Genomic DNA, 57671 nt, shown 5'->3' with positions numbered 1-57671 from the left:
GGCACCTGAAAAATTGATTAGCTAAGCTGGCCTTGTATACTGATTGCCGGTTGTTCAAATGATCATCCTGCCATCCGATATGGTCCTTTTTATTAACTGTTCAATATTACAAAAGCAGTTATTCAAAATTCCACCACGCAACCTGTTTGAGGGGGCTGCCTAAAGTGTAAGGCTCCCCAATACGCGGAACGTTTAGTTCGACACCCAACTCCTTTGCTGCAGGCACAAGCCTTTTTATCGGTTCGTTCCAGGGCTGGTTAGCTTCAATAAACTTAGCCCAGTGAATAGGCTGTAACAAACGGGCATGCAGGTCAGCAGCAGCCTGTGCGGGTTGCCCTAACCACAGGTGCGTCCATGGCCAATTGGGGCTATACTGTCCGCATTCCAAAAACGCCAGATCAAATGGCCCGAATTGCTGGCCTATTTGTTTAAAATGCGGCCCGTACCCGCTATCGCCACTGTAAAACAGCCTATAACTGCCAATCTGAAAAACGTAAGAGGCCCATAATGTTTTATTCTCATTCTTATACGTACGATTGCTGCGATGTTGGGCTGGGGTGGCGGTAATCCGAATACCACCGGACAACGTAATCGATTGGTTCCAATTAAGTTCGATGATCTTTTTAGGGTCAAACCCCCAGTATACCAGATCAGCGCCTACTCCCATCGGCACGATAGCCATTTTAATACGATCTTTTAATTTTTTCAAAGTTCGATAATCCAGATGATCGTAGTGATCATGAGAAATGATCAGCGCATCTATTTGAGGCATATCATCGGCGTGATAATGCTTTGTACCCGGGAATGCGGTAATCAATCCGGGCACCGGTCCGGCATGATTGCTAAAAACCGGATCAATGAGCATATTAAACTGCTCGCTTTTTATAAGTAAAGATGAATGTCCAAACCAAACGATCGTAGGTGCAGGAGCAGCTAATGAATTCAGATCGGTTTTAATCCACGGAAGTGCATGAGATGGCCTGATGGTTTCAGGACGTCTGCTCAAAAAAAGAAATTTACGTTTGACCGTCGAATCGGAAAGTTCAGCCAAATTTATAAAAGCTCCATTTTTATAATTTGGTAAAGAATCCAACCGGGTAAGTTCTTCGCCATCCGGATTTTTACCCAAAGATTTAACTACGCCGCAACCGCCGACCGTCGATAATAACAGTGCAGCCAACACAATTCCCAAACACGCTCTTTTCATGCACTAAATGATGAATGTAACGTTAAAAAACAACATTTATTTTATAAATGCGTAATCTGTCTTCCCGGCTGCCATATTCCCGCAATTTGAGCCGGCCGTTCTGAATTTATTTCAAAACATAACAAAAGACGAATTTTAAGGCAGGTGAGTTTCCGACGCAAGCCGGCCAGTGTCCGAGAACGATATTGTTGGCTATCGACGGCGAGACGAAATTATCGTGGGAACAAGGGCAGACTCAGAAACAACTCTGATAACACTTTACTCCACCTCAATTCAACGTAACCGGATCCCCCAGGGACGTGCTAATATTCGCGATTTTTAATTACAAGGTTATCTACGCTGAGATTACCGACATGGAGGTTTCTGATTACAGCTTTTTTAACCATGATTCGGCTAATCACCAATGCGCCTATAGCAATCGCGCCAATAGCCATAGATCCCAATGCTAACACAGCAATTGCTGATGCCCCGGTTGCAGAAGCTCCGGTTACCCCGACACAGTTTGTTTTGCCCGTTTCCTTTTCAAAAAGTTTCATGTGATTTTTAATAAAGTCTCTCAAATACGTAACACGACTTGCCTATAATCATTTGTAATTTCCAATTCACCGGACGGTTATTATTTAGTTGCGGAATAGCCAGACTATGCCATCCGCTACCGGATCATGTGAAAATATTTCTCCCTGTTTTCAAATAGCACCCAGATGAGCACCGCCCAAAGCACAAGCACCATCGGTATTCCCGAAGATAAAGAAATAACAGTTAACAATATGCCAACCATAACTGGAAAAATGATCACCGCGCCTAAAGCCCTGAAACGGGGAATAATCACCAGTATCCCTCCAATAATTTCGGCGATGCCGATAAGTGGCATCAGCCATTTGATCTGCATAATGGCGCCAAACATGGCCATAGCATTTGGCGGCATATCTTTTGGTACAGGCATGTAATTTAAAAACTTGTTCAGGCCTGCATTGATAAACATCAGCCCGAATAACAGGCATGCAATGAATAGGATTTTGTTTTTCATTTTTTATGTGGTTTAATTGTTTTTTAGTAATTCAATATGGACGGCCTTACACTTTCACCTTTTTCCAGTTCCCTTTTTTAAAGTAATACCAGGAAACCAGGGCTAAAAGCGCCTCCGCCGCGGGCACCGCTGCGATGGCGCCTGCCGAATGCCATCCTAAGCCTTTTGCGAGTAAGTAAGCTAAAGGCACCTGAAAAAGCCAGAAGCACCCAAAATTGATCCATGTAGGCGTTTTGGTGTCACCGGCCCCGTTTAAGGCCTGGCTCATGACCATGGCTATAGCATAAAAAATAAATCCCGAACCGATGATCCGGAGCGCCGTACTGCCAAAGTTCAAAATAACGGGTTCGGTTGTAAATATGCTGATGATGGGACGGGCAAAGAACAGGAACAGCAGCATGACGAAACTCATCAATACAGCATTATATCGCGCCGTAAGCAACACACTTTGAGCCGCCCTTTCAACATGACCTGCACCTAAATTTTGCCCTACCAGGGTCGCAGCAGCATTACTTAACCCCCAGCATGGTAAAATAAAGAAAACAAAATTCCGAAAAGCGATCTGGTAGCCGGCTGAAGCTGCTGTACCGCCGGTTTCAGCAACCAACCGTGTCAAGACGATCCAACTACCGCTTGCGATGATAAATTGAAAAGTTGCCGGCCAGGCCACAGCGATGATGGTCTTTACCACAGCGGGATCCCAATTAAAGTGAGCACTGCGAAACTTCAGAATGCCGCTGCCTTTAAACAGGTGATATACCTGGAAGGTCACCCCGCAACTCCTTCCAATTACGGTGGCCATGGCAGCGCCCTTCAACCCAAAAAAGTGGATGAAAACCGGGCAGAGAATTATGTTGATAATGCTTGCAATCCAAAGGCTTTTCATCGCCATGGCGGCGTCACCCGCGCCGCGAAAAATTCCGTTGATCAGAAACAACAGGATAATAATAAGGCTGCTGCCCAGCATGATACGGGTAAAAATAGCTCCGTCCCTCACCACTTCTTCGCTTGCTCCCATTAACTTTAAGATTTCAGGTGCATATAAAACACCAGCCATACTTACTATTATAGTTGTGATCAGGCAGATTACCAGCGCCTGGGCTCCTGCATGTGCAGCGGCTTCCGGTTTCTTTTCACCAATCCTTCGTGCTACGATTGCCGTTGCCGCGGTGCTTAAACCAATAGCGATGGAATAGACAATGGTGATCACCGACTCAGTTAAACCTACCGTGGCTATCGCGTTTTGCCCAAGTTTGCCTACAAAGAACATATCTACCACCGCAAAAACGCTTTCCAGGCTTAATTCCAGAATCATTGGGATAGCCAGTAAAAAGATGGCTTTCGGAATACTGCCTTGCGTATAATCCTGCTGCTCGCCATTAAGAGAAAGCTTAATGGCGTTCCAAAGCTTTGAGCTTGTGATCTGTAATGTACTCATCGTTGCTTATTTAAAAATTTTGTACGATTGCCGGTTTACTTTGTTGTTTTCGTAACACGATCCTGATTGATCATAAACTTAATCAACGATACAAAGATGGGACGCACGCCGTTGTTTCGCAGTGTGCAAAAGCGACAATCCCGGGGGTAATTCGCGACAAGATTATTTCCACAATGCATCCACTTCGCTCATAATCTCCACGTACCCTGCGGTTCCATGCACACGAATGCGTTGACCATCTTTAATTAGTTTGGTTGCGTTTTCCACGCCAACAACCGCAGGCAAACCGTATTCACGGGCTATTACAGCGCCATGTGTCATTAGTCCGCCAACTTCTGTAACCAGGCCCTTGATGGCTAAAAATAAAGGGGTCCAGCTTGGGTCGGTAAAGGTTGTAACCAGGATATCGCCATCTTCCAGATCAGCACCTTCTACGTTTAGCACCACTCGTGCGCGCCCTTCAACTATGCCGGAAGAAACAGCGAGACCGGCCAGGGCCCCTACCGGGATATTTTCACGGCTGTAATGACCGGTTATCACCTCACCTTCAGAAGTAATAACTCGTGGCGGTGTCAGCTTTTCATAAAATTGATAATCCGTTTTGCGCTGGTCAATAAGCTGGTAATCTACTTTTCCGGTACGCACCGCCTCCTGCAACTCTTCAAAATAAAGATAATAGCTATCTTTTTCATCATGAAGCACACCGGCTTTTACAAGGCGTTCGGCTTCCTGAAGCAAAGCCTGCTTATAGATAAAGTACCTGCTCACGATATCGTATTTCGGATATTCGCGGTAGCCGATAAAATTCCGTAATAGGTCAATCATATGCTTCGTTTCCCGGGCTTTTTCTTCACCATCGGGCAATTGTTTCAGACGTAACATTAAGTCTTGTTCTTTTTCTAAGGCTGCCTGCTTCCCCTGCTCAAATCTTCGGGTGCTCTCCCCTTGTTCGAGGTTTTTGATATTACTCAAGATCATCGGAACCAGCGCACCTGGATTTTCCCTCCATCGTGTACGGGTAATATCGATCTCACCGGCACAACGCATGCCATATTTGTCAAGATAAGCAATGAAAGCGTCGTGTACTTGCGATCCGCCCTCCAACTGGCATAACCCATTCAATAAATTATTCTGTTTTGCCCCCTGCAGATAGGCGATGACCTCCGGATAGGGACGGATCACATCCGCCAGGTCCAAAAGTTCAAGGCCCATTTCTGAGGTAATGTTGTTTGGAACAGAAAGCGACAGAACATCTGCTGCGTTGATTTCACCAAGCCACTCTTTCATCTTGTCATTGATCCAGGCCGAAGCATGGATGGCCGCCATGATCACGTTCAGATTTTTCTTTTCTAAAGACAGCTGTCTCCGCTGCTCCATGTCATCGAGGATGCAATCAAATACATACGGTCCTGTTTTTATCCGGATGTTGTCTTTCAATGCTGATACCGACCTTTCGCTGCTGCTCATGAGATCGGCCACAATCCCGGCATCGGCTCCCGCTTCCGCAAGTATATCCGTCGCCGACATCCCATGATGACCTTTAACCTGTCCGGGAATATTGGCTTCAAGGTCCTCTTTTATAAAGTTTCGATCGATTACAGTCGTCAGTGCGTCTTTTATGAGCGGATCTGAATGCCCCAACACATTCAACAGATTTTCCCTGCCTGCCGGCGAAGCCAAGCCCTTCGAGATATCAACAAATAACCTTCCGCCAGCCATTTTGAACATCGCGCGGTTTCCGGTTAACATCCAAACGGATATGCCGAGTGGTTTAAATGCATCAGTCATCATTTGTTGATGTCCTACAGATACATAAACCCGGTTCTCCTGATCGTCTGCCGCTGGCACAGGATATAATGTGGTGATTGGCCGGCTTTGCACGATATAGAATTTGTCATCACTTAAACACCATTCAATATCCTGTGGATCGCTGAAATGTGCTTCGATTATCCTGCCCGTTTGTTCGAGTTGTAAAATTTGCTCGTCAGTTAATGCTTGCATGCGTTGTTGCTCCGGCCTTACCTCTTTTTGCTCAGTACCACCATTTTTAACGATCTCAATAGCAATCCTTTTCTCTGAAATCTTCTTTTCAATAATTCTTGACTCACGCACCTGGTAATTATCGGCGTTAACCAAACCAGAAACCAGTGCTTCCCCCAAACCAAAGCTTGCATCTATCGAGCTCACTGTCCTGTCACCATTAACCGGATGGGCCGTAAACAGCACGCCTGCTACCTTTGCAGCTACCATTTGCTGTACAATAACAGCCAGGTAAACCTTGCGGTGATCAAAGCCATTCTGAAGCCGGTAGATTATGGCACGTTCCGTAAAAAGAGATGCCCAACATTTGCTGATGTGTTTTAAAATAGCGGCTTCGCCGATAACGTTCAGGTAGGTATCCTGTTGCCCGGCGAACGATGCGGTTGCTAAGTCCTCCGCTGTCGCACTTGAACGAACGGCGTAAGCGTAATCACTACCATATTGGTCCATACACGCAATGATCTGGCTTTTCAGTTCCTGAGAAAGAGCTATTGATTCGATCAGCGTTCTGATCTTTTTGCTTATTTCATTGATCTCGTTCCTTTGGTTTTCGGTTAGCAATGCTAATTGCTCCAGCAATGAATTATACTGCTGATCGTTCCCAACAGTGTCTTTAAAAGCTTCAGTGGTTATACAAAAACCGTCAGGCACATTAAGCGCCTTAATCTTGTATAATTCTGCCAGATTTGCGCCCTTGCCCCCAATTAGCTTAATAGCCGTTTTATCAGCCTCTCTTAAATCAACAATGTATAAACTTTTGTTTTTCATTATGCTTTACTTGTCTTTAAACTGATTGACTGTTTCACTCATAATTGCAATCGATCCTTCCAAAAATTTTTCGATGATTTTCAAATCTTCTTCAGCGAAGGAACCGATCAATTGCTCCGAATGGCTGCGATAATCTTTGTAAAGCGGGGCCATGAGCTGCATTATCTTTTCAGTATCCGGCACTACCAATACTTTTCGCCTGTCCGTTTTCGCAAATTCTCTTTTGACCAGGTCTTTTTTCTCAAACCTGTCAATCAAACCTGTAACAGCGCCGCTGGTAAGCCCTGTTACTTCCATAAGTTCGCCGGCTGTCATGGCCCCTTTCACCAGGAAAAAGCCCAGGTATTTCTGATCGGTACCTGATAGTCCGGCTTTTCGGGCAATATTTTCATGCATTTGAATGGATGTATAAGCATACAACTGGCTTAGTTTTCTTATCCGGGTAATAGCTTCGCTTTTCACAATATCTTTGTAACTTTGATTATCTTAGTTACAAAGATAATTTTATTTTATTAATTGAAAGAAGTAATTTAGAAATCGGTGAATATAATTACGTTGTTTCCGCCTCCCGACCTTGACGAATATGTCACTGGTATGCTGATCATTGAAAGCAAAACCCTCAGTGCTGATTTTATTTTGCCGCTTTATGCCAATGGCTGCCCTACACTGGTGTTTCAAACGGCGTTAGGAAAACGTTCTGGATCGGATACCGGATATCTTAACCTCTATGCACAAACAATCCAACCGGAAACGCTCATGATCAAACAGCCTTTTACGTTGATTGCCTTTTTATGCTCCCACATATCGTCCAGAGCTTATTTGGTGTAAGTGCCCGTGAATTAACCGATAGCTATCTCGACTTAAGCGAGATCTCACATTTTTATCGCCATATTATTGATACTAAGTTTTTTTAATTGAACCACGGCCACTTTCCCTTTTCCTTCTGTAATATGGTAGAACTGGTTTACCTGCAAATTACGAAACCGTTGAACAGTATGGCTGCCAGCCCATGTTATTTCAAGCTCTTCGATAAGCCCGGCATGTCCTACCCCTATTTCCGCCTGTATGGGCGATGAACCAAAACTACCACCCGAGTTTAAGTCGCGGTAAACACTTCTTTTAACACCATTGTCAACAAATGTTATTTTTAACCGACTGCCAATGGCGACCTTATTACATTTCACCCCTTCTGCCTTTATACTTATCCAGTTATTATCGTTCTGACCAGGGTTTACATACAAGGCACTGGTATAGGCATCGCCGGCGTAAGCCCCGCCCATTTCAATGAAGATATCCTGTAAACCACGGTTCCTGAAATCTGCAAACGCGACGCCGTGGCCTTTTTGCAGGTTTCCCGTCCCGGAGACGCCTGTAACGTCGTCAAACCGCTGTCCGTCTACGTTCCTGAACATCTTATTGGGTATAAGGGAGCCAAAATCGGGGTTGCCTGTGCCAAAATACAAGTCGGGAAAGCCGTCGTTATCAATATCACCAAAGTTTGCGCCCATGCTGAACACTACTTTATCAAGGCCCGTTTGTTTGATAACATCAGTGAAAGTGCCGTTATGGTTATTTTTATACAGGTAAATATTTCCCGCATTGGGTATGGCCTTTCCGAGCGCTTCAGCAGCCGAATAATATCCCAGCGGGGCCTCGAATTTGTAATCTGCAATCAGGATATCCTGCCAGCCATCATTGTTGTAATCAAAAAACCAGGTAGTAAAAGTACTGTTGGTATTTGCCAATATCCCCGATTGTTTGGTAACGTCTTCAAAGTCGGGGATATTCCCGCTGTTACCTTTATTTTTTAAAAGGTACTTACGCCCGTCCATTGTCGAAATAAAAACATCCGGCCATCCGTCATGGTTAAAATCTGCCGATGTAACCCCTTTCACGTATGACATTACATCGCAATGTGCTTTATGGCTAACCTCAGTAAAGGTGTTGTTCCGGTTATTTATATAAAGCATGCTCCGGTGGATATTGACGCTGTCGCCGTTGTTAAAACCCTCCGCTCCTACAAATACATCGAGCCATCCGTCATTATTAAAATCGGCCCAGACTGCCGCCTGGGTAGGATGATAAAAAAATAACCCGGCAGGTATCGCCACATCCGTGAATGTGCCATCGCCATTGTTACGCAGCAGGGAGGCAGGCTGGTTGCCAAAACCGTTTTTTTTCCAGGCACCCCGCAGTACAAAAATGTCCATCTTCCCATCGTTGTTGTAATCAGTTTGCTGAATATTCAGCCCACCTGTAAACTTCCCCAACCCGCTTGTTTCAGACTTGTCAATAAATGTTCCGTCCTGATTATTTTGAAAATAATGCATGTGATCATCAAGTTCCGTTCCCGAGGTTACTATATCAAGGTAACCGTCGTTATTAAAATCATCCGCTATAACGCCACCCGCCCTGCTATTCAGTTTAATACCAACATCGGCAGCCAGATCGGTAAACGGCCTTATTTTTGTCGCGGATGTTTTATTGAGATTTGGGATTAAAAAGGGCTTGGGCACACTATCGGGGTAATGCCCCAGTGTCATGTAAGCGATATTGAGCATCCAGCGGGATTCCAGGTCGGCCGGATGCTTCTTCAAAATACTTTCATAAACTGCAATGGCATGTCGCGAACCTGTTTGATTCACGTGAATTGCATCACCCCTTATAGGATAAGTACATGACATCCGGTTGTGGTTCAACATACAATTAGTCCGTTCGCCTAACCGCATGTAGGCCAGTGCCATATCCGGTTCAAATAAATCACGTTTTGAGCTATCGGCTCCCCTCGCCATTTTTTCGTAGATGGTAACGGCCTGTTTTTCGTCACCCGTTTCCAGTAACAGCTTGGCTTTGGTATTTAAAAGATAAAAATCATTTTCCCGGCCCGGCAGTTTAAGCAAGCTATCGCATTGCGCCACCTTCGCTTCGGGACAAAACGGATTACGGCTGTTGTAATCCTTTTGATTCAGACCGGCAATGATCCGGATCATTTTACCCTCCGATGAATCATGGCATGACATAACAAATGACATGGCCAGTATCAAAAGCAAAAATTTTGCATAAATACTTAACGACGTCTTTTCACGGGCCAAATTCAAAGCGAAATTGACAATTACATTCTTCGGCATTCCTTCAGTAAAATTAGCTACACATTATTTTTTCTTAAGATCCCGATCAATACCACTATGTTTAAATGATGAACATCACAAGCAGATCATTGAAACTTAATTTCCCTACCCCGGCTATCGTTAGATACAATCTTAACTTTCTGCATACCCGGGTTTACTTTCAGAAACCTTGCCGACTGCGATAAAAAAGATGAGCCGTAATAGAACTCCTGCCGGGTAACCGAACCATCTTTTGCAGATACTTCCGCGTAGGCATCCTGCGGCCCGATCTTTATGGTTTTTCCCGGTGGGTTGAGTTTTAACAACTTCAAATTGCCATTGTGCTCGCTGGCCGCGAGGTAATACCGGTTATCTTTCCCCTTAAGTTTTACCAGGGCTTTCCCATCGCCGGGAAAACAGATCCCGCTTTGCAAAATCGTCAATGGCTTAAATCCCCCTTTACCATCGCCTTTTAAAAGCAATCCGTTTAAGGCATCGTACCGGCCTACCGAAACATTTGTACTGTAATCATTCCCGTTTATGGCTACGTCTAAATTGCCATCACCGTCAAAATCATCCACTACCATTCCGTTAATGACAGAAACCTGCGCATAGTTTGGCAGAGGGTACATTTTAAATTTCCCGTTTCCTAAATTTTCGAGATAACATGAAGTAAGCGTATTGGCTTTTAACCGCAAGGCATTTTTCAGTTGTTCAGGCGATAACAAATCCTGCAACGTTGCGTGGCCAAAAGATCTGTAATTAACAAACTTTTTCCGGAGACTGACCATTTGCTTAATAGCATCGTCACGAACAAAAGATGGAAATTCACGTTTCACCCCGTCAGTGTCGGGGAGGAATAGGGATGGAAAGGCATCAGTGGTTTTACGTTTATCAAAATCGCCGGCCGTGATATATACGGGCTCTTTATCGCTGGCTTTGAAAAAACTATTCTTTCCCAGGTTGCCAACAATATAGTCTATCTTACCGCAATGCCTGAAATCGCCGGCCGCGATGGAATTCCACCAGCCGATTTTATCAGCAATACCAGACGTCGCTGTGGAGTTAACGAATTTGCCCCCAACATTTTTGATAAACGTAATGGGCATCCATTCACCAGCTATAACAAGATCCGGCCAGCCATCATTATCATAATCTGTAACCAGGGCATCGCAGGTTAACCCCATATTTTTCAAGCAAGGGGCAACTGATGCTGTTACATCTGTAAATTGCAGCTTCCCAGGTTTACTGTCGTTACGTAAAATAAAACAGGATACCGGGTTGGGGTAATGCCAGGCATCAACACGGCCCGTCATCAGCAAATCGAGCTTGCCATCCTTGTTATAATCAAATGCCCTGACACATAGCTTACTTGTAAAATTACCGGGCAAGGCACCTTTTTGTTCGCTGAACCGCCCGCGGCCATCGTTAAGGTAGATGCGGTCTGCATAATTTTTTGAACCCGGCGCGCTTTCATATCCACCGCTGGCTATATACAGATCTGGCTTCCCATCGCCATCAGCATCAAAGAACAATAAACTTTCATCTTTATAATTTGCGCTATCCGTTTTTACATCAATTAAATTTCGTTGATTAAATTTACCGTTAGCCTGCTGCAGGAAAATCTGGGCGGGAAATTTCCTGTTACCGCCAATAGCGATATCATCAAGCCCGTTGCCATCAATATCTTCGGCTGCAAGCGCCGGAGCGTACGCCGAAAATTTGTGAGGCAATAATTTCTGGATGGTAAAATCCGGAAAATCATCCTCCTTGTGCCTGTAACTAATACCTGCCGTGCCTGTAATTTCAGTAAACAGTGCCCCCCTGTTTTTTTGGGGTATAACCCAACTATAAGCCTGACGCGCATCATTGATATTTACTTTCAGCGTTTGGTTAGCGCTTACATTTTTTAATACCTGCTTATAATTATTCGGCCATCTCACTACTACAGAATCAAGCTTATTGACTTTGCCGAGGCCAAAGTGCGCGACGTTTTGGATAGAAGATAAATATCCACGATAAGGATTGTTCTCGTATACCTGGTGTTGCTTGCCTGCATAATAGATATCTACCCAGGCACCAATGCCATCCCTGTTAAAGTTGTTGCTATTCAATTTTACCTGCAAGTAATTTGATGTTTTGGAGGTAAGTGCGCGGCTATTGTTTTTATAGATAAGAGCCTCGTCATTGATGTTATTGATAACCATATCCATTGCCCCGTCATTATTCAGATCTGCATAAGCAGCACCGTTTGAAAAGGTCGGTAAATCCAATCCCCATTGGCTGGAAACATCACCAAAGTTTAAGTCGCCATTATTTTGAAAGGCATAATTGTGGATCTTGACCGTGGGAATCTGATCAATAACAGCTTTTTTTGAGGCCGTAGCATAAGGATTGTTTCTGAAAACTATAAAATCGTGATCAGTAACATCCTTCGGAAATCCATTGGTTACAATGATATCGCGGTAACCATCATTGTTGAAATCTGTTATCAAAGGAGTCCAGCTCCAGTCGGTCTCAGTAACTCCGCTCAAAAACCCGGTTTCACTGAATACGGGGTTCTTGATAGAATCATTCTGCCCCAATCCCGGCCCCTGGTTTATCTGTAAGGTGTTACGCGCATATTGATATTGGTATGCATAATGATTAAATAACTCGTACGACTGGTAGCTTTCCGGCATCGACATCATTTTTTTCCGGTAATTATCCGGTGGTGACATGTCCAGTTCAAATACATCGGCCAAACCGTCGTTATTTAAATCTTCGATGTCCTGCCCCATCGAGTTCATCGAAGTATGCTTAAAGTATTCTTTAGATCTATTGGTGAATGTACCATCACCGTTATTGATGTAGAGAATATTGGGTGATATAAAATCATTGGTAACATAAATGTCCTTCCACCCGTCTTTGTTTATATCCACAATAGTAGCCGCGTGCCCATAGCCTTCAATGGATATACCGGTTTTTTTGGATACATCGCTAAACACCGGGTGTTTAAGCTGGTCATCCCATTTGCTTTCATATAACCTCCCTGTACTCTTACCGCTGCCGTCCGCAATTATCGGACGAAACTGGTTCGCGTAATAGCCATCGCCGGGGCGGTTAACAGTAAGATACATGTCAAGCTTGCCATCGTTATTGTAATCAAAAAAGGCTGCCATGGTAGAGTATGCATGTATATTTAGGCCGTATTCTTTGCCTTCTTCCTTAAAGTGCGGTATCCCCTCTTTATCTGCCCCCTGGTTTATGTAAAGCAAATTTTGCCTTTTAACGCTATCCTGTAGCAGCGAATTGCATATATAAATATCCTGCAAGCCATCGTTATTTATATCAATAACGGCAACGCCTCTGCCCCATTTTCCTAAACCATTAACTCCGGCTTTATCTGTGATATCATCGAACTTGAAGTCGCCACGGTTTAGGTACAGCCTGTTTGATACCATATTACCCGAAAAGTAAATATCCTGAAAGCCATCATTATTGAAATCGCCTATACCAACTCCGCCGCCGTTGTAAACGTTGGCATTATCAATCGGATTGATAGAGTCGTTCTCGGTAATTAAATTATTAAAGGTGATACCGGAGTGGGATGAGGGTATCAACTCAAACAGTGTCGCTTTCTTTTTTGCACACGAAAAAACAACAACGCTAACCAGTAGTAAAGCAGGGTAAAATTTCTTCATCTATAAATTGGTTTACACGGAAAAGATAGGCTGTTATGCACAGCCTATCTTTTTTAACAAGTACTGAAACAGATACTTTTAACGGTTATCTGCAATATAATTATTAATAACCGGGATTTTGATGTCCGTTTACCTTAGGGTTATTATCCAGCTCGGCCTGAGGAATTGGCAATAGCTCATCTCTTCCTTTTCTGAAATATGGGAATGGGTCAGTGGTGAAGTATTGCTTTTTCCTCCAGCGAAGGATGTCGATATTTCTTATTTCTTCGCAACCCATTTCCACCATTTTTTCGTGCATGATAGCTTTTACCACATCAGCTTTTGACGCTACAGGAAATTGCGCTGTTGGATAAGGCGGCATAGCAACATCCGCACGTGCACGAATCATATTGAGGTAGTTAACTGCTGCTGCAGTATTACCAAGCTCATTTTCACATTCGGCCAGCATCAATAAAACCTCGCCATAACGGATAATGCGTTGATTATTGCCGCCCGGGTGGAAACCCGCTGCCGGCAAACCTTCCTTGTAAATGATCATGAACTTACGGAAACTAATCTTTTTGGTAACACCGTTCATCACCGAAGAATTACCGTTCTGGTCGCCGTCTGTAAGTACCGACGCGCCTTTATTATAAGTGTCGCCCGATTGATAACAGGTGTAGTGAAAACGGGGATCAGATTTGGCCGCGCCGGTAGCAGTGTTCTCAAATTCGTTAATCAATTTGTTTGATGGAATAAGGTTTCTCCATGCTATCGGGTTGTATTCCTGGTTACGTACGGTAGACTGCGCTTCAGTAGGACTGTCACCGCCCCAGTTAAATCCGCCGTCACCTTTGTCAACAAATACGATCTCGAAGATGGATTCGCTATTGAATTCGGTCTCCTCCTCAAAGTTGTCAAGGTACCTGGCAGTAAGGGTATAGCCGTTTGCTCCAGTTGTAGGGATTTTTAAAAGCGCAGCTTTAGCACCGGCATAATCGCCGGTTTGCATCAACACACGGCCCAGCATAGCATTTGCCGCAGAAGCGGTTGCCCGGCCTTTATCGGTACCGGTTTTCTCAGGGAGAACGGCTGCCGCATCCTGAAGGTCTTTAACAATTAAAGCATAAACCTCAGTTTCGGATGAGCGTGGCTGAAAATCGCTAACTGCCTGAGCAGGCGATGTATAAACAGGCACCCCTCCCCATTGTGAAACCAGGTCGAAATAAGCCCAGGCGCGCAAAAACTTAGCCTCGCCAACCAACCGGTCGCGTAGGGCCGTGTTATCAGTTACATTAGGCCCATTCGCAATAACTACATTCGCCCTGAAAATAGTTGTGTACCAGGTATTCCAAACAGAATTCATCACTGAGTTGGCAGGATCAACATTGCCGTTAAGCATCTGTCCCCTTGGGGCTTCGAGCTGCCCGCCGCCGCTTGCAACCTCATCACTTCTGAGATCGTGAATAAAAAACCACTCCCTTGATACCAGCCCCAGGCTATGAATGGCAACATAAATAGCGTTTACCCCCTTGGTTAACTGATCGCTGGTTTTGTAATATTGGTTCGTTGTTACATTGTTAGGATCGCTGGTGTCAAGGGACCCTTTTTTGCATGAGTTAACCGTTGCCGTTACCATAATAGCTGTAAGGGCCGACCATATGTATATTTTCTTCGTTTTCATTGCTGTATCTTTTTAAATTAATCGTTAAAAGGTCGCCTGTAAACCCAGCTGAACTGTTCTTGGCTGCGGGTACTGGCCGTAATCAATACCGTTGGTAAGGGTACCATTACGAGAGCCGATTTCGGGATCAAGACCTTTATATTTAGTAAATGTTAAAAGATTGGTTGATGCCACATAAATCCTGAGCCTGTTCAACGCGTTGTCTGTTTTTGACTTTAACCATGAAGTTGGGAAATTATAGCCTATCTGCATGTTTTTAACCCGCAGGTATGAACCGCTTTCAATCCACCTGGTTGAAGGCCTTTTGTTGCCGTTCGGATCGCCTGAAATGGCGCGCGGGATATTTGTGTTGGTATTTGTAGGTGTCCATGCCTTTAACACATTGGTACCCGCATTGAAAAGCCTTGGCATGCCTTCGAGGATAATCCTTTCGCCATTAAATATCTTGTTGCCATAAACACCTTGGAAAAAGACTATCGCGTCGAAATTTTTATAGGAAGCGCTGTAGTTTAACGAGTAGGTGAATTTTGGCAGATAGCTACCAATAAAAGTGCGGTCGGCATCAGTGATAACACCATCGTGGTTTATATCCCTGAACTTAATATCGCCGGGAGCGGCATTTGTTTGCTTTGCTGAATTGGCAACTTCACCAGCGTTTTGGAATATCCCATCTGCAATATAGCCAAAGAATGATTGCACCGGCTGCCCAACTGCTGTTTTGGTTATAGGATCACCACCGCCATAATCCGCATCGCCGCCGGCGGTAATGGAAGCATTGGCGGTACTAAGCGTTAAAATCTTGTTTCTGTTCAGGGAAAAATTTCCGGTAATATCATATTTAAATTCGCCGTGTGTTTTATGATAACCTAAACTAACTTCAAAACCGCGGTTACGCATTGAACCCACGTTAGCTAAAGTCCCGGTACCGTTAAAACCAAGGCTGGGCGAGGTAGGTACGGTTAATAGAAGGTTATCGGTTTTCCTGGTATAAACCTCGGCAGATAATGTAAAGACATCCTGGAACAAGCCCATATCTAAACCAATGTTGGTTTGTTTAGTTGTTTCCCATGACAAATTGAGGTTACTTAAACCACTGTAAAACGAAGCATTTCCAAGATCGGCCAGTGAACCGTTGAACGGATAGGTAGCTATGTTAGATGATATAGGTTGCAAATAAGGATAATTGCCCAATACGGTGCCATTGATACCTGTTACACCGTAACCCGCCCTCAGTTTTAATGACGAAACCGACTTGAGCGACTTCATGAAATCTTCCTGGTCTACCTTCCAGCCTAATGACGCGGCAGGGAAACTTTCATGTTTATGCCCCGGCGCAAATACAGATAAACCGTCGCGGCGTATAGAGCCTGATATCAGATATTTGCCTTCAAAATCATAACCCAAACGAGCTACTTCTGAAACAAGGAGATTAGTGCCATAGGTATAATTAGTGAAAAGATTAGTCGCGCCATTTAGTGTCCTTACCGTATTGGTATTTTGGTTACCCGAAGAAACCTGGTTGTCGCCGCGTGAGCTTTGGGCCTCGTAAACTAAAACGGCATTAACATGGTGCTTGTTGCCGAACGTTTTATCGAAAGTAAGCTGCTGCGAGTACAGTTGCGTGGTGCTGGCGCCCCTGGTATAATTAATAACTGCGGTTGGCGATTGAGAAGTACCTCCGTCATTATAAATAGGTGTGTAAGTATTATTCATGTTGCTGCCATAATCAATACCATAAATTGATTTAAAGTTAAGCCATGAAGCAAACTTCAGCGTGGCATACGCATTACCGTGGATTGTATAACCGTGATTGGTATTATCAATCAGTTTGGCCGCTTCAATCGGGTTGGTTGGGTCTGAGCCATCGAAACTATTTTGCGGCCCCATAAACCCGCCGGCATTATTTGGATTGTAGATTGGCAGATATGGCTGCATCCTCACCACATTTGTTATGGCAGAACGGTTACCCGCATCTACGCCGTAACGCTGATGATTGATGATGGCATTGAATGTTTCGCCAAACGACAGGATTTTACCAATCGTATGATCGGCGTTAACCCGAATCGCCTTGTGGTAAGCGCTTAAGCCCTGGGCGATACCCTGCTGATCGAAGTAATTTGCCGAAGTATAAAAGCGGGTCACCGCGTTGCCGCCGCTCAATGCCACATTGTGCTGCTGAATCGGAGCATTACTCCTGAAATACGCGTCCTGCCAGTTGGTATTTGTTTGAGCAAAGGTTTGGGAACTACCCGCATAAATTGGTTTGTTAAAGTTTTCTGGCAGCAGGCGCGGCGGTATGGCTATAACAGGAGTGGCTGAACCGTTAAGAGCGCGCTCATATTGCAAGTATTGCTGGGTATTAAGCAGGTCATACTTTTTGATTACATTTTGTATGCCATAGTATGAGTCGATAGTTACCTCTGTGCGGCTATTGTTGCTCCCCTTTTTAGTGGTTATAATAATAACACCATTTGTACCCCTGGAACCATAGATCGCCGCAGCACTCGCATCCTTCAACACGTCGATACTTTGAATATCCTTAATATCAACGCCTGTGAGGCTGCCCGGATATCCATCAACGATGTATAAAGGATCAGATCCGAAATTCACAGAGCTAATACCACGCAATGAAATAATAGCCCCGGTTCCCGGACCGCCGTTATTGGTAACAGTAAGACCAGCTATACGGCCTTGCAAAGCTTCAATGCCACCCACAGGCAGAGAGGCAAGAGTTTTGCCGCTAACCGATGAAACCGCTCCCGTTACCTTAGCACGTTTTTGCGATCCGTAACCAACCACAACAACCTCTTCCAGGTTCTTGGTATCTTTTTTCATTTGCACCTTTAGCTCGGCAGCGCTGGTAACCGTTATCTCTTGCTGTGCAAAACCAATTAATTTGAAAACGAGCACGGCTGAATTTCCGGGCACTGCTATTTTGAAGTTACCGCCGGCATCAGTAGTTACGCCTTGTGTTGTGCCTTTTATGGAAACCGCTACGCCGGGCAGGGGTTGGTTATCGTCATCAGTAACTTTGCCCGAAACGTTGAATGCAGGCTTCATTTTCAAAGCGCCATTTTTGTTAATGGTAATGCCATTCAATGAACCTGCTGAACCACGATTATGTGCAATTGACACCGATGGCATTGCGAGCGCGCATCCGGTTAAGATGAGCGTAGCGTAACGCCATTTGTTATTATAAATTTTTTGTAAAGAATACTTCATGTTATTAAGGTTTAAAATTTTCGATTCGATTAAGGAAACGTTGACGTGATTTGCTCTCGGGGCAACATTTACCGATATCGTTTAAGCTGTAAATGCCTAAAATTATCCTGGCCTTACCTAATGGTAACTACCGGATTTAAATGAACGACGAAACCTATCCGTTAGCTGTTCCGTACTTATCCAGGATCTGAAAATCTCTTTTTTGTCTTTCCATAATTTTTCTTGTTAGTTAATTGATTGATAATTGATATGTAGGTGTTATTAGTTTTCAATTTCAAACAGTATCCCACGCCGAACCGGACAGCAAACGACAAATGCCACGAATGCTCCATTATTGGTCAACATGTTTATAATTGGTAATCTGTACGTTGTAATGCCAACAGTACTTATTGTTACAGCCGGCTAAAAGCAGATTGTAATAACAGGGGTAAAATTATCTTTCGCGGTTTAGTAGGTAGCGCAGTATTTATCTTAATCTTACAACATTTGTTTAAGCAAGTTCCCTACAACAAGGTTTTCTTTCCATGTTAAAACAGTTTTCCCGCATGATATATGACGTGCCTCAATGTAGATTTTTGAGACCGATAAAAATTACAAATAATTGATTTTAAGCTATTTAAATACAAAACAAAAATCAAAACGAGTTGAACACTGGTGATTTTCTTTACCAGAAACTGGCACTGGTTTGTTAATTTGAAGGCAAAAATACCGCCAACAACAATCGATTGCGAAACTTGCCCGAAACACGGTATTTAGGTATTGTTAAAACAATAAATCTTATTGATTTATAGCTATAGAAATAATAAATATTTTTAGCATACCTGCTTACAGGAAACAAATAAGGACAACCTCGCGCTGTCCTTACAACCAATTTTAAAAAAAGAAAAGTAATAAAGGTGAGGTATTATATCTTGTAAGTATGTGATAAAGTATTTGCGCGTTAACGCAAATGCTACAAATAATTATTGATCATATCAGTAAACTTTGTTAAGGTTATGTAGTCCAGGATTAGTACACCTCAAGCAATCAAATGTATTAAGGATGGTAAACTTTAAATGACACACATGTTGAAAAGGTTAACACATTGGTTTACTAAACGCACAATCGCTCCCCCATTCCTAACTTATTGCTGTTCTTTGTAGACTATTGCAAAATGCCCTAAACAATTGTTATAGCACTTTCAACAATTGTTGTAATAGTATGATTATAGGTTGGCCTATTTTTATCAGCAGACTGGCAGCCAATTTTGATTGCTGCAAAACCTAAAAGAACATCAAATGAATCTAAGGATCTTTTCTCTTACCCTGTTGGCAATCGTCTTGTTATTTGTTGGTAATGCATCAGCCCAAAACAAAAAGTTTTATATTTTTTTGTGCTTCGGTCAATCAAATATGGAAGGTAACGCCCGCATACAGCCACAGGATACCATAGTTGATCAGCGTTTACAAGTACTGGAAACCGTGGACTGCCCTAACCTTAAACGGGCCAAGGGCAACTGGTACACCGCCGTGCCACCGTTGGCACGCTGCAATACCGGCCTCACCCCTGCCGACTACTTTGGCCGCACCCTGATAGCAACCCTGCCCAGCGATGTAACAGTTGGTATTGTGAACGTATCGGTAGCTGGTTGTAAAATTGAATTGTTCCAAAAAGACAGTTATAAGGATTATGCAGCCACCGCACCTTCCTGGATGGTGAATATGATCAACGAATATGGAGGCAATCCCTACGGCCACTTAGTGGAGATGGCTAAACTGGCGCAAAAATCCGGCGTGATTAAAGGCATCTTGCTGCACCAGGGCGAATCTAACCCAAATGATACGCTTTGGACACTTAAAGTGAAAAGCATTTATGATATGCTATTAAAAGATCTTCACCTGAAGGCCAGAAAAGTTCCCTTGCTGGCTGGCCAGCTTGTTAATGAAGACCAGGGCGGCAAGTGCGCTGCTATGAACCACATAATTGATAAGCTTGCTGAAGTTATCCCCAACGCATATGTGATCAATTCAAGCGGCTGCCCGGCTGCATCAGATAAGCTGCACTTCACCGCTGAGGGCTATCGAATTTTAGGCACACGATACGGATTACAAATGCTCAATCTGTTGGGTTACAAGGCACCGGCCATCACCAATCCTGTACCTGTTCAAACAACAGGGAATGCCGGGAGGTAATATCGATATTTTTCTATCAGCTAAAATGAAAGCTTGCTTAAGCAACGCTTTTGACGTCTACTTTTTTCACCCGGTACTCGGATGGCAGAACATTATATTTTGCCTTGAATGATTTGGTAAAATAATGAGGCGTCGAAAAACCGATGGAGTATGCTATCTCGGCAATGGTCAGATCGGTTTTTTCGAGCAGTATGGCTGCTTTGTCCAGTTTTATGGAGCGGATAAATTCCACAGGTGGCTCGCCGGTTAGTTCGGTGATCTTGCTATAGAATGATCCCCTGCTCATACTAAAATGATGGCTGATCTCCTCGACGGAAAATTTAGGGTTGTTGATGTTTTTCTCAATATACATCACCACATCTTTAATGAACCTTTCTGACGAGGATTCGATATCCATGTCTGCCGGGATAACTTTTATTTTTTTCTGATAGGTTTCTTTAAGCGACTTATTTAGATGAAGCAGGTTTTTAATTTTGATATTCAGGATATCGAAGTTGAAAGGTTTGGTCAGGTAATCGTTCACGCCCAACTCCAGCCCTGCGAGTTGCTCCTTCTGGCTGGTCATCGCCGTTAATAATATAATTGGGATATGGCTGGTCCTTTTATCGGCCCTAAGTTTACAACTTAGCTGGATCCCATCCATATAAGGCATGCTGATATCACTAACTATCAGGTCGGGATGTACGGCAAGTGCTTTATGCCACCCTTCACGGCCATTAGCTGCCTCCGAAACTTTGTAAGTTGCAGCCAGGCTTTCTGACAAGTATTGCCTCATTTCATCATTATCTTCAATAACCAGGACATGCAGCTGGTTAACACCAGTGGCAATCGCCGTCTTCGGTTTACTGTTCTTGTCATCGTCGATAACGATTGGGGCAGCCTCGGGCGTATTTTGCCCATGCATTGCTGTCTCTGATAGATTAATTACAGGCAACAAAATTGATAAGGAGAAAATTGAGCCTTTGCCTAATTCACTTTTCACACCAATCTCGCCGCCATGCAATTGGACAAGCTCACGTGTTATCGATAGGCCAATCCCGCTTCCCTGGTTAAGTATGGCAGGCTGGGCATCTGCCTGGTAAAACCTGTCAAAAACGTGCCTAACCTCCTCGGCTGCTATACCGGTACCTGTATCCGCAACCGAAACACCCAATTGGTATGAATTGCCATCTTCTGATATGACAGGGGCGGTAACTTCAACAGTAATTTGCCCGCCAGGCATCGTAAATTTAAATGCGTTGGATAGCAGGTTAAATAATATTCGCTCAACCTTATCATGATCAAATTTTACAAATAACCTTTCACCGGCAGTTTTAAATACTGTAACAATTTTTTTTCTATTGGCCAGATCATAAAACGAATCTGCTACTTCGCGAACAAAAGAAATAAATTCCCCTTCAACCAAATTCAACTTAAGCTCATTCTCTTCAAGTTTCCTAAAATCGAGCAGTTGGTTAACCAGGTTAAGCAACCTGCGCGAGTTTCTTTTAATAACACCTAATTGTTCGGTAACAGGTCCGCTGTTAGGCTGCTCCAAAAGCTTGTCAACAGGCGCCATTATCAAAGATATCGGTGTCCGGAATTCATGGCTCAGGTTGGTTAAAAACTTAATTTTCATCTCATCCAGTTCATGACGGGCTTCGGCTGCTTTACGTTCCTGCTCATCGTGCAATTTCTTTTTAAGCTTTTTAACACCCTGCCTGCGGATGAGCAACAACACGCCAAAGGCCAGCAAAACATAAAGCACATAAGCATATATGGTCATCCAAAATGGCGGCTTCACTATAATTTTCAAGGATGTACCAGTATCATTCCATTTACCATCATTATTGGATGCCCGTACCCTGAATGTGTATTCTCCCGGATCAAGGTTGGTATAACTGGCCGTTGTTGATGTTCCTGCATTTTTCCAGGTATTGCTAAATCCCTCTAAAATGTACGAATATCGATTTTGCTGTGGAAGGGTATAATTAAGCGCCACAAAGTTTATGGAGATGTCTTGTTTATACTTTATGGTTATTTCTCTTGCCTCACTGATGTTAACAGGCAAGGGGTTATCCCGGTTGGGCGAAATACGTTTATTATCTATACTCAGGGTAGTTAATACAACCGGCGGCAGGTTTTTATTAAGCCTTACATCTGATCCCTTAAAATAATTGAACCCGTCTACCCCTCCAAAGTAAAGCGTGCCATCTGCGGCAATAATACCCGATCCGTTTAAAAAAACATTGTTTTGAAGCCCGTTATCGTTACAATAAACATAAAGTTTCTGATCAGCCGGATCAATTCTTCCGATACCCTGGTTTGTACTGAACCATATATTATTGGTTTTATCCTGCAAAATTTTACAAATTACACCGTTCAGCAACTGGCTATTGTATTTAAACGGGGTTATTTTTTTAAGCCGATGATCATAAAAGAAAAGGCCATCGCCATTGGTACCTATCCACATATTGCCGTTAGTATCGCGTTTTAAAGACAACACCTCTGCTATAGGCAAACCTGTGTTGATTGGATTAAGTGTATCGAACACTTTGGTAGCCGGGTTATAAATAGCGATGCCCGTACCGTACGACCCTATCCACATATTACCGTCATTATCCTCTTCAAAAGCCCTGATATAACCATTTGATGGCATTTTATAGCCTTTTACGGACACTAAAGCGGGTTTAAACCGCCGGAAGCTATCAGCCTTCGCGTCAAAAATATCGATACCTGCACCGTTAGTTCCTATCCATACATTACCAAGGCGGTCTTCCTTGAAGCAGAAAATATTATTTTGACTAATATTTAACTTTCCGGTACCGCTCGTGAATTGCGTATAGCCATTGTTTACGGTATTGAGTTTAAAAAGCCCGTGACCAAATGTTCCTATCCAAAGTTGTTTTTTATGATCTAATAACATAGCCAGAACAGGCAGGCCTGCCGAATTTATTTTTTCCTTAGGCTGGATTGCGATATGAGTAAAACGGTTGGTTTTGTTGTTGAAAATGCTAAGGCCGCCGCCGTCCGTTCCCACGTATAGTTCATTGTCATTTTTTTGCGCGAAAGATGATACGATTGGTGCGCGTAAACCGTAAGGGTCTAACTCAGTGGGTTGCACATAATTAAACAAAGTTAGGTTTTTGTCGTATTTATTAATACCACCCATATAGGTACCCACCCAATAAATACCTTTAGAATCGATATAAATGCTGCGGATGGATTTACTGTTCAGACTATACGGATCGCGCGGATCATGACGGTAACGGATGGATTTACCGGTGTGGATATCCATAACATTCAAACCGCCTTCGGTACCAACCCAAATGTGGTCTTTATCATCAGCGGCAATGCTGTAAACAATGTCACCACATAGCGACGTCTCATCCTTATCATTATAACAGTAATTAACAAAGTGTTCACCATTCTTATCCAGGCGGCTTAAGCCATTAGCTGTACCTACCCACAAATTGCCCACTTTATCCTCCGAAACTGTCATTACAACATCCGAGGGTAAACTACGGGTATCGTTTTTTTGATGACGGAAGGCTTTAAAACCTTTATGCGTATCATCATATAAATACAAACCTAAATTGGTGCAAACCCACATCCTGCTGTAACTATCCTCAAAAATATAGCCCATGCTTTTAACCGGTATCAGCCCTGGTTTGCCTGTCCCGGTTTCAAAATGGCTGATATGCATACGATCGGGACTGATCACATCAAGGCCGTTTACCGTTCCCACCCAAATCTCATTTTTATCGTTTGCACAAACGGCGGTAATAACACCCTGGCTTAAACGCTGTCCTTTTAAGGGCGAACTAAAGCTTTTGAAATCATCCGCGGCCTTATCGTAATAATACAAACCAAAACCGATAGTGCCTACCCATAGCGTACCGGCACGGTCCATGCTGATACTGCTTATTTCGTAGGAACCTGGCTCTACCTGCCTTTTGGCACCCAATGTATAAACTTTAAACTTCCTTCCGTCATACCTGTTCAAGCTTTCTGAGGTGCCAACCCACATCATCCCGTTATTATCTTTTACGATGGCATTTACGGCGTTACCCATTAACCCCTGCCTGGTGGTTAATGCGGTAAATTTCAGGTTAGGCTTTTGAGCATTTGCCAGGAAACTGAGGTTGGCCAAAACGACTAAGGTGAGTATAACGCGCACAGTGCCTGCCAGCACTGTATTGATCTTTTTGCAAATACACAAATCGGGTACAGAATGCATCATAACAAACAGGTTACTTTTTTCCGGAGCGGGTAATCCGCAGGAAAAAATTGTTGATGAACTATGGTTTTAAAATTGGTGTGATTGACGTCTTCGAACAAACATCATTATCCAAATCTACATTTTATGATGATGAAACAGGCAAACATTTGTTCAAAGAAATAACACACTTGTTCAATTGAACCGGTAATTATTGTACAAAAGTACATATCGACGAATTTGCGGCAATGATATCGCTCCACATGGTATCGACAAATGTTGTAAAATTATGCTAAAAACTGCGTGCCTTGTTTTTAATATAAAAATACTTTTATAATAAGAAAAAGCCGCTCAAAACAACAGGATAGCCATTATAAATTATTTTTAAATATTTCATCCCGGATCAACTTTTCATAAATAATGAAAACTGGCTCCGGTTAAAGTCAAAACAAAACAACTACTTAATATGTGTAACAATAACAATTAATCACAATTTAATCATTTATCGTATTCCGTGTATTTCACCGGATCAAAACAGCCCGGCACTTTACTATTAGCCACAATTTATAAACCTCAATATTCTATTATGAAACCAAAATGTTTACTTGCCTTGTTGGCCGTTACATGTGCCTCCAGTCTCTGCATGGCACAAACAGCTTCAATTGCCGAAGATTTCAAACCATCAACTTTTAACCAGCCGGGACAAGAGTACCCCCAGGTAAACTCGCAAGGCTACGCGCGCTTTCGTATCAAGGCCCCACAGTCCGACAGTATAAAAGTTAGCCTTGGCCTTGGCGGGCGCGGGGGTACTAAGCTCACAAAAGGAGCTGACGGGTTCTGGACCGGCACCACAGAAGGACCGATGGATGAAGGATTTCATTACTACCACTTAACCATCGATGGCGGGGTATTTAATGATCCGGGCACATTAAATTTTTATGGATCCACACGTTGGGAAAGCGGCATTGAGATCCCCGCGCATGACCAGGATTTTTATGCGCTTAAAGATGTTCCGCACGGCAATGTACAGCAGATCCTTTTTCCTTCAAAAAGCACCAATACCCAGCGCAGGGCTTTTGTTTACACGCCACCAGGGTACGAAAAGGATAAATCAAAAAAATATCCGGTACTATATCTGCAGCATGGCTGGGGCGAAGATGAAACCGCGTGGAGCAACCAGGGCCATGCCAACCTGATTATGGATAACTTAATTGCAACCGGTAAAATACAGCCATTCATTATTGTAATGACTTACGGCATGACCAACGACGTGAAGCCCGGCCCTGGCGCATTTAAAAGTTTTAAGATTGATCACTTTCAAACAGTTTTAACTGATGAGCTTATCCCCTACGTTGATGCAAGCTTCCGCACACGTGCAGACAGGGCTCACCGTGCGATGGGGGGATTATCAATGGGCGGTATGGAAACGCATATGATAACACTAAACAAGCCCGAGCTTTTTGCCTATTATGCCCTGCTTAGCGGCGGAACTTATTCGCCGGATGAGCTTAAAGACAAAACCAAACCTAAACTGATATTCATAAGCTGCGGCAGCAAGGAACGGCCCGACGGCGTTAAAAATGCCGTGGTTGCTTTAAAAGGTGCGGGATATGACGCGGTATCTTACATTTCTGAAAACACCGCACATGAGTTCCTGACCTGGCGCCGTAGTCTTTACGAACTAGCGCCTTTGCTATTTAAAGAGTAAATACCAATTACATTCACATGGTTATATACAAAGAAGCCCTGCCGGCATTTTGCCGGCGGGGCTTCTTTGTATAAAAGGGTTGACCTAAATCTACCTCCCCGATCCCTTCTATTCAAAATCGGGGAAGTGATTGTTTAATTTGAACTTAACTTATTAATTATGCTGACCTAACTGATTAGCAGCTCCTGACAAAACAATGTACTGCGCACAGCCGGCTATTGTAACTTCATTCTCCCCCCAGAAAAACGGCCAGTCTTCCTTATTCTCCGGAAAATCGGGTTTAAGCAGCAAAATACCGGGCACTACGCCGCCGGCAATAAACCTGAAGTCGGCCCGGTTATTACCGTAGGTTACTTTTTTTGAACGTACACCTACCGCTGATACGAACGAAAGGTTGGAATAAGGATGGCACCCGAAGATATAATTCAAGCCTTTGTAAACATATTCCGGACCGATTATATTAGGGAAATACTTATTGGCGTAATAGTTGGTAATGGCGTAATTGATCACCTGCCCGCTACCGCCCCAGCCGCCCGGAGTAACAGGCACACCATAGGGATTTTGTTTATCGTACTCATCGCATGAAGCTTTGTACTTTTGCATATAGGCTGCTATTTTATCCTGATAATCTTTATCCATATAAGGGTAAGCGTGCAACGCGCTTATCATAACAAAGCCGGGAAAGCGATCAAGCATCGGCATAATCAGCTTTTTGAAATGATCTGCATACTGCTGATCTTTGGTTGTGAGATACAATTGAAGCGCGGCAAGCATTTCGTTACCGGCAAGGAACCTGTTACGTGCCCGGGCAGCCGAGTCCATGTGCATTTTCAGGCTGTCATCTTCGTGCCAGAGTTTCAATGCACTTTGCAAACTTTTAGCAGAGAGCGTATCATTGTACCCTTTTAACGCCCTGCTGGCAGCGGCAAGGGCGGCGGTAGCCTGGTAATCCAGCGCTATATTCCTTGTAGTGAATGCCCATCTGTCATCCATGGTACCACTTGATTTACCGTCGGTTTGGTAGGGCTTCAGCGAGGCGTTATAAGGCAGGTTATCTGTTTCGTTAACGGCGTCTCCGAGGTGATGATACTGGTGCAAATTAGGCACTATGATTCCGCGCGCCGGGTGGCCAATGTTCACTACCTGCGCCACCAGGTTAAGCGTACCGTGTTCAATTTGCTGTAAAAGATCAGGCTTACCGTCAGGGCGGTGTATATCTACGTACCGGGTTGGGTAATCTACATATGTTTCGTCGCGATCGATCTTAAAATTCTCCCAGGCTTCAACAAAATTCAGCACCACGCTGCAGTGCGATGGCGTTTCAACATCAAAATCGCCGGCATCAAACCAACCGCCAACGTTAAGCCCGGGAATCCGTTCAAGCGGTTTATATTTGGTATCAGTAGTTGGTCCCATCTGATATGTATCAAAATGCTGGTGGTTTGGAGGTGCCTGCAAGGCATCATCAAGAAAAGGCGCGCCGTGCCATACTCGGTAGGCCTCGTTAACCATCATGTGATCCATCTGAACCGGGAACCAAACATCCATTGTGGGATGCCCTATATTTTCATAAACATTTGCATTGATGGGGAATGCATTGGTTTTTTGGTCGCCGTAGGCTATCACATATAAACCTGCTTTTTTCACACTGCTGAAGTCGAACTTCAAATAATTGTAACGGGTAAATTGTCCCCAGTGCTGTACGGCTGCTTTAAGCCGCTCAACGTATTTCCCATCGGAAGTTATCTCAAAAAGTGTGGCGGTTTGTAATGGCGTGTCATTTTTATCCAGTTCTATTACGGCGGTCTTTTGCTGCTCCGGGCGGTAACCTACCTGCGAAAACTCAATTACGGGCGCACGCTTCCAACCGGGTACGGCATTTGGCTCAATATACCAGGTTAATACTTTGCCCGTTTTTCCTGCCGGCAATAAACTGCGGACGATAAACCATCCGTTTTGCGCAAGGCTTCGACCGTCAAACAACTTAAGGTCGGCATCAAACGATTGAATTTTAATGGTACGCTCAGGATCTTCGGGCGCCATCACCAATGTTTTACCGGTAGCCAATGGTGCGGGCTCGATAAATTCATTGCGGCCACGATCGTCAAATGTGCTGTGGCCGGCAAACTGCGGGATTTTTTGGCTTGAAGGTAGCATTTTTGTTAAACCTGCCGGGTACAGCGGAAACTCGCCCGGTTTTCCATCAATCAAAAATGTTTTCTCAAAGTAAGCAGATGGTATAATTTCCAGGTTGAAACCTGCCCTGCCTGCTAACTTTCCCGGCACCGGTTTATCAAGGTATAAATTCAATTCAACGCCATTGCCTTTCGGCGTAACGGTGATCCTGGAATCAAAATCATAATCGGCGTAACGCATGGTAACATCAATTTGATGGTTGATGCTATCAACCTTACGGTTAACCAGTGTGGGCACCAGGTCCCATTGCTCGGGTGTGTTTTGCAGCCGTACTGCGCCGCCTGTAATTGTACGCACGCCGTGGTGTATCAACTCAACACCTGCTGTCTTTTCGTCCTGAAAGATCCCATTATACTGGTTACTGAATACGAGGACGTTGACGCCGGGCGTTTCGAAATAACCCAACTTGTTTAGTTTTAGTTTTTGAGCCGTGCCCCGGAGGGATGACAGGCAAAAAATTAATGCCATCACCATCATGACCGGCTTCGGTAAGTAAATTTTCAATTGCATGGTTTATAAGATTTATTAAAGAAGTTTATTAATCGGAATACCGATTACGGACCGTACGAAAGTATCCGTACAGAAAATGGTTTGCTACCACAATCCAATATTTTGATACCACGAATGTGTCTGCATGGATGCATTCCCAAAAATGCTATATGATTGTTACAATCAGCCGCAACCAAACGCTGCCGCAAGCATTCCAGATATCCAAAACAAACTGGTTATCAATACAATTAACTATTCAGAAAAAGCATAGCGAGCATATTTTCCGGCTTCCTGGTCATTTACGCAAACGGGATTGATGGTTCATTTTTCGGGCCTTAAACATTCGTGCTATCATTATCATGATTTGTGTTAACCGCGGCAAAGTGCTTGCCCTACTTTCGGGTATTCCTCAAACGAGCAAAAACTAATACAATTTAACCCGCTTTAGCCTCCTTAATCCGAAGGGCAATCAGTTCGCCGGGTTAATTGACAAAAAATTATGAAGAAGATAGCCTACCTCACCGTCATCGGCATTTTGCCTGCCTTGCTGGCCCTTTCACAGCCGGCTCTTAAACATTCACCGGCCGGTTTCGACATTTACCGCGCTGGTATAGCACACGGAAAATTAGACACCGTTACCTACAACTCAAAAACAGTTGATTCCAAACGGCGCGCGGTAGTTTACCTGCCGCCTGGCTATACCGCTAAAAAAACATATCCTGTTTTGTACCTCCTGCATGGCATCGGCGGCGATGAATTTGAATGGCTTAACCAGGGCACGCCCCAGGTGATATTGGATAACTTATATGCCGATAAAAAACTGGAACCAATGATCGTTGTGTTGCCCAACGGCCGCGCCATGAAAGACGACCGTGCCACCGGCAATATAATGGCCCCGGATAAAGTTGCCGCGTTTGCAACTTTTGAGCATGACTTGCTGGATGACCTGATCCCCTATATTCAAAAAAAATATCCAATTTATACCGACCGCGAGCACCGGGCACTGGCCGGATTATCAATGGGTGGCGGTCAGTCACTTAATTTTGGGCTGGGCAACCTGGATAAATTTGCCTGGGTTGGAGGCTTTTCATCAGCACCCAATACCAAAAAACCTGAAGAACTGTTACCCGATCCCGATGCAGCCAAAAGCAAACTTAAGCTGCTTTGGATCTCCTGCGGCGATCACGACGGGTTAATGTCATTCAGTAAACGTACCCACGATTACCTCGAACAAAAAAATGTGCCGCATATCTTCAATGTCGAGCCGGGAATTCACGACTTTAAAGTTTGGAAAAATGATCTTTACCTGTTCTCGCAGTTCCTTTTCAAACCTGTTGATATCAATAAATATAACATGATGATCTCGGGCGGCCCTGCATCTACCAATATCAGAGGCTCAAAATATCCTTTTATCCAACCCGACCACCGGGTGCTTTTCCGTGTCAAGGCACCGGATGCTCAAAAAGTTCAGGTTGACCTTGGCAAGAAATATGACATGGTAAAAGACACGGCCGGTTATTGGACAGCTACAACAGATTCAATTGGCGAAGGCTTCCATTATTATTCGTTGATTATAGAGGGCGTTGCTACAACCGATCCTTCCAGTCAAACCTTTTATGGCATGGGGCGCATGGCCAGCGGCATTGAAGTACCTTTTGACGGCGGCGATTATTATGCGCTAAAAAACGTTCCGCATGGCGATATCCGCATCAAAACCTATTTTTCAACCGTCACCAAATCATGGCGAAGGCTGTTCATTTATACCCCGCCTGGTTATGACGCAAGCCAGCTTAAATACCCCGCGCTGTATATATTACATGGCGGCGGCGAGGACGAAACCGGCTGGGCAACCCAAGGCAAAACCGATATCATTATGGACAACCTGATTGCGGCCGGGCAAGCGAAACCCATGTTAGTGGTAATGCCCGATGCCAATTTCGGCGGAGGTTTTGGTGAAGCCGGCCTCAAAACCTTTGCAAATGAAATAAAACAATGTATAATTCCCTTTATAGAAAAGAATTACCGGGTTAACCGTACCGCGCAAGGCCGCGCGCTGGCCGGGCTTTCCATGGGCGGGCTCAACACGCTATATACAGGTATCTACAATACTGATATATTCAGTTACCTTGGTGTATTCAGCTCGGGGTGGATTTTACCCGCACAAAACAGCATCGCTGATGCACAGTATGATTTCATGAAGAAAAATACTACCAAAATCAACACCAACCTAAAAGCATTCTGGATTGCGATGGGCGGCAAGGAGGATATCGCGTATAAAAATTGCCAGGTTATGCTGGGCAAGCTGGACGAGATGAAGATAAAACATACTTATTACGAGTACCCTGGCGGCCATACCTGGCCTGTTTGGCGAAATGATCTTTACAAATTTGCCCCCATCCTGTTTAAATAATTAATGATCAAAAAATCAGATCAAAGACATTCCGTTCATGAAAAATATTAAGTTCTGGCTATTGCTATTCGGATCAGTACTGGGCTTCGCCGGGCAATCCATAGCGCAAAATCCATTAATCAGGGACCAGTTTACGGCCGATCCCTCAGCCCGCGTTTTTGGCGACAGGGTGTACGTTTATCCATCGCATGATATTAAGGCAACGCCTGGCCATGGCCGCCCTGGTTGGTTTTGCATGGAAGATTACCACGTTTTTTCATCAGCAAACCTGACCGACTGGACTGATCACGGCATGATCATCAGTCAAACAACAGTGCCCTGGGCCGACCCTGCTTCGTACAGCATGTGGGCTCCCGACTGCATTTTCCGCAACGGCAAATATTATATGTACTTCCCTACTACCATGAAAGGCAGCGAAAACGGTCGCGGCTTTACCATAGGTGTTGCCGTGGCCGATAAACCTTATGGACCGTTTACCCCTCAGCCAGAACCTATAAAAGGGGTGCATGGCATCGATCCTAATGTGTTTATTGATAAAGACGGACAAGCCTACTTGTATTGGGCACAGGGTAACCTGTATGCTGCAAAACTTAAAGAAAATATGCTGGAACTTGCATCAGAACCAATAATTTTAGCCGAACTGCCTGATAAAGGGCTGAAAGAAGGCCCTTACCTGTTTGAACGCAATGGCATTTATTACCTCACCTATCCGCATGTGGCCAATAAGATTGAGCGATTGGAATATGCTACCGGCAACAACCCGATGGGGCCTTTTAAATTTGCAGGCGTGATTATGGATGAGTCGGCTTCCGGCTGCTGGACCAATCACCAGTCAATCATCCAGTTTAAAAATCAATGGTACCTGTTTTACCACAACGACGACCTGTCGCCGCAATTTGATAAAAACAGGTCGATAAGGTGCGACAGCCTTTTTTTTAACGCCGACGGAACGATCAAAAAAGTTATCCCGACCCTACGTGGCGTGGGGATCACCAAAGCCTCGGAAAAAATACAGATAGACAGGTATAGCGATAAGGACAGTACCGTTAAAATCTCCTTTCTTGATACCGCAAAAAGATTTGACGGCTGGAAGACTACGTTCAACAATGCAGGTAGTTGGATCCGTTACAATCGTGTTGACTTCGAAGGCAAAAAGTTTAAAGAATTACAGATCATGGCAAATGCAGCAAGCAAAGCGACTATTGAAGTACGGCTTGGCGATGCGCGTGGACGTATATTGGCTTCGGCAAACATTGCCGAAGGGAACGACTGGCAAGTTATAAAAACTAATCTCGCCTCTCTCCCACCGAAAATAGCCAACCTGGTAATAGTATTAAAAAGCGGCACCGGCGTTAATATCGACTGGATAAGTTTCAAATAAATTAAAATTACACCTGCAACTGATCCAACATGAAATTTAAAACGATTACGACATTAAAATTCCCGCTGTTACTAACGGGATTTGCCGCTCTGGTATCCTTTACGAACCGACAGGCACTACATCATAACACAGATTATGGCCGGGCTGCAACCTCATCACATAAGGCCGATAAGGGATTGAAAGATTATTACCGAAGTTACTTCCCTATTGGCGTAGCTGTTAACATGGCCGCAATAAACGGACCTGAAGCAGAACTGATTGCAAGGGAGTTTAACAGCGTAACACCGGAAAACGACATGAAAATGGGCCCCATTCATCCCCGGGAAAATGAATATAACTGGAAAAACGCCGACGCTATCGTAGCATTCGCGCAAAAGCACCACATGAAAATCAGGGGCCATAATTTGCTTTGGCATGCGCAGGCACCTGCATGGATGTTTAAAGACAGCACGGGCAAACAGGTAAGTAAAGACGTGTTACTGAAACGGCTTAAGGATCATATTACCACGGTAGTCAATCATTTTAAGGGTAAAATATACGCGTGGGACGTAGTTAACGAAGCCATTGATGATAAACCCGATAACTATCTGCGTAACTCATTATGGTACCAGATCTGCGGCGAGGATTTTATTGCCAAAGCGTTTGAATACGCCCATGAAGCCGACCCAGACGCCCAGCTTTTTTACAACGATTACAACAGTGAAGTTCCATCCAAACGGGATAAGATCTGTAAATTGCTCAGGAACCTTAAAGACGCCGGGGTGCCTGTAACCGGAGTAGGTTTGCAGGGCCACTGGAAATTAACTGACCCCAGTTTGCAACAAATAACTGAAGCTATGGATAAGTATGCAGCACTTGGATTAAAGCTGCAGATCACGGAGCTGGATGTTACGGTACGTACAGGCCCACCGCGTAAAGCAGGCGATCAAACGCTAACGGATTCCGCTTATACGGAAACTATGGCCGCTCAACAAGCCGAAAGGTATAAGGCCATTTTTGAAATCTTCAGGAAATACAAAAAAGTAATAACCGGGGTTACTTTTTGGAATGTATCAGACCGGTACAGCTGGCTTGATTTCCGTGGTGGCGGTATTGCCGGAGGCGCAGCTGCGACCGAGGGCACAAGCCGCAAAGTGATCAAAGCCTACCCGCTGTTGTTTGATGAAAAACTTCAGCGTAAAAAGGCATATTGGGCAGTGGTTAACTTTTAACGTAAAATGAATGAAAACAAAAAACATCGCATTTCTTAAACTGGCAGTTACCTGCCTTTTATGGCGACTGGCAGTTATGCCGTTAAACGCGCAGACAGCACAAAATCCTATCATATATGCAGACGTTCCGGATGTATCGATGATCAGGGTTGGCGATACTTATTATGCAAGCAGCACCACAATGCATCTTAGTCCCGGGCTGCCAATCATGAAATCAAAAGATTTGGTGAACTGGCATATCGTGAGTTACGCGTATAATACGCTTGATGGTGGAAATGCCCTTAACCTGGCAAACGGAGCAAACGCATATGGCAGGGGCTCATGGGCAAGCAGCTTGCGTTATCATAACGGTACTTTTTACGTTTCTACATTTTCGGGCACTACCAACAAAACCTATATCTACAGCACAAAAAACATTGAAAAAGGCCCATGGAAAGAAATGTCCTTTAAACCGGCATTACATGACCACTCACTTTTTTTTGACGATGACGACAAAGCTTATATGATCTATGGGAGCGGCAAGATCATACTGGCCGAACTGAATGATGACCTGTCTGGCGTCAATCCTGATAAAAAACCGCAAATCCTGATCGAGAATGCAAGCGCTGCTGCCGGTCCCAATATTGGTTTGCCTGCCGAAGGCTCGCAGCTGTTCAAAATTAAGGGTAAATATTACCTTTTCAATATCAGCTGGCCTAAAGGGGGAATGCGTACCGTTTTAATCCACCGGGCCGACAAGTTGACCGGCCCTTATGAAGGCCAGGTAGGGCTTCAGGATAAAGGCGTGGCCCAGGGCGGGCTTATCAATACCCCGAAAGGCGATTGGTATGCCTATTTATTTCGTGATTTTGGCGCCGTTGGCCGGGTGCCGTACCTGGTACCGGTTACCTGGACAGACGGATGGCCTGTATTGGGTATTGATCACAAAGCACCAGATACGCTTGATTTACCTGCAAATAAAAGCCTGATCCCGGGCATCGTATCCCCGGATGAATTTAGCCGTAAAAACGGGAAGCCAATGCTGCCTTTGGTATGGCAATGGAACCACAATCCGGATGATCAGTTATGGTCGTTAAAAAAACGGCCCGGCTATCTGAGATTGACCACCGGACGGCTTGACAGCACAGTACTATCGGCACGTAACACCTTAACGCAGCGCACCATCGGTCCCCAATGTTCGGGAACAACTTTAATTGATGTTTCCAACATGAAGGATGGAGACTTTGCAGGGCTGGTTTTACTGCAAAAAAAGTATGGCTTCGTTGGTGTAAAATCAGATCATGGCTCCAAACAAGTAGTTATGATCAACGCGCAATCCGGATCGGCTATTGAAGCGGCCAGCATACCTTTAAAGCAAACAACCATTTACCTTAAAGCAAGCTGCGATTTTACTAACCGGGCAGACAAAGCCTACTTTTTCTATAGTCTCGACGGGCGCAAATGGGAACCTATTGGCATACCGCTGCAAATGGTTTATACGCTTCCCCATTTTATGGGATATCGCTTTGGCGTGTTTAACTATGCAACCAGGCAATCGGGCGGTTATGTTGATTTCGATTTTTTCCACATCAGCAATGCACAATAAAACAACTATGCATCAGCCCGATTATCATTTCAGAATAACTAAGGAATCCCACCAATGACAAAAAAGCTACTATTCTTAACCACGTTATGCTTAAGTGCATTCGGTGGCTTACAAGCGCAAACCCGCCTCAACCTGGATCTTACCCAAGGTGTGAACGTAAGTCCGAAGCTTTACGGGCTTATGACCGAGGAGATCAATCATTCATATGACGGAGGTTTATATGCCGAACTGATCCGTAACCGGGTTTTCAAGGATAACCCAAACCAGCCCGAAGGCTGGAGTGTTGTTCAGGATGGCGATAGCAAGGCATCGATACAGCTAATTGGTGCCGATCCGGCCAATGTCCCTTTTGATCAGGGGCGCAATGCTATTAACGCGGCACTTACCACCTGCCTTAAGCTTACGGTTAGCCAGACAAACGGTAACCGCGCGGGCATTGCCAACAGTGGCTTTTGGGGTATTCCGGTTACACCGTCAACTACTTATCGCTGCTCATTTTATATCAAAACCGGCACTGTCAATTTTCCGCGGGGTAACCGGCCCGACGCTGCTCCGCCAGCAACAGCGGTTACTGAAGATGGTCCCGGTATTATCAACATTAGTTTGGAAAGCACCGATGGCAAAACAACTTACGCAAGGGGCACAATCAACCTCGAAAAAAGCATGTACTGGAAAAAGCATGAGTTAACCATCACAACCGCTGCAAATATCAAACCTACTGCCGACGCGCGTTTTGTGATTTCATCTACCCGGACAGGCACTTACTATTTTAACCTCGTTTCCTTATTTCCCCCAACGTATAAAAACAGGCCAAATGGCAATCGCATTGATTTAATGCAGATGATGGCCGATATGAAACCTACCTTTCTACGCTTTCCAGGCGGCAACTTTTTAGAGGGGCCGTACCTGGGTGATGCCTTCCCATGGAAAACAACCTTAGGCCCGCTGGAACAGCGCCCCGGCCATACAGGCAGCTGGGGGTACCGGGCAAGCGACGGTATGGGCCTGCTGGAATTTTTAGAGTGGTGTGAAGATTTAAAAATGGAACCGCTTTTAGCCGTTTTCGCCGGTTACTCATTACGTGGTGACCACATCGATGCGGGGCCTTTATTGGAGCCATATGTTAAAGACGCGCTGGACGAAATTGAATATTGTATTGGCGATACCAAAACTTACTGGGGTGCAAAACGGGCTGCCGACGGCCACCCGGCTCCCTTTAAACTGACAGATATAGAGATAGGAAATGAGGACTGGTTCGACAGGTCGCATAGCTACGATGGGCGCTTTAAACAATTTCAGGCTGCTATAAAAGCCAAATACCCTCAGTTACGCTGTATTTCTACCATTGAAAGTTATAAGCCCGATAAGGTGACCAGTGTTAAACCCGAAATGGTTGACGAGCATTATTACCAATCGGCCTGGCAGATGGAAGAAGACGCGGCAAAGTATGATAGCTATAACCGTGCAACCAGCCCTAAAATATTTGTGGGCGAATGGGCCACCCGCGAGGGCGCGCCTACCACTAACCTGAATGCCGCCCTCGGAGACGCCGCCTGGATGACCGGCATGGAACGCAACAGCGACCTGGTGGAGCGGTCATGCTATGCACCATTATTTGTGAACGTAAACCAGGCAGGCAATGGCCAACCTAAAGCCTGGCAATGGGACTCTGATCTGATTGGTTATACAGCCCTTAAAAGTTATGGATCACCATCCTATTATGTGCAAAAGATGTTCGGCAGCTACCTTGGTACCAAGGTGGTGCCAATAACAGCCGAAAATGCCCCCTTACGCAAACCGGCAGTTAAAGACACCGCCGGCATAAGCCATTGGCCGGCAAACGCGCGGCGCCCTAAGGCCGAGCGTCCGGCGTTATTTTTTGTTTGTACCCAGGATGCCAAAAACATATATCTGAAGGTGGTGAATACCGACGATATGGCCCGGGAAATCGACATCAACCTGAAAGGCGGAGATGTGGCTGCAAATGGCACCCTGGTTGTACTAAAGGGCGATAAACCGGAAGATACCAATACAATTGACGAGCCGACGAAAATAGTGCCGGTTACGTCGACTATAACCGGGCTTGGCCGGTCATTCAAACACACCTTCCAGCCTTACTCTGTAAACGTCATCAGGCTGTCGAAGCGCAAATAGGTCATTGAGCTGAAGTTCAATTCAAATATATTATCAAATATGAAAAGCCGGCCTCCCGGCTTTTCGCATTTAATTTAAGTTTTTGGGCGAATGGGCTTGCCCTCGTCACCTGGCCTGAACCAATAGTTAATTTGCCCCGCGATGGCATAAGGGAGAGTTTATCTTATATATCCATAGCACCAGAGGGGGGTTAACAGGGTTAACACAATTTCAGAAATCGACTTACAAACAGCTGATAATCAATCAAATAAAATTAACCGGGGTTACACTATCGTTTAACCAGAAAGCAACCATACCGCTAATGCACTGACAATCAAAGATATACACAAAACCACAGGGTTAACATGGTATTTTACTAAAAATATTAGCATATTTATAATAAATTTCCGATCTTTATTTAAAAGATTGCCGAACCTGATGGAACCTGAAAATACCTTATCAAATTTAACGCCTTCAAGAGAGAAGCTCGACCGTGTATTGGGCCTGCAAAAGATCACCTTAACAGATATTGAAGATTTGAACGATGCTGAACGCAATTACCTTGCCGAATTTAGTACCGAAATGCTGCAACGGTTAACAGATGAAGAACGGGACAAGTTTATAGATAAAATAGCGGAGATCATGCTGCCGAGCACAAATGAGCAGATCTGGGAACATAACCACTTAGTTATTAGCCGGGCCATCGAAAAGCTGATTGCCCAAAATGGCTCCATGCCCCCTAAATTTGTAATAGCCCGGGAGTGTGGCCTGAGCCGGCAAACTGTTGCCAAACACCTTACAGGCTATAAAACACATCCGCAATACCTTGCCGAAATGGAGCAGTTTAAATATATGGTCCCTAAAATACTGGCCAACGTTTGTAAACTTGCCTGCAACGGCGATGTAAAGGCTGCCCGCCTTTATTTTGAAACGGTTGGCGCTATAAATAAACGCCGGCCCAACACCGTTATCAACGAGCAAAACAACTACCTGCAAATAAACAAGACCATATTAAGCCAGGAAAACCTGAAACAGCTGAGCAAGGAGCAGCTGAATCAAATTGAGCTGATTGTTAGTGGGATTGGGGGAAGATGAGTTTTTTTGGGGGGGGCGTGGTTGATTTTCGGATTGTTAGGATTATGCTGTACTGAGTGCCTGATATTTTAGTAGCCATAATATCTACTCAACAGCCCCATTATTTGTCGACGGGAATAGCATAACAATGGGCTTATAACTTGCGCCAGTAGCAGCGCCGGCGAAGAGCGTGGCGTACTTGTGACTTTTAAGCTGTAAAGCTATTTTAGGACAAGTTTTAGGATAAGACGAAATATCATGAGTACTCTGCCCACAATGTCCAACGCTGCACACTCGCACCGGTTAGGGCATGTGTGAATTTTTAACACTAAAATTGTTAGTAAATCAGTCGAATGTGCAAAAGTTATCCTGCGTTAACATACTTATTATTCGTACCTTAGATACCATACCAAAGAAGTTGGTATTTGAAGAAACATCAAAGAGATGAGTGTGATCGAAGAAGAAGTAAAGGTCCGTAAAGTTGTTTTAGATCCGAGAATATCGTTGACAATGATAGGCAGATTTGTAGTGGCGTCTGAAAGAGGTAAGCTGGGTATCATTAAAAAATGTAAATACCCTTCGGACTTTGTACCGGGGTATCATGAACTGGCGAGGAAACTGGTTTCCGAAACGCTTACAGGAAATTTCAGGGGCGACTATGACCTTTATTTTGACGAGTTTAAACGTAAGGCTAAAGAGTATCGTGTGGCAGCACTTCAATATTCGAAAGAGAAGGTTGGCTATAAGAACAACTTCTATTCTGCAGAAGGTCTGGATGGTGTAGTTGCTATGGAAGGGTTGTTAACACCCTTGTTTGACGAATATACTTATTACAGCAATCTTTCGCAAAAGAAAAGCGCAATCATGTTGAACTCCGTCCGTGTCGGTTCAATGGCAGACATGCTGCTGTTTGACCAATATGGTTTAGACCACATCGGCTTTTTAAAATTCAATTTTTCAAAGACCAAATTTCCGGCAGAAGAAACAGCCGTAAAACTTAAGGTATTAAAAACATTTTACGAAGGAAAGAACATCGTACTAAACGCTAAAGACTGCATTTTGGTTGATGTTACTGCCCGCAGGATTTACACCTTGGATGAACTGGCTGACGCCGGAAAAATGCTGAACAAGTCTACCATATTGATTCGGGATAATTGGGCTCTGATCTGATTCACGAGACCTATACCTATGCATATAAGCTGTAAGAGCTTCTCCCCCTTCCGGCTCTAAAAAAAAGATAGAATAAATAAGTTTCTTATAACCAGCGCAAACATGCAGCGCCGGCAAAGGGCGTGGCGTACTTGTAACTTTTAATTTGTAAAACTATTTTAGGGCAAGACACCTATTTAGGACAAGAAGCAAAATGTGTACGCTACCCACAATATCCAGCGCTACATAGGGCCAGTTAAAGAAGAATGGCTTGTATAATTTTACAGCAAAACTGCTTAACCATTGAATTAATATCCGAACATAACTGATATAGTTTATTTATTAAGTTTGATAAACCTTATCGTAAACTAATTATAATAAGTTATGATCTCAAAAATTGATGTTCCGCAGTTCGGCCTATTTAATAATTATGCGTGGGATATCGCTATCCAAAATGAAACGTTCAAAAAATTGAATATCATTTATGGGCGAAATTACTCCGGAAAAACTACGTTAGCTCGCATGTTCAAATGTGTAGAAGATGCGGTAATGCACAGGGATTATCAACAATGCCAGTTCAAGGTTACTTTAGACAATGGTCAGCAGATAACTAATAATAATTTATCAGATTTCGCCCAGCACTATAAGATCCGAGTATATAATACAGATTTTGTGAGGGAAAACTTAGGATGGTTGCATCGCGACGATGGCACGATCAAACCATTTACCATCTTGGGTGCAGCGAACGTAGAACTCGAAAAACATATTGAGGAGATCGTTGAGAAATTAGGTTCGATTGAAGACAATAAAGGCTTAATATTTGAGCTTGCTACCGAGGAAGCGTCATTAGCAGACTTACGAAAAAAAAACAATAACAGAGGTAACGAACTGGAAGATAAGCTCAGAAAACGCGCTGCCGACCATATTAAAGTTACAGATACATTATTTATTGCAACAACCGCTAAAAAGACCTATACAATCAATGATATAAAGTTAGATATTGATACCATAGGTGATACGCCCAATGATTATATCCTCGACACTGATGCAACGGAAATATTGTTAAAGTTGCTTAAAGAAATGTCGATGGATGATGTAAATCCGTTACCAGCCAGTAAACCTAAGTTTGCCGAATATGCTCAGGACTGTGAAAATATACTTCAACAAAAGATAACACCAAGCAAACCAATTATAGAACTCATAAACGATAGCCTTTTGCAGGAATGGGTTCGTCAAGGGATTGATAAACACCGGGATAAAAGAACGGCATGTGGGTTTTGTGGAAATCCTTTGGGAGATGAACTTTGGGATAAGCTTGACCAACATTTCAGTAAAGAATCAGAAGAATTAAGGGCCAGAATAAAAAGCAAGATAGATGAACTAGAGATCGCGAAAAAAGGGTTAAGTAGCTTTATGAACTTAAAGCGAGACCGATTCTATGGAACCTTGCAAAGCGACTTTGATAGCGCCGTAAAGCTTTGGGGTGTTGCCAGTAATGTTTATATGGAAAATATCGAGCGGCTGATTTCCGAATTGAAAGCCCGTCAAAACGACATCTTTAAGGAACGCAGCCTACCAGAATTAACCGACGCGTCAGATAGTCTCGTCATCGCGATCAAAGCGTTTAATGATGTGCTTACCAACCACAACCGAAAGACAAGCACGCTTGGTAAGGATCAGGGTATTGCACGTAAAAAATTGCGCTTGGCACATATTGCACAATTTGTTACAGATATTGATTATAAAAACGTGTTAGCAGCAGTTGAAGTAGAAGATAGTCGTTTAAACCTGATTAGCGACTCAATGAAAAGCAAACGCGAAGAAATTATTCGGTTACAAGACGAAAAAAGAAGATTAGAAGCACAGGCCAAAGATGAAAGCAAAGGTGCAGAACTTGTTAACCAACACCTTTCTCATTACTTCGGGCACAATGAATTAAAACTTGTCGCAGAGGGAGAACAACCTAATATCAAATTTAGCATTCATCGTGATGGAGCCCCCGCAAATAATTTGAGTGAAGGAGAATGTAGCCTTATCTCGTTCTGTTATTATGTTGCCAAGATCGAAGACGAATTAAAAGACGAGGTAGAAAGCAACAAATTGATCATCTATATTGATGATCCGATATCCAGTCTGGATAGCAATCATATCTTCTTTATGTTCAGTCTGATTGAAAATGTGATCGCCAAGCCAAAAAAATATGGCCAGCTCTTTATTTCAACCCATAACATGGAATTTTTGAAATACTTGAAGAAACTGACGGGGATGCAAAAAAATAACGCCAAAAATCACCGACACTTTATGATCCAACGCTATAGCAAAGACAATACTTGGCTTGTGATGGCACCGGACTATCTCAAAAATTACATCACTGAATTCAATTTTCTATTCGATCCAATCTACCAGTGTTCGCGAGGCGACAGACAGTTTATCAGTGACTATCTACAATATAGTTTTGGGAATAATATGCGTAAATTCCTTGAATCCTACACATTCTACCGATATCCCACCCACCACCTAAGTTTAGAAGACAGACTTCGTAAATTCTTTAATGATGGGGTAACATATAGTTTGGTTAATCGGGTCATCAATGAATATTCACATATGGAAGATCAATTTGACAGGGGCATGCAACCTGTTGATATCGATGAGATAACTAAGGTTTCCAGCGCGGTTATAGAACGCATAAGAACTGTTGACCCAGACCAGTTCGAAGCATTAATGGACAGTGTAAATTAAGTTGCTTAATAAAAGTAAACCTAATCCCCCGTTGCTGCAAGCGTCCTCACTTGTGACCCGCGTTCAGGGAAAGGAAGCAAGGATATATTTAAATCAATGTACGGCATTGCAGTGATCACAACAAGAGATCTGAACAAAACGATCAGCATGCCGGTAGTGCATTTTATTAAAAGGTCAACAACGGATTTTCTTAAGAAAATTGAAGGTAACTCAAAACACCCTTTAACAGCACTCTGGGCCTTTCTTTGCATTTGCCAATTAAATAAATGTTAAATAATTTTACGAAAAGTAAAATACATCAATAATTATAGTTATATTGCACACTTATTAACAACAATATAATGCAACAAGGAACAGTAAAATTTTTTAATGAAGCCAAAGGTTTCGGATTTATCACACCTAACAATGGTGGCAGCGAAATCTTCGTTCATTCAACAGGTCTGATTGACAATGTTCGTGAGAACAGCGCCGTTAGTTATGACGTTGAAGAAGGCCGTAAAGGTCCGAATGCAGTAAATGTAAAAATAGCTTAATCACTATATCATCATTTTAAAAGCATCCTCCCATCCGGGGGGATGCTTTTTTGTTACACTTAATCAAAAACATGGGTAGATCCACCGAAACATTTAACAAGAAAGAGCGCGAAAAGAAAAAGCTCAAAAAACAACAGGACAAAAAAGAAAAGGCCGAAGATCGTAAAGCCAACGCTGTTAAAGGACAGGGCTTTGAAGATATGCTGGCTTATGTTGACGCAAACGGCAACATTACCTCCGTGCCCCAGGACCCCGGTAATCGGAAAAAGGTATTGGCGCAGGACATCCTCATTGGTACGCCAAAACAGGAGGAAGTTGAAGTAGAAATTGTAAGAAAAGGCACAGTAACATTCTTTAATGAATCTAAAGGGTTCGGTTTCATCAAAGACCTGCAAACCCAGGAAAGCATTTTTGTTCATGTCAACGCGGCTTCTTTTGCCATCAAAGAAAATGACAAAGTTACCTTTGAAATAGAACAGGGGCAAAAGGGGCCTACCGCTGTCAAAGTCGCTAAAGCGACCTAAGGCTTAATTAATCGCTTCAACAATAAACAAGATAAATCCTCATACAATAAATATCAGAATGACCGATAAACAAACAGCACACTACAAAGCCAGCGAATATATTTATGACCTGGGTAATACCGCTTTGGAGAATGGTTTTAAACCCGATGAGCATTGGGAGGTACAAATGGCTACCGCCGCTGAGAAAAAAGCTTTTGAGAAACAGTACTATCCCACAGTAGCGACAAGCGTATTGCCCGAACTGTTAAAAGCGACTTTTGCCCTGGTAAAAACGCAATTGAACCAGGTGATGAAGGCACAAACAGTGAAATCGTCAGATCGTTTCGCCCCCGAGCCGGTGTACGAATACCTGGTTGCCTTTAATTTAAACCGCGTAAGGCGTTAATGTTGATAGTTTCCCACCTTGGCGCGGGTATGCAGGGTTGGGTTTAGATGCGGCATACCAGTGACTTTCAAAGTAAAAAAGTGATTTTCACCCATATTTTCGCACCTTAAATTGCAAACATCCGCCTAACCCTGATTATCTTACGGGATTATTAGGATTGACTGAATGACCCGTACACTTTTACTCTTTCTACTGGCCCTGTTACCCCTGGGCGGCTTTGCTCAGCAGTTTACGCTGATAGTGGTTAAAGAAAATGCCCAGCCCGCCGATGGTGCTACCGTTAAACTGATCCAGGCTAATAAGCAGGCCAGTATGATCGTAACTAACGCCCGCGGCCAGGCCAGGTTTCAGAACATTGCGCAGGGAGCATTCAGCTTCTCGGTAACTTATACGGGATATCAGCCCCAAACCACCCGCAGCTATACCATTGCGGAGAATATTAAGCAGGATACCATCCGCATACAAGCCCTGAGTACTGTACTGAAAGAGGTGAACATCACTGCCAAAACGCCGCCGGTAGAGGTGAAGCAGGGAAAGGTGATCGTAAACGTTGATGCTTCGGTAACCAACGTGGGGGCTACGGTTCTGGAAGTATTGGAGAAATCGCCGGGGGTAATGGTCGACCGTAATGGCGGCATTTCTTTACAAGGCAAGCCCGGGGTGCTGGTGATGATAGATGGCAAACCAACCTACCTCTCCGGTGCCGACCTGAACAACCTGCTCAGCAGCATGAGCTCCACCCAGGTAGCGCAGATTGAACTGATTGCCAACCCTACGGCCAGGTATGATGCCAACGGGAATGCGGGGATCATCAACATTAAAACCAAAAAGAACCGGCAAAAGGGGTTCAACGGGTCGGTTACGGCTACGGTGGCGCAGGGTGTTTACTTCAAAACCAATAACACGCTCACGCTCAATTACCGCGCCGGGCGCGTCAGCACTTTCTTTAATTACAATATCAGCCGGCAAAAATACCTTACCAACCTGTACGCGCTGCGTAAATACACCGGCGCCGACGGGGCTACCACCGCAACGCTGGACCAGCCATCGCACTTCACCGGCACGCTGCTGAACAATACGGCCAAAGCGGGGCTGGACTATGAAGTTTCGCCTAAAACAACGGTTGGCATTGTGCTTGGCGGAACCATGATCCACCGCGAGGGCAACAATACGGCTTCGGCGCGCTGGCTCAACCCAAGTGGCGCGGCAGATTCTGTCATCGCTACCGATAACGCCAACAACAGCCGGTTTAAAAACGGCCAGGTGAGCCTGAGCCTCCGCCATGTCATCAGCAAAAACCAGGACATCAGCGCTGATGCCGACTGGCTGCACTACAACATTACCAGCGACCAGAATTTCAACAACCGCCTGCAAACCACCGGCGGTTATAACGAATCAACCCGCGCCAACATCCCCACCGGCATCAACATACTCTCGGGCAAAGCCGACTATACGCTTAAAACCGACAGTGATGGCCAATTTCAGGCAGGCTGGAAATCGGCCCACAGCAGTACTGATAATTCCGCTGGTTATCAAAACCTCAATGCGGGCCAATGGACTGATGACCTGACCCGCAGTAACCATTTCCTTTACAGTGAGAACATCCACGCGGTTTACACGCAATGGGAGCGCAAGCATAAGGCCATTTCCTATCAGGTAGGCTTACGTTATGAGCATACCGATTATCACGCCCATCAACTGGGTAATGTGCTGCAAAAAGATTCGGCCTTTTCGCGCAACTACGGCAGCTTTTTTCCCAGCGGCTATTTCAGTTACCAGGCCGATACTGCAAATAGCTTTACTTTAACGGTAAGCCGCCGTATTGATCGCCCGGTTTACCAAACGCTTAACCCATTTTATTTTATCATTAACAAGTACACTTATCAAACGGGCAACCCTTATATTTTACCCCAATACAGCTGGAACCTGGAGCTGAGCCATCAATACAAAAACCTGCTCACCACCACGGTATCTTACAGCAATATCAACAACTACTTTTCGCAGATCTTTTTGAGCGGCCCTACCCTTGCGGGCATTTTGCTGTATACACAGGGCAACGTGGGGCGCACGTATATCATCGGCGTATCCGAAGCTATCACGGCCTCCCCCACCAACTGGTGGACGCTAACAGCACAGGCGCTGTACAATTACAAAAAGCTGAGCGGTTTTAACGGCAATCATTACACATCAGATATTAACCAGCTTAACCTCAACGCCAGCAACCAGTTCACCATTGGCAAACGTTTTACAGGCGAGGTATCGGGCTTTTATACCACCCGCGCCCGCAATGACGTGCAGGAACGGCTATACCCTACCGGGCAACTCTCGGCAGGGCTGGGCATGTCGGTACTAAAAAAGAAAGCCACCCTGAAGCTGAGCATGCGCGATATATTTTACACCAACGCCATGGAGGGCTTAACGCAGTTCCCCAACGCCACCGAGTATTTTAAGATTAAGCGTGATAGCCGTGTAGTAGTGCTTGCGTTCACTTATCGTTTCGGCAAAACCTTCAAAACGGCCAAGCGCGACAATGGTGCAACCGATGAAATGCAGCGTGTAGGGAATGGGTAATGAAGGAGAATAAGAAGCTGTTTTAAAATAAAAAAGACGTCATTGCGAGGTACGAAGCAATCCCCAACAGGCAGAGACGCCGTGCAAATCCACCCTGCAGAGCAGGAGATTGCTTCGTACCTCGCAATGACGTTGGGAGTCTAAAGAAATGTAACCTGCTGGCCTGATTGGGCCCATGCATCAATCCCTCCTACTAAAGGCCGGATGCGCTTCAGGCCAACTTTACGCAATTTCTCTGCATATCTTGCAGCGGTTATTTCATTCGGGCACGAACAGTAAATAACAATCTCCTTATGCCCGGCATATCGGTTGGCAATATCATTAAAACTGTTTTCGTCTATAGGGACTGAACCCGGTATAAATCCATTTCTTGTGCGCTGATCTATCGGGCGTGCATCAAGTATCACAGGGTTCGATTCTCAGTCAATCAGCTCTATCAAATCATTCACAGTTAACCTATCCGTTTCAAACTGCCTGATAAGACGATACCGCCGAAGCCATTTGAACAAAAGGTATAAACCGAACAGCACGACGACAAATAAACCGCCCATCGTGCCATAATGACTTAATGCGGCGATCAAACCATCAACCTGGTGCCGAAAAACTGCACCCAGCGTCACTGCCGCGCCGAGATAGATAAGTGCTGCGATGGATGAAAAAAACACAAATAATGTCACCCGCATTGCATAAACCCCGGCAACAACAGGTGCCAGTGTTGACAGCCCCGGAATAAATTTAACAATGGTTAACGCCGGGGCGCCGTAGCGTTCAAAAATATCGCCGGTGCTGCGAACACAGGTATCCGGTGACATAGAAATTTTACATAATTTCCCAAGGATCCCCGTTCCGTATCTCTTCCCGGCAAAATATAATATGAGGTCGCCTGCTAAGGTACCCAGTGATCCGGTTAAAATGAGTATGATGATATTAGCTTCGGTTGCAGGTGTTACAGCGGTAGTTACAATCAATACTGCAAATGCAGGCAGCGGCAATCCAACACTCTGTAAAAGAGTGATCAAAAATACCAGCCAGAGCCCATAGGTTTGTACTAATTCAACTAATGTGTTCATACTTCAGTTGCAGCTAAGATAAGACACTTATTTTTATTGACCGGCCCGATTTTGCCGATTAACAATTATTTGACATCAGGTTGAGAGTAGTTTATTATTTTATGGATTTTGAGTTAAGCTGACGATAATTTGCCTGATGCTTTCAAATTATTTTCGTCAGCATTAACACAATTCAATCACTTGATATTCAATACACTTACACGTTAAAACAAATTATCATCAGCAGTAACCAGATAGTCTTAACATAAAATTGATTTGGATTAATCAATTTTATTCCTTTAGCTTTACTGCAACTTTAGGGGTGTCCTGACGGACTGAGATAATACCCTTTGAACCTGATCCGGGTAATGCTGGCGAAGGGAAAAGTGACGACGACACTATTGGTGTTGTTTTTTCTTTCCTAATACGGGGACATTCCTACAGTTGAAATTTTAATGCAACGTAATGGAAGTAACCGTTAATCAACAAAATTTTATTGTGCCTGATAACTGCAATGTGCAGGTTTTGCTCGCTGATGTCTTGCAGCACCCCGACCGGGGGCTGGCCATTGCCATCAACGAAGCTATTGTTCCCAAAACCCTATGGGAAAACCACAAGCTCAATCAGGGCGATAAGGTCATCATTATTAAAGCCACCCAGGGAGGATAAACACCCAATAGCCTTTTATGAAAACAGAAAAAACACCTACAGCACAAGCCATCACGCAAACACCGTTTCCGGCGTCGCGTAAGATTTACGTTAAAGGACAATTGCACGATATTGACGTGCCCATGCGCGAAATAAGCCTGAACGACACCAAACTACATGGCCGTTTTGGCGAAACCGAGCCCAACGCCCCGGTAACTGTTTACGATACCAGCGGCCCTTATACCGATCCAAACATAGCCATCGATGTTAAAAAAGGTTTGCCCCGCCTGCGCGAAAAATGGATCACTTCGCGTGGTGATGTTGAGTTGCTGGATAGCATATCATCAGCATATGGCCGCGAACGCTTAAACAGTAAAGAGCTTGATCATTTACGTTTTGGCTATCACAGTAAACCTTTCCGCGCCAAAGCAGGCATGAATGTATCGCAACTGCACTACGCAAAAAAGGGCATCGTTACACCCGAAATGGAGTACATCGCCATACGCGAAAACCAACGCATCGATCTGCTTAAAGAACAGTTGAACGGGCAATATGATGTAATGAGCCAACAGCATCAGGGCCATAGCTTTGGCGCCAATACACCTAAAGGTTACATTACCCCCGAATTTGTAAGACAAGAGGTAGCCGCCGGTCGGGCTGTTATCCCATCAAATATCAATCACCCCGAAAGTGAACCGATGATCATTGGCCGTAATTTTTTGGTTAAGATCAATGCCAACATCGGCAACTCGGCAGTTACCTCGAGTATTGAAGAAGAAGTAGAAAAAGCCGTTTGGGCATGCCGCTGGGGCGCCGATACCATTATGGACCTGTCGACAGGTAAAAACATTCACGAAACCCGCGAATGGATCATCCGCAACACACCAGTACCCATAGGTACCGTGCCTATTTACCAGGCGCTCGAAAAAGTGAACGGCAAAGCCGAGGACCTTACCTGGGAACTGTTTCGGGATACGCTGATAGAACAGGCCGAGCAGGGTGTTGATTATTTCACTATCCATGCGGGTGTTTTACTGCGCTATGTGCCTTTAACAGCCAAACGTATTACCGGCATTGTATCGCGCGGTGGTTCTATCATGGCCAAATGGTGCCTGGCCCATCATAAAGAGAACTTTTTGTACACGCATTTTGAGGAGATCTGCGAGATCATGAAAGCGTATGATGTCGCCTTCTCGTTAGGCGATGGCTTGCGCCCCGGCTGTATTGCCGATGCCAACGACGCCGCGCAGTTTGGCGAGCTGGAAACCCTGGGCGAGCTGACCAAAATAGCCTGGAAGCACGATGTGCAAACCATTATTGAAGGCCCCGGCCACGTACCCATGCACCTCATCAAAGAGAACATGGAGAAACAACTGAAGCATTGTTCTGAAGCGCCTTTTTACACTTTAGGGCCATTAACTACCGATATTGCTCCGGGATATGATCATATCACTTCGGCTATTGGTGCTGCTATGATCGGTTGGTTCGGTACCGCTATGTTGTGCTATGTGACCCCTAAAGAACACCTGGGTTTGCCCAACAAAAAGGATGTTAAAGACGGCGTGATCACGTACAAAATTGCTGCCCACGCTGCCGATTTAGCCAAAGGTCATCCCGGTGCGCAATATCGCGACAATGCATTGAGCAAAGCACGGTTCGAGTTCAGGTGGGAAGATCAGTTTAACCTGTCGTTAGATCCGGATACGGCTAAGGAATTTCATGATGAAACCCTGCCTGCCGAGGGAGCCAAGATCGCGCATTTTTGCTCGATGTGCGGACCGAACTTCTGCTCGATGAAAATAACCCAGGATGTACGCGACTTTGCTAAAGAGAACGGTGTTAACGAAGCCGATGCGCTAACCAGGGGCATGGAACAAAAATCGAAAGAGTTTGCCGAAAAAGGCAGCGAAATATACCTGTAATGGAACTGATCGTGATATCGGCCCCGGATACTGTGATAGATGAAGCACAAACAATCAACCGCTTGTTCGGGGCCGGTTTGCAGCGTTTCCACCTGCGCAAACCAGGTTGGGATCTCGATCAATGTACCAATCTGATTACTCAGATTGACCAGGCTTATCATCATGCTATAGTTTGTCATCAGCATCATAGGCTGGCCAAAGTTTTTGAGATGCGCTGTTTACATTATACCGAAAAGGATCGTATCAAAAGCGACCACTTGAAATTAAACATTCAGCTTAATGAAGGCTACCGATTGAGTACTTCGATACATGATGTTAGCGCCACATCCTCACTAAAACATTTTGAGTACACATTTTTAAGCCCGGTGTTCAATAGCATATCCAAGCCAGGTTATCAAAGCATGCTGCCTGCCAGTTTTTGTTTAGACCGTAATAAGTCCGGACCAAAAATAATAGCGCTTGGCGGCGTGGATATATCCAATTTAAACCTGCTAAAAAAGATGAATTTTGACGGGGCAGCAGTTTTGGGTGCTATCTGGCAAGATCCCAAGCAGGCTGTTTCCAATTTTATAAGCATTAAAAAACAAACCGAACAATTAAATCCATGATTGATAAACTGCATTATATCTCTCAACAGCCGCAAAACGGCACACATGCCGGCGCTATCAAAGCCGCTTTGGATGCCGGTTGTAAATGGGTACAGCTAAGGGTTAAAGATCAACCGGAAGATCTCATTCTGCAATATGCCATCGAGGTCGTTAAACTTTGTGACGGGTACGGTGCCAGATTAATAGTGAACGACCATCCTGAAATTGCAAAAAAGGTGGGTGCCCATGGGCTGCACCTGGGTTTACAGGATATGCCCATACAACAGGCCCGTCAGATTGTTGGCCATGATATGATCATCGGTGGTACGGCCAATACATTTGCGCATGTAAAACAGCGCGTTGCCGAGGGCGCCGACTATATCGGTCTCGGGCCCTACCGGTTTACAACTACCAAACAAAAGCTGAGCCCTGTTTTGGGACTGGACGGTTATCAGGATATTATGGATCAGATGCGTCTTGCAAATATGAGGATCCCGGTAATCGCTATCGGCGGCATTGTGCCGGCCGATATACCGCTGATCATACAAAGCGGCATATATGGTGTTGCGCTGTCCGGCGCCATCACCCACGCCACTAACGCCAGGCAAGTGGTTTCGGAAATATACCATCATTTAAATCAACCTTCGTTTAACGAAGCTTAAAATCAACACTATGTTAACCATCGCTGATAAAACTTTTCAGTCGCGCTTATTTACAGGCACCGGCAAATTTAACTCGCCTGCCATGATGGAGGAGGCTTTGCTGGCCTCAGGCTCTGAACTGGTAACTGTAGCCCTGAAGCGCGTTGATGTAAAAAACAACGACAACGACGATCTGTTGCTGCATTTAAAATATCCGCATATTAACCTTTTGCCTAATACCTCAGGTGTGCGGAATGCTAAGGAGGCTGTGTTTGCCGCCCAACTTGCCCGCGAGGCGCTGGAAACCAACTGGATAAAGCTGGAGATACATCCAGATCCCAAATACCTGATGCCCGACCCTATAGAAACCCTAAAAGCTACCGAAGAACTGGCGAAACTGGGTTTTACAGTATTGCCCTATATCCATGCCGACCCCGTATTATGCAAAAGGCTTGAAGAAGCCGGTACTGCGGCTGTGATGCCTTTAGGCTCGCCCATAGGTAGCAATAAGGGACTTAAAACCATCGATTTTTTAGAGATCATCATCAGCCAAAGCAGTGTACCCGTTATTATTGATGCGGGTATAGGAGCTCCGTCTGATGCCGCCAAAGCGCTTGAAATAGGCGCCGACGCCGTACTGGTAAATACAGCCATAGCGGTATCAAGCAACCCTGTACAAATGGCCGAAGCATTTAAACTGGCCGTTGAAGCCGGCCGGATGGCTTTTGAGGCCAAACTGGCACAACCGGTATCACATGCTATGGCAAGTAGTCCACTAACTTCTTTTTTAGATGAGTAGTTTTAACGATATTTTTGAAACTTATAACTGGGATGATACCAAGGCCAGTATCTACGCCAAAACCAGCGCGGATGTTGAACGCGCCCTGGCTGCGGATAAAAGAACATTGGAAGATTTTAAGGCCCTGGTATCACCTGCTGCAGCGCCCTACCTTGAGCAAATGGCGCAGATCAGTCAGCGTCTGACCCTGAAACGTTTTGGCAAGGTGCTGCAGATGTATGTACCGCTTTATCTATCCAACGAATGCAGCAACATCTGTACTTATTGCGGCTTTAGTTACGACAACAAGGTAAAACGCAAAACGCTTTCGCCAATGGAAATTATGCAGGAAGTGGCCGTTATTAAAGAGATGGGCTATGAGCATGTATTACTGGTAACCGGCGAGGACAACGTGAATGTGCACGTTGATTATTTTAAAAAAGCGCTCGAATTGATCAGGCCTCATTTTGCCCATATCTCGATGGAGGTGCAACCGATGGATCTGGAAGATTATCAGCAGCTAACGCCTTATGGCCTCAATACCGTGCTGGTATACCAGGAAACTTATCATAAAGAGGATTACAAAAAACACCACCCCAAAGGCAAAAAATCAAACTTTAAATACCGGGTGGAAACGCCCGACAGGTTGGGCCAGGCCGGGATCCATAAAATGGGACTGGGCGTTTTAATTGGTTTGGAAGACTGGCGCACTGATTGTTTTTTCACCGCGATGCACCTTAATTACCTCGAAAAAAAATACTGGCAAACTAAATACAGCCTTTCGTTCCCGAGGTTGAGACCTTTTAGCGGCGGCCTCGAGCCAAAGGTGGAAATGAATGACCGCGAACTGGTACAACTGATCTGCGCTTATCGTTTGTTTAACGAAGAGGTTGAACTTTCGATATCCACCCGCGAATCGGCTAACTTTCGTAATAATATCATTAAACTGGGCATAACTTCAATAAGCGCGGGCTCAAAAACCAACCCGGGCGGATACGCTGTTGAACCTGAGTCGCTGGAGCAGTTCGAAATTTCCGACGAGCGCAGTCCTGCGGAAATTGCAGAGATCATTGCCCAACAGGGTTACGAGGCGGTTTGGAAAGATTGGGACAACTGTTTAACCTAAGGATATGCTGGAACGCGAAGAACTGAAACGGTATAACCGGCAAATGATATTGCCCGAGCTGGGCCTGCAGGGACAAGAAAAACTAAAAGCAGCCCGGGTGTTGATGATAGGTGCCGGCGGATTAGGTTGCCCCATTTTGCAGTACCTGGTAGCAGCCGGAGTAGGCACCATTGGTATTGTGGATGATGACATGGTTGATGTCAGCAACCTGCACCGGCAAATATTATATGCTGCCGCTGATATTGGCCAGCCAAAGGCTTTGATAGCCAAGCAAAAACTAAACCAGCTTAATCCTTTTGTAGAGCTGATAGCTTATACCGAAAGGATTATTGCTGCCAATGCGCAACAACTGATAAGCAATTTTGATATGGTGATAGATGGTTCTGATAATTTTACCACCCGCTACCTGGTGAATGATACTTGCGCCACCCTTGGCAAACCGCTGGTATTCGGATCGATATTTAAATTTGAGGGACAGGTATCGGTGTTTAATCATCAGGGCGGCACCGGCTATCGTGACCTATTTCCAGAAGCGCCACCCGAAAATGAAGTGCCCAACTGTGCCGAAATTGGTGTTATTGGCGTGTTACCCGGTATAATAGGTACTTATATGGCCAACGAAGCCATTAAGTTGATTTGCGGTATTGGGGAGCTACTATCTGGTAAACTATTAACCCTGAATGCGCTTGACAATAGCATCAGTGTTTTCAAAATTTCTGCCGCAACGCCTTCACTCCCGGTTAACATTTCTCAGCCGGTTGAAAGTGATAAAGTTATAAATGAAATCGACGCCGACACCTTTAAAAAATGGCACGCGGAAACACCTCACGAAATTTACCTGGTTGATGTGCGTGAAACCTATGAATTTGACGATGAAAATATAGGAGGAATAAATATCCCGCTTTATGAATTGGAAGAACACGCTAATATTTTTCCAAGCGGTAAAAAGCTGATATTTATCTGTCAAACCGGGCAACGCAGTAAAATAGCGGCTCAGCAAACCAGGTCTTTGTCGGGGATAGCTGCCTTCAGTTTAAAAGGGGGCATTAACGCCTTTAATTTTTAAAACGAAATGCTGCAGTATTATCAATATTGTTCGGTATTAACCATCGCCGGCTCCGATAGCGGCGGCGGTGCGGGCATTCAGGCCGACTTGAAGACCTTTGCCGCCCTGGGTTGTTACGGCACCTCAGCCATTACTGCCATTACCGCGCAAAACACCCTGGGAGTAACTGATATTCACGTTATTCCACCGGCAATGGTGCAAAATCAGATCAGCGCAGTAATGAGCGATATCCGGCCTTTGGCAGTGAAGATCGGGATGCTGCCAAATGCGGAAACTGTGCAGGCGGTAGCCGATGCTTTAAAAAAATACGAACCGCTACCCATCATCCTCGACCCAGTTATCAGCTCAAGCAGCGGAAAACAACTGGCAAATAACGAAGCATTGCTTGCCATGAAGGAGCTACTTTTTCCAATGGTAACCCTGCTCACGCCAAACCTGAATGAAACAACTCAACTAACGGGCAAACATGCCGGCAATGTTGATGATATGATAAACGCGGCAGAAGCATTGTTAGATTTAGGTAGCCAGGCCGTTCTTGTAAAAGGCGGCCACTTAGATGGGCTTGAACTCTACAACGTATATGCTGATCGGCAAGGTGTAAGAAAAACTTTCGCTTACCCTTTTATAAACTCCTTAAACACACACGGAACAGGCTGTACACTGGCTTCAGCTATCGCATCTTACATAGCACGAGGGCAATCTCTACCCGAAGCTATTGCTTTGGCCGGGAATTACGTTAATATCGCCATCAAAGAAGGGCAGAATGTAAAGACAGGCGAGGGATCTGGGCCTCTTAATCATTTTTTTAAGCCTCGCAAGTTGGCGAAGCTCAATTTCTGAAGGCGTATATCACTCAAGTCTGATAATAGTTTCGCTGCAGCTGAGAATCCTTGTACAAGTCAGTATAAAATCATCTAATCGTGATACTATATTTCGTCAATACGATCAACTATTGTCAAAATAAAGTGTATAATATTTTTATTTAATATACAAATACCTACAAATCAATAATTTACTATTGGCATAAGTATTGTCTCAGCTCATCTCCGATAACCGTAGCTTAACACATTCTGTTTTAACTATGGAGCCATTACACACGATAATTAATCCTCAAAAATTAAAAGATGAACAGCGAACAATTAATTGAATTAACCCGGGAACTAATTTACCACGCAACGCATTTTGACGTACAATACGTTGATAAAGCTTATGCCGATAATTTACTGATAGTAAAAGTTGATGAAGGCGGGCTTGTTGATACCATGAACAAAGAGCAACTCATGTCATTTATACAGCAAAACAAAGATTTAAATACAGAACCACTTTCTACCAAAACCGACTATCACTACCCCGTATGTGATGGGAATATGGGCATGGTGGTAATTACACGAGAACTTGTATTTGACGGCAAATTGAACAGAAAATATTTTACCGTGATATAGGAATATCTATCAGGCCGATGGCAGGTTGTTAAAGAATCGGCAGTGGTCCGTAATTAAAAAATAAAAACTGCGCTTTGCCTCCACGGTATTTCTAATTTTCATGAGCACGGCTATTTACATCCCCATTAGCTCAACCGATTTAACAACCACATAAAAAGCATTGCTCTGTTTGTGTGGTTGTTTCCGCTTCAGGATATACCTTTTCAATTCAGAAAGTTTTTTATGAAGCATTAAAAAGGATTAGGTTTAATCTCCACATCTTGTATTCAAAAAATTCCTTGTGCCTCCCATTTGTTTCTGCCAAGGCTGCGTTCCCACACTCACCGCCTGCACCATGGATGTGCTGATCAGCCTGTCTTTAATACCTTACTGATATACCTAAATTAAACGCCGTGCCCCGGCCTTTTGAATAGAATCCCGGTTGCATGAACCATTGCGCACGTGCCGGAAAATAGTCTTCATTAAGCAGGTTTTCAATGCCCAGGCTCAACCGGGTATTCTTATTCACTTTATACCCGGCGGCCAGGTTGAACAGGTTATAGGCTTTTACAGCTCCTTCATTGCCATTGTAGATACCGGCAGCATTTTTTGCGAAACGGTTGCGGTTGCCAATTCCTGTATAATTCAGGGTTATGTCCACCACCCGGATTGGTGAATAAGTAACATTACCGGTAATCTTAGGAGCAGAAATGCGCCTGCCATTCAGGTAGGCATCTTGCGGGTCATCGTATTTCCCGTTTTGATTAACGTCCCTTTTTCCATCTGTATAACTGTAACTACCGCCTACAGTTAACCGGCGGCTAAATATGTAGCTGGCAGCTAATTCAAAACCGTAAATTTTTTCAGGGCTGCGCGCGGTATTAAATAAGCCGGTGGCCGGATCATATAATACCTCAATTCCCAACTTAGAGGTGCTTTGATAGGCTGAAGCTGAAAATGCCAGATTTTGATAACGGCTTTCAAAGCCCGCCTCATAATTATTCACTTTAACAGCATCGGTATTGATCTTATTAATACTGTTCACCCTGGCATCGCGTAAAGCCAAACCGATGTCCATTACAGAAAAACCCTGGGAGAAACTTACATAAGGACTGAACAGCTCAAAACGATTATACTTTAAACCGGCATTAAACAAAGCGGTATTATATTTCAACACGCCGCCTGTTACATCAAATGATGGAGTTACCGTAGCACCGCTTGCATTGGTGATGCGTAATGTACGATAATTGTCAACATCAATATTTACACGCTCATACCGGAACCCTGTTTTGAACACCAGGTCCCGAATGATCATTAGGTCAGCTTGCGCAAATGGCGCCAGGTTGGTCATGTCCATGGTCGGTACCCAAACACGGCCGTCTACCAGCGGTTGTGAGGTTTTGTCTTTCAGCAAATCTATACCATAAGACAGGTTAGCGTTCAGCAACGGACGGCTGACCAGTGGAGTTTGGAGGAATAATCGTATGCCTTTTTTATCATTATGTGCTAATGACTGACCGTCTCCGCCATCAAAGCGGCCTAACGACACATAAAAAACATCCTGGCGTTTTTCATAATAAGCGTCCGCGTTTAGGCTCGTATGAGCGAAAAGATTGTCAACCTTGTAAGATAAATGCAGGTTGTGATTGTAAGCCGCCCCGGTAGGAATGCCCGCCGGTTTACCAAGTACACCGGTAGCTTTCTGACCTGTAGCCAGGTTGCCGTTCACCAGCGTAAAGTTGCTGTTCTGTAAGCTGCTATAATAGTTATATACCAATTGCAACCGCTGGTTACGCGTTGGCTGATAACCCAGTTTAGCAA

General features: G+C 44.4%; 40 protein-coding genes and 1 riboswitch (2 of these 41 running past the window's edge). Of the genes, 25 read left to right on the top strand and 15 right to left on the bottom strand.

What is annotated here, in order from left to right:
- On the top strand, positions 1–17 hold the 3' portion of the coding sequence (locus ABIC84_RS03395; protein ID WP_176627215.1) for an alkaline phosphatase family protein. Its footprint begins 1336 nt before the window's first position; only the last 17 of its 1353 coding nucleotides appear in the window; its start codon lies off the left edge, out of view; its stop codon occupies positions 15–17.
- A gap of 101 nt (positions 18–118) precedes the next feature.
- On the opposite strand, the gene ABIC84_RS03390 is transcribed toward ABIC84_RS03395, so the two are convergent.
- From ABIC84_RS03390 to ABIC84_RS03365, 6 genes are all read right to left on the bottom strand, one after another.
- Positions 119–1207: an MBL fold metallo-hydrolase gene (locus ABIC84_RS03390; RefSeq protein ID WP_176627217.1), complete on the bottom strand. Its 1089-nt coding sequence runs from the start codon at positions 1205–1207 to the stop codon at positions 119–121.
- Between the two features lie 302 nt (positions 1208–1509).
- Positions 1510–1743, bottom strand: coding sequence for a hypothetical protein (locus ABIC84_RS03385; protein ID WP_176627219.1), 234 nt, complete (start codon positions 1741–1743; stop codon positions 1510–1512).
- Between the two features lie 116 nt (positions 1744–1859).
- Positions 1860–2234, bottom strand: a complete 375-nt coding sequence (locus tag ABIC84_RS03380; RefSeq protein WP_090526117.1) for a DoxX family membrane protein — start codon at positions 2232–2234, stop codon at positions 1860–1862.
- Positions 2235–2280: 46 nt separating this feature from the next.
- Positions 2281–3672, bottom strand: coding sequence for an MATE family efflux transporter (locus tag ABIC84_RS03375; RefSeq protein ID WP_429262659.1), 1392 nt, complete (start codon positions 3670–3672; stop codon positions 2281–2283).
- A gap of 162 nt (positions 3673–3834) precedes the next feature.
- Positions 3835–6480, bottom strand: a complete 2646-nt coding sequence (gene rph, locus ABIC84_RS03370; RefSeq protein WP_429262658.1) for a rifamycin-inactivating phosphotransferase — start codon at positions 6478–6480, stop codon at positions 3835–3837.
- 6 nt (positions 6481–6486) lie between these two features.
- Entirely contained in the window at positions 6487–6942 is a 456-nt protein-coding gene (locus tag ABIC84_RS03365) for a MarR family winged helix-turn-helix transcriptional regulator (RefSeq protein WP_429262657.1), read from the bottom strand.
- A 78-nt stretch (positions 6943–7020) separates the two neighbouring features.
- On the opposite strand from ABIC84_RS03365, the gene ABIC84_RS03360 reads away from it, so the two are divergent.
- Positions 7021–7308, top strand: coding sequence for a hypothetical protein (locus ABIC84_RS03360; protein WP_354483521.1), 288 nt, complete (start codon positions 7021–7023; stop codon positions 7306–7308).
- Between the two features lie 44 nt (positions 7309–7352).
- Here the strand turns inward: ABIC84_RS03360 and ABIC84_RS03355 are convergent, their stop codons facing one another.
- The 4 genes from ABIC84_RS03355 to ABIC84_RS03340 all read right to left on the bottom strand — a co-directional run bounded on the left by ABIC84_RS03355 (position 7353) and on the right by ABIC84_RS03340 (position 18155).
- Complete coding sequence (locus tag ABIC84_RS03355; protein ID WP_429262656.1) at positions 7353–9608, bottom strand: FG-GAP-like repeat-containing protein; 2256 nt, start codon at positions 9606–9608, stop codon at positions 7353–7355.
- A gap of 86 nt (positions 9609–9694) precedes the next feature.
- Entirely contained in the window at positions 9695–13270 is a 3576-nt protein-coding gene (locus tag ABIC84_RS03350; protein ID WP_429262655.1) for a VCBS repeat-containing protein, read from the bottom strand.
- 103 nt (positions 13271–13373) lie between these two features.
- The gene (locus ABIC84_RS03345; RefSeq protein WP_426587263.1) at positions 13374–14933 is read right to left on the bottom strand and encodes a RagB/SusD family nutrient uptake outer membrane protein; all 1560 of its coding nucleotides are present in this window, start codon (positions 14931–14933) and stop codon (positions 13374–13376) included.
- 24 nt (positions 14934–14957) lie between these two features.
- A complete protein-coding gene (locus ABIC84_RS03340; protein WP_429262654.1) occupies positions 14958–18155 on the bottom strand; it encodes a SusC/RagA family TonB-linked outer membrane protein in 3198 nt (1065 codons plus the stop codon).
- Positions 18156–19432: 1277 nt separating this feature from the next.
- On the opposite strand from ABIC84_RS03340, the gene ABIC84_RS03335 reads away from it, so the two are divergent.
- The gene (locus ABIC84_RS03335; RefSeq protein ID WP_426587259.1) at positions 19433–20326 is read left to right on the top strand and encodes a sialate O-acetylesterase; all 894 of its coding nucleotides are present in this window, start codon (positions 19433–19435) and stop codon (positions 20324–20326) included.
- Between the two features lie 37 nt (positions 20327–20363).
- Here ABIC84_RS03335 and ABIC84_RS03330 read toward each other — a convergent pair whose 3' ends face one another.
- Entirely contained in the window at positions 20364–24548 is a 4185-nt protein-coding gene (locus ABIC84_RS03330) for a hybrid sensor histidine kinase/response regulator transcription factor (RefSeq protein WP_426587257.1), read from the bottom strand.
- 562 nt (positions 24549–25110) lie between these two features.
- Between ABIC84_RS03330 and ABIC84_RS03325 the strand changes: the two genes are divergently transcribed.
- A complete protein-coding gene (locus ABIC84_RS03325; RefSeq protein WP_091164058.1) occupies positions 25111–26232 on the top strand; it encodes an alpha/beta hydrolase-fold protein in 1122 nt (373 codons plus the stop codon).
- 153 nt (positions 26233–26385) lie between these two features.
- On the opposite strand, the gene ABIC84_RS03320 is transcribed toward ABIC84_RS03325, so the two are convergent.
- Complete coding sequence (locus ABIC84_RS03320; protein ID WP_429262653.1) at positions 26386–28938, bottom strand: glycoside hydrolase family 9 protein; 2553 nt, start codon at positions 28936–28938, stop codon at positions 26386–26388.
- Positions 28939–29416: 478 nt separating this feature from the next.
- On the opposite strand from ABIC84_RS03320, the gene ABIC84_RS03315 reads away from it, so the two are divergent.
- From ABIC84_RS03315 to ABIC84_RS03260, 12 genes are all read left to right on the top strand, one after another.
- Positions 29417–31327, top strand: coding sequence for an alpha/beta hydrolase-fold protein (locus ABIC84_RS03315; protein ID WP_429262652.1), 1911 nt, complete (start codon positions 29417–29419; stop codon positions 31325–31327).
- A gap of 37 nt (positions 31328–31364) precedes the next feature.
- Positions 31365–32708 carry a family 43 glycosylhydrolase gene (locus ABIC84_RS03310; protein ID WP_429262651.1) on the top strand — a complete coding sequence of 448 codons (1344 nt, stop codon included), beginning with the start codon at positions 31365–31367 and terminating at the stop codon, positions 32706–32708.
- Between the two features lie 29 nt (positions 32709–32737).
- Positions 32738–33919 (top strand): endo-1,4-beta-xylanase, encoded by a 1182-nt coding sequence (locus tag ABIC84_RS03305; RefSeq protein ID WP_429262650.1) that lies wholly within the window; start codon positions 32738–32740, stop codon positions 33917–33919.
- 10 nt (positions 33920–33929) lie between these two features.
- Entirely contained in the window at positions 33930–35504 is a 1575-nt protein-coding gene (locus tag ABIC84_RS03300; RefSeq protein WP_429262649.1) for a glycoside hydrolase family 43 protein, read from the top strand.
- 54 nt (positions 35505–35558) lie between these two features.
- Positions 35559–37658, top strand: coding sequence for an alpha-L-arabinofuranosidase C-terminal domain-containing protein (locus ABIC84_RS03295; protein ID WP_429262648.1), 2100 nt, complete (start codon positions 35559–35561; stop codon positions 37656–37658).
- A 417-nt stretch (positions 37659–38075) separates the two neighbouring features.
- The gene (locus ABIC84_RS03290) at positions 38076–38732 is read left to right on the top strand and encodes a hypothetical protein (RefSeq protein WP_429262647.1); all 657 of its coding nucleotides are present in this window, start codon (positions 38076–38078) and stop codon (positions 38730–38732) included.
- Positions 38733–39155: 423 nt separating this feature from the next.
- The gene (locus ABIC84_RS03285) at positions 39156–39881 is read left to right on the top strand and encodes a hypothetical protein (protein ID WP_429262646.1); all 726 of its coding nucleotides are present in this window, start codon (positions 39156–39158) and stop codon (positions 39879–39881) included.
- Between the two features lie 363 nt (positions 39882–40244).
- A complete protein-coding gene (locus ABIC84_RS03280) occupies positions 40245–42599 on the top strand; it encodes an AAA family ATPase (RefSeq protein ID WP_429262645.1) in 2355 nt (784 codons plus the stop codon).
- Between the two features lie 341 nt (positions 42600–42940).
- Positions 42941–43132, top strand: a complete 192-nt coding sequence (locus tag ABIC84_RS03275) for a cold-shock protein (protein WP_090527544.1) — start codon at positions 42941–42943, stop codon at positions 43130–43132.
- A gap of 71 nt (positions 43133–43203) precedes the next feature.
- Positions 43204–43656: a cold-shock protein gene (locus ABIC84_RS03270; protein ID WP_429262644.1), complete on the top strand. Its 453-nt coding sequence runs from the start codon at positions 43204–43206 to the stop codon at positions 43654–43656.
- Positions 43657–43714: 58 nt separating this feature from the next.
- Positions 43715–44041: a hypothetical protein gene (locus ABIC84_RS03265; protein ID WP_426587234.1), complete on the top strand. Its 327-nt coding sequence runs from the start codon at positions 43715–43717 to the stop codon at positions 44039–44041.
- A 165-nt stretch (positions 44042–44206) separates the two neighbouring features.
- On the top strand, positions 44207–46612 hold the full coding sequence (locus ABIC84_RS03260) for an outer membrane beta-barrel protein (RefSeq protein WP_429262643.1): 2406 nt from the start codon (positions 44207–44209) through the stop codon (positions 46610–46612).
- A 140-nt stretch (positions 46613–46752) separates the two neighbouring features.
- Here ABIC84_RS03260 and ABIC84_RS03255 read toward each other — a convergent pair whose 3' ends face one another.
- Positions 46753–47019: a rhodanese-like domain-containing protein gene (locus tag ABIC84_RS03255; protein ID WP_429262642.1), complete on the bottom strand. Its 267-nt coding sequence runs from the start codon at positions 47017–47019 to the stop codon at positions 46753–46755.
- A gap of 12 nt (positions 47020–47031) precedes the next feature.
- Positions 47032–47682, bottom strand: coding sequence for a DedA family protein (locus ABIC84_RS03250; RefSeq protein ID WP_429262641.1), 651 nt, complete (start codon positions 47680–47682; stop codon positions 47032–47034).
- A gap of 287 nt (positions 47683–47969) precedes the next feature.
- Positions 47970–48061, top strand: a riboswitch (TPP riboswitch).
- 65 nt (positions 48062–48126) lie between these two features.
- On the opposite strand from ABIC84_RS03250, the gene thiS reads away from it, so the two are divergent.
- From thiS to ABIC84_RS03205, 9 genes are all read left to right on the top strand, one after another.
- Positions 48127–48330, top strand: a complete 204-nt coding sequence (gene thiS / locus ABIC84_RS03245; protein WP_429262640.1) for a sulfur carrier protein ThiS — start codon at positions 48127–48129, stop codon at positions 48328–48330.
- A gap of 17 nt (positions 48331–48347) precedes the next feature.
- Positions 48348–50231: a phosphomethylpyrimidine synthase ThiC gene (gene thiC / locus ABIC84_RS03240; RefSeq protein WP_429262639.1), complete on the top strand. Its 1884-nt coding sequence runs from the start codon at positions 48348–48350 to the stop codon at positions 50229–50231.
- Positions 50231–50839 carry a thiamine phosphate synthase gene (locus tag ABIC84_RS03235; protein WP_426587226.1) on the top strand — a complete coding sequence of 203 codons (609 nt, stop codon included), beginning with the start codon at positions 50231–50233 and terminating at the stop codon, positions 50837–50839. The genes thiC and ABIC84_RS03235 overlap by 1 nt, the downstream gene beginning before the upstream one ends.
- Positions 50836–51480 carry a thiamine phosphate synthase gene (locus ABIC84_RS03230; protein ID WP_426587224.1) on the top strand — a complete coding sequence of 215 codons (645 nt, stop codon included), beginning with the start codon at positions 50836–50838 and terminating at the stop codon, positions 51478–51480. The genes ABIC84_RS03235 and ABIC84_RS03230 overlap by 4 nt, the downstream gene beginning before the upstream one ends.
- Before the next feature lie 10 nt (positions 51481–51490).
- Positions 51491–52258 (top strand): thiazole synthase, encoded by a 768-nt coding sequence (locus tag ABIC84_RS03225; RefSeq protein WP_426587222.1) that lies wholly within the window; start codon positions 51491–51493, stop codon positions 52256–52258.
- Positions 52251–53363, top strand: a complete 1113-nt coding sequence (gene thiH / locus ABIC84_RS03220; protein ID WP_091164005.1) for a 2-iminoacetate synthase ThiH — start codon at positions 52251–52253, stop codon at positions 53361–53363. The genes ABIC84_RS03225 and thiH overlap by 8 nt, the downstream gene beginning before the upstream one ends.
- Positions 53364–53367: 4 nt before the next feature.
- Entirely contained in the window at positions 53368–54429 is a 1062-nt protein-coding gene (moeB, locus tag ABIC84_RS03215) for a molybdopterin-synthase adenylyltransferase MoeB (protein ID WP_429262638.1), read from the top strand.
- A 6-nt stretch (positions 54430–54435) separates the two neighbouring features.
- A complete protein-coding gene (gene thiD / locus ABIC84_RS03210) occupies positions 54436–55269 on the top strand; it encodes a bifunctional hydroxymethylpyrimidine kinase/phosphomethylpyrimidine kinase (RefSeq protein WP_429262637.1) in 834 nt (277 codons plus the stop codon).
- A gap of 284 nt (positions 55270–55553) precedes the next feature.
- A complete protein-coding gene (locus ABIC84_RS03205; RefSeq protein WP_429262636.1) occupies positions 55554–55871 on the top strand; it encodes a hypothetical protein in 318 nt (105 codons plus the stop codon).
- A 358-nt stretch (positions 55872–56229) separates the two neighbouring features.
- On the opposite strand, the gene ABIC84_RS03200 is transcribed toward ABIC84_RS03205, so the two are convergent.
- Positions 56230–57671: the 3' portion of a TonB-dependent receptor gene (locus ABIC84_RS03200; RefSeq protein WP_429262635.1), read on the bottom strand. 922 nt of this gene lie beyond the right edge of the window; 1442 of the gene's 2364 nt are visible here — the last part of the coding sequence; its start codon lies beyond the right edge, outside the window; it ends in the stop codon at positions 56230–56232.

The organism is Mucilaginibacter sp. 3215 (genome assembly GCF_050433785.1).
Lineage (GTDB): Bacteria > Bacteroidota > Bacteroidia > Sphingobacteriales > Sphingobacteriaceae > Mucilaginibacter.
Note: the sequence above shows the minus strand (reverse complement) of the source record. Positions and strands in the feature narration are given on the sequence as shown.

What these genes read in the sequence shown, in the direction of transcription:
- ABIC84_RS03230 (WP_426587224.1), top strand. Translation starts at nt 50,836, where the DNA reads ATGATTGATAAACTGCATTATATCTCTCAACAGCCGCAAAACGGCACA.
- ABIC84_RS03205 (WP_429262636.1), top strand. Translation starts at nt 55,554, where the DNA reads ATGAACAGCGAACAATTAATTGAATTAACCCGGGAACTAATTTACCAC.
- thiS (WP_429262640.1), top strand. Translation starts at nt 48,127, where the DNA reads ATGGAAGTAACCGTTAATCAACAAAATTTTATTGTGCCTGATAACTGC.
- ABIC84_RS03290 (WP_429262647.1), top strand. Translation starts at nt 38,076, where the DNA reads ATGGAACCTGAAAATACCTTATCAAATTTAACGCCTTCAAGAGAGAAG.
- ABIC84_RS03330 (WP_426587257.1), bottom strand. Translation starts at nt 24,548, where the DNA reads ATGATGCATTCTGTACCCGATTTGTGTATTTGCAAAAAGATCAATACA.
- rph (WP_429262658.1), bottom strand. Translation starts at nt 6,480, where the DNA reads ATGAAAAACAAAAGTTTATACATTGTTGATTTAAGAGAGGCTGATAAA.
- ABIC84_RS03225 (WP_426587222.1), top strand. Translation starts at nt 51,491, where the DNA reads ATGTTAACCATCGCTGATAAAACTTTTCAGTCGCGCTTATTTACAGGC.
- ABIC84_RS03390 (WP_176627217.1), bottom strand. Translation starts at nt 1,207, where the DNA reads ATGAAAAGAGCGTGTTTGGGAATTGTGTTGGCTGCACTGTTATTATCG.
- ABIC84_RS03315 (WP_429262652.1), top strand. Translation starts at nt 29,417, where the DNA reads ATGAAGAAGATAGCCTACCTCACCGTCATCGGCATTTTGCCTGCCTTG.
- ABIC84_RS03350 (WP_429262655.1), bottom strand. Translation starts at nt 13,270, where the DNA reads ATGAAGAAATTTTACCCTGCTTTACTACTGGTTAGCGTTGTTGTTTTT.
- thiD (WP_429262637.1), top strand. Translation starts at nt 54,436, where the DNA reads ATGCTGCAGTATTATCAATATTGTTCGGTATTAACCATCGCCGGCTCC.
- ABIC84_RS03265 (WP_426587234.1), top strand. Translation starts at nt 43,715, where the DNA reads ATGACCGATAAACAAACAGCACACTACAAAGCCAGCGAATATATTTAT.
- ABIC84_RS03340 (WP_429262654.1), bottom strand. Translation starts at nt 18,155, where the DNA reads ATGAAGTATTCTTTACAAAAAATTTATAATAACAAATGGCGTTACGCT.
- ABIC84_RS03250 (WP_429262641.1), bottom strand. Translation starts at nt 47,682, where the DNA reads ATGAACACATTAGTTGAATTAGTACAAACCTATGGGCTCTGGCTGGTA.
- ABIC84_RS03345 (WP_426587263.1), bottom strand. Translation starts at nt 14,933, where the DNA reads ATGAAAACGAAGAAAATATACATATGGTCGGCCCTTACAGCTATTATG.
- ABIC84_RS03235 (WP_426587226.1), top strand. Translation starts at nt 50,231, where the DNA reads ATGGAACTGATCGTGATATCGGCCCCGGATACTGTGATAGATGAAGCA.
- ABIC84_RS03270 (WP_429262644.1), top strand. Translation starts at nt 43,204, where the DNA reads ATGGGTAGATCCACCGAAACATTTAACAAGAAAGAGCGCGAAAAGAAA.
- ABIC84_RS03310 (WP_429262651.1), top strand. Translation starts at nt 31,365, where the DNA reads ATGAAAAATATTAAGTTCTGGCTATTGCTATTCGGATCAGTACTGGGC.
- ABIC84_RS03355 (WP_429262656.1), bottom strand. Translation starts at nt 9,608, where the DNA reads ATGCCGAAGAATGTAATTGTCAATTTCGCTTTGAATTTGGCCCGTGAA.
- thiC (WP_429262639.1), top strand. Translation starts at nt 48,348, where the DNA reads ATGAAAACAGAAAAAACACCTACAGCACAAGCCATCACGCAAACACCG.
- ABIC84_RS03280 (WP_429262645.1), top strand. Translation starts at nt 40,245, where the DNA reads ATGATCTCAAAAATTGATGTTCCGCAGTTCGGCCTATTTAATAATTAT.
- moeB (WP_429262638.1), top strand. Translation starts at nt 53,368, where the DNA reads ATGCTGGAACGCGAAGAACTGAAACGGTATAACCGGCAAATGATATTG.
- ABIC84_RS03285 (WP_429262646.1), top strand. Translation starts at nt 39,156, where the DNA reads ATGAGTGTGATCGAAGAAGAAGTAAAGGTCCGTAAAGTTGTTTTAGAT.
- ABIC84_RS03305 (WP_429262650.1), top strand. Translation starts at nt 32,738, where the DNA reads ATGAAATTTAAAACGATTACGACATTAAAATTCCCGCTGTTACTAACG.
- ABIC84_RS03385 (WP_176627219.1), bottom strand. Translation starts at nt 1,743, where the DNA reads ATGAAACTTTTTGAAAAGGAAACGGGCAAAACAAACTGTGTCGGGGTA.
- ABIC84_RS03380 (WP_090526117.1), bottom strand. Translation starts at nt 2,234, where the DNA reads ATGAAAAACAAAATCCTATTCATTGCATGCCTGTTATTCGGGCTGATG.
- ABIC84_RS03295 (WP_429262648.1), top strand. Translation starts at nt 35,559, where the DNA reads ATGACAAAAAAGCTACTATTCTTAACCACGTTATGCTTAAGTGCATTC.
- ABIC84_RS03375 (WP_429262659.1), bottom strand. Translation starts at nt 3,672, where the DNA reads ATGAGTACATTACAGATCACAAGCTCAAAGCTTTGGAACGCCATTAAG.
- ABIC84_RS03300 (WP_429262649.1), top strand. Translation starts at nt 33,930, where the DNA reads ATGAAAACAAAAAACATCGCATTTCTTAAACTGGCAGTTACCTGCCTT.
- ABIC84_RS03335 (WP_426587259.1), top strand. Translation starts at nt 19,433, where the DNA reads ATGAATCTAAGGATCTTTTCTCTTACCCTGTTGGCAATCGTCTTGTTA.
- ABIC84_RS03320 (WP_429262653.1), bottom strand. Translation starts at nt 28,938, where the DNA reads ATGCAATTGAAAATTTACTTACCGAAGCCGGTCATGATGGTGATGGCA.
- ABIC84_RS03325 (WP_091164058.1), top strand. Translation starts at nt 25,111, where the DNA reads ATGAAACCAAAATGTTTACTTGCCTTGTTGGCCGTTACATGTGCCTCC.
- thiH (WP_091164005.1), top strand. Translation starts at nt 52,251, where the DNA reads ATGAGTAGTTTTAACGATATTTTTGAAACTTATAACTGGGATGATACC.
- ABIC84_RS03275 (WP_090527544.1), top strand. Translation starts at nt 42,941, where the DNA reads ATGCAACAAGGAACAGTAAAATTTTTTAATGAAGCCAAAGGTTTCGGA.
- ABIC84_RS03260 (WP_429262643.1), top strand. Translation starts at nt 44,207, where the DNA reads ATGACCCGTACACTTTTACTCTTTCTACTGGCCCTGTTACCCCTGGGC.